General features: G+C 40.9%; 34 protein-coding genes, 1 tRNA gene and 1 pseudogene (2 of these 36 cut by a window edge). 16 read left to right on the top strand and 20 right to left on the bottom strand.

The genetic code is table 11. The features are described from left to right. From HMPREF1536_RS25910 to HMPREF1536_RS25890, 5 genes are all read left to right on the top strand, one after another. A protein-coding gene (locus tag HMPREF1536_RS25910; RefSeq protein ID WP_028727464.1) for a FimB/Mfa2 family fimbrial subunit crosses the window boundary here: on the top strand, nucleotides 1-475 show its final stretch. It extends 551 nt beyond the left edge of the window; the window shows 475 of its 1026 coding nt (coding positions 552-1026); its start codon lies beyond the left edge, outside the window; it ends in the stop codon at nucleotides 473-475. Continuing rightward, nucleotides 472-1821 (top strand): fimbrial protein, encoded by a 1350-nt coding sequence (locus HMPREF1536_RS25905; protein WP_028727463.1) that lies wholly within the window; start codon nucleotides 472-474, stop codon nucleotides 1819-1821. The genes HMPREF1536_RS25910 and HMPREF1536_RS25905 overlap by 4 nt, the downstream gene beginning before the upstream one ends. A gap of 194 nt (nucleotides 1822-2015) precedes the next feature. Beyond that, nucleotides 2016-7667 (top strand): T9SS type A sorting domain-containing protein, encoded by a 5652-nt coding sequence (locus HMPREF1536_RS25900; RefSeq protein WP_028727462.1) that lies wholly within the window; start codon nucleotides 2016-2018, stop codon nucleotides 7665-7667. A 142-nt stretch (nucleotides 7668-7809) separates the two neighbouring features. Continuing rightward, on the top strand, nucleotides 7810-8718 hold the full coding sequence (rluF, locus tag HMPREF1536_RS25895) for a 23S rRNA pseudouridine(2604) synthase RluF (RefSeq protein ID WP_044191988.1): 909 nt from the start codon (nucleotides 7810-7812) through the stop codon (nucleotides 8716-8718). 1047 nt (nucleotides 8719-9765) lie between these two features. Continuing rightward, the gene (locus tag HMPREF1536_RS25890; protein WP_028727460.1) at nucleotides 9766-12420 is read left to right on the top strand and encodes an InlB B-repeat-containing protein; all 2655 of its coding nucleotides are present in this window, start codon (nucleotides 9766-9768) and stop codon (nucleotides 12418-12420) included. 81 nt (nucleotides 12421-12501) lie between these two features. Here the strand turns inward: HMPREF1536_RS25890 and HMPREF1536_RS25885 are convergent, their stop codons facing one another. Beyond that, a complete protein-coding gene (locus tag HMPREF1536_RS25885) occupies nucleotides 12502-14610 on the bottom strand; it encodes a dipeptidyl-peptidase Dpp5 (RefSeq protein WP_199884268.1) in 2109 nt (702 codons plus the stop codon). 85 nt (nucleotides 14611-14695) lie between these two features. On the opposite strand from HMPREF1536_RS25885, the gene HMPREF1536_RS25880 reads away from it, so the two are divergent. Continuing rightward, complete coding sequence (locus HMPREF1536_RS25880) at nucleotides 14696-15187, top strand: SPOR domain-containing protein (RefSeq protein WP_028727458.1); 492 nt, start codon at nucleotides 14696-14698, stop codon at nucleotides 15185-15187. A gap of 147 nt (nucleotides 15188-15334) precedes the next feature. Here the strand turns inward: HMPREF1536_RS25880 and HMPREF1536_RS25875 are convergent, their stop codons facing one another. The 4 genes from HMPREF1536_RS25875 to HMPREF1536_RS25860 all read right to left on the bottom strand — a co-directional run bounded on the left by HMPREF1536_RS25875 (nucleotide 15335) and on the right by HMPREF1536_RS25860 (nucleotide 22114). Next, the gene (locus tag HMPREF1536_RS25875; RefSeq protein ID WP_081693301.1) at nucleotides 15335-17545 is read right to left on the bottom strand and encodes a TonB-dependent receptor; all 2211 of its coding nucleotides are present in this window, start codon (nucleotides 17543-17545) and stop codon (nucleotides 15335-15337) included. Nucleotides 17546-17598: 53 nt separating this feature from the next. Further along, the gene (locus tag HMPREF1536_RS25870; RefSeq protein WP_028727456.1) at nucleotides 17599-18030 is read right to left on the bottom strand and encodes a hypothetical protein; all 432 of its coding nucleotides are present in this window, start codon (nucleotides 18028-18030) and stop codon (nucleotides 17599-17601) included. Nucleotides 18031-18328: 298 nt separating this feature from the next. Next, nucleotides 18329-19198: a carbohydrate kinase family protein gene (locus HMPREF1536_RS25865; protein ID WP_374938046.1), complete on the bottom strand. Its 870-nt coding sequence runs from the start codon at nucleotides 19196-19198 to the stop codon at nucleotides 18329-18331. 177 nt (nucleotides 19199-19375) lie between these two features. After that, nucleotides 19376-22114: a hybrid sensor histidine kinase/response regulator transcription factor gene (locus HMPREF1536_RS25860; RefSeq protein WP_028727454.1), complete on the bottom strand. Its 2739-nt coding sequence runs from the start codon at nucleotides 22112-22114 to the stop codon at nucleotides 19376-19378. 101 nt (nucleotides 22115-22215) lie between these two features. On the opposite strand from HMPREF1536_RS25860, the gene HMPREF1536_RS25855 reads away from it, so the two are divergent. Together HMPREF1536_RS25855 and HMPREF1536_RS25850 are read left to right on the top strand one after the other, a co-directional pair. Then, on the top strand, nucleotides 22216-22683 hold the full coding sequence (locus tag HMPREF1536_RS25855) for a WbuC family cupin fold metalloprotein (RefSeq protein ID WP_028727453.1): 468 nt from the start codon (nucleotides 22216-22218) through the stop codon (nucleotides 22681-22683). A gap of 3 nt (nucleotides 22684-22686) precedes the next feature. Continuing rightward, nucleotides 22687-23199 carry a DUF4833 domain-containing protein gene (locus tag HMPREF1536_RS25850; RefSeq protein WP_028727452.1) on the top strand — a complete coding sequence of 171 codons (513 nt, stop codon included), beginning with the start codon at nucleotides 22687-22689 and terminating at the stop codon, nucleotides 23197-23199. A 103-nt stretch (nucleotides 23200-23302) separates the two neighbouring features. Here the strand turns inward: HMPREF1536_RS25850 and HMPREF1536_RS25845 are convergent, their stop codons facing one another. The 11 genes and pseudogenes from HMPREF1536_RS25845 to HMPREF1536_RS25795 form a co-directional block, all read right to left on the bottom strand. After that, entirely contained in the window at nucleotides 23303-24550 is a 1248-nt protein-coding gene (locus HMPREF1536_RS25845) for a DUF1015 domain-containing protein (RefSeq protein ID WP_028727451.1), read from the bottom strand. A gap of 12 nt (nucleotides 24551-24562) precedes the next feature. Continuing rightward, the gene (locus HMPREF1536_RS25840) at nucleotides 24563-25486 is read right to left on the bottom strand and encodes an NAD(P)-dependent oxidoreductase (protein WP_028727450.1); all 924 of its coding nucleotides are present in this window, start codon (nucleotides 25484-25486) and stop codon (nucleotides 24563-24565) included. A gap of 2 nt (nucleotides 25487-25488) precedes the next feature. Then, on the bottom strand, nucleotides 25489-26556 hold the full coding sequence (gene serC, locus HMPREF1536_RS25835; protein WP_028727449.1) for a 3-phosphoserine/phosphohydroxythreonine transaminase: 1068 nt from the start codon (nucleotides 26554-26556) through the stop codon (nucleotides 25489-25491). Between the two features lie 130 nt (nucleotides 26557-26686). Further along, nucleotides 26687-27958: a replication-associated recombination protein A gene (locus HMPREF1536_RS25830; protein WP_028727448.1), complete on the bottom strand. Its 1272-nt coding sequence runs from the start codon at nucleotides 27956-27958 to the stop codon at nucleotides 26687-26689. A gap of 226 nt (nucleotides 27959-28184) precedes the next feature. Further along, on the bottom strand, nucleotides 28185-29348 hold the full coding sequence (locus HMPREF1536_RS25825) for a site-specific integrase (RefSeq protein ID WP_028727447.1): 1164 nt from the start codon (nucleotides 29346-29348) through the stop codon (nucleotides 28185-28187). Between the two features lie 415 nt (nucleotides 29349-29763). Further along, nucleotides 29764-30267, bottom strand: a complete 504-nt coding sequence (locus HMPREF1536_RS25820; protein ID WP_028727446.1) for a lipid-binding protein — start codon at nucleotides 30265-30267, stop codon at nucleotides 29764-29766. 32 nt (nucleotides 30268-30299) lie between these two features. Beyond that, the gene (locus tag HMPREF1536_RS25815) at nucleotides 30300-31769 is read right to left on the bottom strand and encodes a SusD/RagB family nutrient-binding outer membrane lipoprotein (protein WP_028727445.1); all 1470 of its coding nucleotides are present in this window, start codon (nucleotides 31767-31769) and stop codon (nucleotides 30300-30302) included. Nucleotides 31770-31795: 26 nt separating this feature from the next. Continuing rightward, a complete protein-coding gene (locus HMPREF1536_RS25810; RefSeq protein ID WP_082207475.1) occupies nucleotides 31796-34759 on the bottom strand; it encodes a SusC/RagA family TonB-linked outer membrane protein in 2964 nt (987 codons plus the stop codon). A gap of 288 nt (nucleotides 34760-35047) precedes the next feature. Beyond that, the gene (locus tag HMPREF1536_RS25805) at nucleotides 35048-36193 is read right to left on the bottom strand and encodes an AAA family ATPase (protein ID WP_028727442.1); all 1146 of its coding nucleotides are present in this window, start codon (nucleotides 36191-36193) and stop codon (nucleotides 35048-35050) included. A gap of 752 nt (nucleotides 36194-36945) precedes the next feature. Then, nucleotides 36946-38541, bottom strand: coding sequence for a RagB/SusD family nutrient uptake outer membrane protein (locus tag HMPREF1536_RS25800; RefSeq protein ID WP_028727443.1), 1596 nt, complete (start codon nucleotides 38539-38541; stop codon nucleotides 36946-36948). A gap of 34 nt (nucleotides 38542-38575) precedes the next feature. Continuing rightward, nucleotides 38576-41500: pseudogene (locus tag HMPREF1536_RS25795) on the bottom strand (SusC/RagA family TonB-linked outer membrane protein); the annotation flags it as partial. 580 nt (nucleotides 41501-42080) lie between these two features. On the opposite strand from HMPREF1536_RS25795, the gene HMPREF1536_RS25790 reads away from it, so the two are divergent. Then, the gene (locus HMPREF1536_RS25790; protein WP_046151826.1) at nucleotides 42081-45245 is read left to right on the top strand and encodes a SusC/RagA family TonB-linked outer membrane protein; all 3165 of its coding nucleotides are present in this window, start codon (nucleotides 42081-42083) and stop codon (nucleotides 45243-45245) included. A 31-nt stretch (nucleotides 45246-45276) separates the two neighbouring features. Beyond that, complete coding sequence (locus HMPREF1536_RS25785) at nucleotides 45277-46743, top strand: SusD/RagB family nutrient-binding outer membrane lipoprotein (protein ID WP_028727440.1); 1467 nt, start codon at nucleotides 45277-45279, stop codon at nucleotides 46741-46743. Between the two features lie 101 nt (nucleotides 46744-46844). Here the strand turns inward: HMPREF1536_RS25785 and HMPREF1536_RS25780 are convergent, their stop codons facing one another. From HMPREF1536_RS25780 to HMPREF1536_RS25770, 3 genes are read right to left on the bottom strand one after another with little or no spacing between them, the layout of a single operon-like run. Further along, the gene (locus HMPREF1536_RS25780) at nucleotides 46845-48305 is read right to left on the bottom strand and encodes a TolB family protein (protein WP_028727439.1); all 1461 of its coding nucleotides are present in this window, start codon (nucleotides 48303-48305) and stop codon (nucleotides 46845-46847) included. Between the two features lie 11 nt (nucleotides 48306-48316). Next, complete coding sequence (locus HMPREF1536_RS25775; protein ID WP_028727438.1) at nucleotides 48317-50068, bottom strand: DUF6057 family protein; 1752 nt, start codon at nucleotides 50066-50068, stop codon at nucleotides 48317-48319. Between the two features lie 12 nt (nucleotides 50069-50080). Beyond that, nucleotides 50081-51526 (bottom strand): ATP-binding cassette domain-containing protein, encoded by a 1446-nt coding sequence (locus HMPREF1536_RS25770; protein WP_028727437.1) that lies wholly within the window; start codon nucleotides 51524-51526, stop codon nucleotides 50081-50083. A gap of 435 nt (nucleotides 51527-51961) precedes the next feature. Between HMPREF1536_RS25770 and HMPREF1536_RS25765 the strand changes: the two genes are divergently transcribed. Beyond that, nucleotides 51962-52630 (top strand): 3-keto-disaccharide hydrolase, encoded by a 669-nt coding sequence (locus HMPREF1536_RS25765; RefSeq protein ID WP_028727436.1) that lies wholly within the window; start codon nucleotides 51962-51964, stop codon nucleotides 52628-52630. Nucleotides 52631-52674: 44 nt separating this feature from the next. Here the strand turns inward: HMPREF1536_RS25765 and argB are convergent, their stop codons facing one another. Continuing rightward, complete coding sequence (gene argB, locus HMPREF1536_RS25760) at nucleotides 52675-53448, bottom strand: acetylglutamate kinase (protein ID WP_028727435.1); 774 nt, start codon at nucleotides 53446-53448, stop codon at nucleotides 52675-52677. A 70-nt stretch (nucleotides 53449-53518) separates the two neighbouring features. On the opposite strand from argB, the gene HMPREF1536_RS25755 reads away from it, so the two are divergent. The 5 genes from HMPREF1536_RS25755 to HMPREF1536_RS25735 all read left to right on the top strand — a co-directional run. Beyond that, nucleotides 53519-53591, top strand: a tRNA-Gly gene (locus tag HMPREF1536_RS25755). Between the two features lie 115 nt (nucleotides 53592-53706). Then, a complete protein-coding gene (locus HMPREF1536_RS25750; protein ID WP_028727434.1) occupies nucleotides 53707-54909 on the top strand; it encodes a site-specific integrase in 1203 nt (400 codons plus the stop codon). A gap of 72 nt (nucleotides 54910-54981) precedes the next feature. Beyond that, nucleotides 54982-56004 (top strand): hypothetical protein, encoded by a 1023-nt coding sequence (locus tag HMPREF1536_RS25745; RefSeq protein WP_028727433.1) that lies wholly within the window; start codon nucleotides 54982-54984, stop codon nucleotides 56002-56004. 183 nt (nucleotides 56005-56187) lie between these two features. Further along, nucleotides 56188-57210, top strand: a complete 1023-nt coding sequence (locus HMPREF1536_RS25740; protein ID WP_028727432.1) for a hypothetical protein — start codon at nucleotides 56188-56190, stop codon at nucleotides 57208-57210. Between the two features lie 302 nt (nucleotides 57211-57512). Beyond that, nucleotides 57513-57671, top strand: partial view of a hypothetical protein gene (locus HMPREF1536_RS25735; protein ID WP_028727431.1) — the 5' end (the start) only. Its footprint extends 1701 nt past the window's final position; only the first 159 of its 1860 coding nucleotides appear in the window; the start codon lies at nucleotides 57513-57515; its stop codon lies off the right edge, out of view.

The following is a 57671-nucleotide window of genomic DNA, read 5'->3' as shown; positions in this document are numbered from 1 at the left end:
CAACCGGGGCACAGAGCTGACAAAGGAAGCATTCAACTTCGTTGTCACCACGACAAACAGCGATCTCGATTCGCACAACAACCCGCTTTCGCCCACCCGCATCACCTGGTTGCCCTACCTGCAACAGGTAGAGACGGTCAAAGCCGCCGGCAATGAAACCGTTGCCTACGAAGCCGTTTGTACCGAACTGAACACACTCCGCCTGATAGACAACGGAACCGGCACACTACGCATCCGTTATGCGAGCGAAGAAACGCCCTTCATCAACGTCAACCTGACGGAACTCTTAAAGCTGACGCAAATTGCATCGCATAAACTGGAAGGTCAGGAATATCTGGATCGCCAAGACGAGTATGTGATCACCGCCTATGTAGATATCGCCGGCGGACGTGCACACTGCCTCGAAGTGGTGGTAGACGACTGGATTATCCGCCTCGAAGATTTGACATTAGGTAATGAGGAGATGGGATTATGAAAGAGCGACTGAATTATCATAACACCCTATGGGCCGTCTTTTTCTCCGTTTTCCTCGCATTCGGTTGCGTAAGCGGAGAAAAAGGATCGCCCGATCTTCCGGAAACGGTAGAAGTGGACTTACAGGTAGGCATTTCCAACGCTTCGCAATCGCTACAAACGAAAGCAAGCAAAAATGATAAGGATGCCTTAGATGGCGAACAGATCAATTCACTGGTAGTGTTTATCGTCAATGCATCCAATACGGTTGAGAAAAAGTTTAAGCCTGATTTGAGTACCGATCCGGATGCACAAACAGGCGAGCTGGAAAGCTGGACTTCCGGAACATTCACATTAACCAAAGGGACGAAGCAGATTTACGCATTCGCCAATTGGGAATCGTTGAATGATGCAGCTTTAAATACAGCAATCGGAACAGAGGAAGGACAACAAATGCCGGACTTACTTAGTAAAACGGTTTCCTGGACAAGTAACTCGTTCGATCCGGATAATAACAAATTCCTACCGATGAGTTTTTCTGAGACGTGGACAGTATCTTCCGGGAAGAAAACAATCCGGTTAATTCGCCTGGTCAGTCGGTTAAAAGTTACCGTCAAAAATGAAACGGAACATGAAATAACTATCAATAATCTGGAAATAAAACCTTTTAATACAAGTTCCCATCTATTTGACAAGGGAGAAGACAATATATTGCCAACGGCAGGAGACGGATGGAGCATTGAAAGCATTTTACAGAACGAAACGCTTTCCGCTGATGATACTCAAAAAGCAAGTTCAGATTGGATTTATATTAACGAATCGAAAGAAGATAAAGGCTTCGAAGTTGTGTTGGCAACTACCAGTATCGGCAACTTTTCACATGCAGATAATCAACATAGTGGAAGCAAACGTACATCTTTCGTCAAACGGATTCCGCGTAATCATATTTGGAACCTGAATTTGGTATTTGCAAGTTATGAACTTACTTTAGGCATAAAAGGGGAAAATCCACCGATAGGCGGGTATCCGGATGTGACGACAAATATTGATGGCGATAAATCTTTGGTTTGTGGGATAATAGGTGGAGGTCCGTTTACAATCACAATAAAAGGATTGAAATCATTGGAAGAAAATAAAGAGCTAAATGTTAATGATTTGACCTGGTCAATCGATAACAGTATAGTAAACAATGATGACGGCTTACTTGTCGGTGATTTATCAATAAAAGGAACAGAAATAACCGGTCGCATGATTGGTGCAGCAACCGATACACAAACCGCAACGTTCATTTTGGAGGTAAGAAACCCTGACGCAAAACGAACATTATCCTTTACGGTGACATTGAAGTTTGTGGACATATTTGAATAACCGCAACCAACTTTCTACTGTCGGCTATAGACCCGGCAAACTCACTTATCGAGTAGCCCTCCGTTTACTTATAAAGTAAGCATCCGTCTACTTAGTAAGTAACAACGAGTCTACTTATCGAGTAAGTTCCCGCTTACTTACTAAGTAGATTTCACCTTAATAATCAACAGATATAACAACAAAATTAAAATACGATGAAACGAAATAAAATAATATATGACAGATGGCTTCGAATGCTACTCTTGTCGTTCGCTCTGCTGACGACAGAGGGGATGGTAGCGTGGGGGCAGGATGGCACAGAAGCCTCCAGGCCGAAGATTAAGCTGGAGTTTTCAAAAAATCATAACAATGTACACACGGAGGAGAAGACAATTTTTGTCGACCCTGCGAAGCCACGTGTATTGTCGATCCCGGAGTTGAATATAAATACAAGAAAATATGACGAAACGAAATCCAGATATGATAACACCTACAACTGGTTTGTCCATTGGTATGTAAAAGATAAGGATGGAGGAACGGGAAAAGGAACGATTAAACATCAAGAAAGAGTTGTTAGTGTAACTATGGCTAGCAACAGAGGTGGGCAATTGAGTTTATGTAATGAAAAAAGCTCCAATAGTGTACCTAATAATGATATTTACAGAACACGTGATTTTTTTGTCAAAGTTGAAAATACCGGAGGTTTAATTTGGTCAAACAGATTGAAAGATGAATCTATTGTGAAAAGTCAAGGTACTGGATACTATAATAGAGGGTTAGGAATTGATGCCTCTACTATTGCCTATACATTGCCAGAAAACTATACGGGTAATGACACTGTATATTGTGATGTGAGTATTTATCAGGATGGAATATTATCTGACAATAGTATATATAAAGAACCTACTTTGTTGAAACGATATAAGTATATAATCAAAAAGGCGGAAGAGTGTCCTTCTTATAGTTCGAAGGAACCTACAACTTATAATATAGATTTTCCTAAAAATGCACCATCAATAAACTTCTCAATGCCTTATGCTCCAGATAATTATTTTTGGAAAAAAGATGATGCTATACATCAAGGTACAGTATTTCAATATAGTATAAACGATGGTGAATTTAAAGACTTTCGTCTTGTAACGAAAGAAGTACCATTGGATTTACAACAGACTCAAAAACTACAATTAGAAGATGAAAAAATAGACAGAAACAAAGACTTCACGGTTAAAATCAAGGCTGTATGCAAAATAGAAGGTCATAATGGTGAAAGCCCAATTTTAATCAAATTCATTTTTCATCCGATTGAAAATGCCGAGTTCAAGCTGGAAAAAGATTTGAATAAAGATGAAAATGATGAGAGATGGCCCAGAGGCAATACTAAAAAATATAGACAGATTGGAATTGTTGATTTTGATCAAAAAGAAGAAAACAAACAATTACCATCATCTATATCTAAAGGAGATAATATGTCTAGTAATCCTTTAGGCTCTTTCAAACAGTCCCTAACAAGTTATGGTTTCATATATAAAGATGGTGAGTCTTTACTTGATAATAATAATGAATGTTTTACTTCATATCCAGGTATGTATGGTTTATTTAGAAGTGCAGTTGCTCCCCAAACTGAAAATACTGTCAATACCGGAGACAAGCAGGAATGTTACAATTTGATAACAGGTGTTAGAAAATACAAATGGATAACTCCTCGTATAGAGAGTGCATATAAATATCAAAAACAAATTTATCAAAATAAAACATTGTACGACCGTACTCATGAAATAACAAAAGGTACAGATGATGAAAAATTCGGTTATTTCTATTATATAGATGCAACTGACGAACCGGGTACCTTGGTTTCTATACCAATAGAAGGTACTATTTGTAGCAATACAGAACTGACCGTAACAGGATGGTTGGCTGATATGACTCGTCCCGGATGTGATATATATGCTGAAGGTAATCCTCTTCCATTGGCTCCAAATCTGAATATAATATTGAAAGGCATGAAGAGAGAAGAGGAGGTTATAATTCATCGATTTACAACAGGAGATGCATTAACGGATTATCAAGAAAATAATCTTAATCATCCTGAAGCCTATAAGGTGAATGAAAAAACCAGAAATAAATTTAATATGAACCTCATGCAATGGCAACAATTCCATTACAAATTTATCGTTTCTGAGGAGATGATAAAAGATTGTACAGAATTCTACCTGGAAGTCCAAAACAACGAGCCTCACACCGACGGAGCCGACTACGCCATTGATGATATTCGTATTTTCAAAACAATACCGGATATCCAAGTCGTTCAATCGGGTAACCCATGTGATGAAAAGATAAAAACGGTGAAGTTTAAATCGAATTACAATATGTTGCTTAGAAATTTCGGATTGACAGCAAATCAACCGGTTGCTTCTAATTTTCAAGTATCTTATGAGGATTATATGAAGTTGCCGGAAGAACATTTATTGAAGAAATTTTTCGAAGGAAAAAACGAATCCGAAATAAAAAACGCTCTTAGTTATTTCACCCGCATCTATTATGCTATTTATAATGCAAAAGAGAATGAGAATGGAGAAATGGCTCCAACTGGTAGCCCTATTAAAATAGCATACAATAGTCAAGAGCCATCAGATTATCGTGTTTCTTATCTTTCAACTCGCATAGAGGATATGGCATGGACTGATGAATCCTCAAGTAATAGTTCATATAGCACTACTGACGACTATATCACCTCTACCAATGTATCCATCAATGGAGAACTTACAGCCAATAAGACTTATGTTGCCCGAGTGTCTGAAACACCAATCTCAGGAGAGTGTGTAACTTGTTCATTCTATAATTCTTTTGTTTTGGAAGGTGTTGGCGATCGTGTAATGGCTATGCAAGATGGCAAGAATGTTGATATAAAAGATATTGAACCAGGCAAATCAGTTACTGTAACTGGGATATTGAAATATAATCCGGATGAAAATTCAGATGAACTGGTTACTTGTAAAGACCCTGTGTTTGATTGGTTTTTGGGAACATGGGATGAGTTTATTAAGCCTGAAGCGATTACTGTAAACGGTACAAGCTACTCTATCATGGAAGCTTTAATGGCAGCGTTTAATGACAGGGGTAGTAGTGATACAGAAAAGATTAATATAAAAAACGCGTTAGAAAAAAAGTACGGAGTATATAGCGAATCAACTCCTACAGGAAGATTGATTTTCGGCGTAGAATCTTTTAACTTCACTATCCCTACCGATAAAACTTTACAATGGGGAGTTATGCTTCCTCGTACGGATCAAGCGGAATTAAAGGATCAGAAAGCCGTAATATGTTCAGACCCCCACGAATTCCTTCTAGGCGGAACACCTCCGACCATCGGTCCGGGTGATCCCGACGTGCCGGATCCTGAAGATCCCAATCCGGACGATCCCGAAGACCCTGATCCAAAAGATCCTGAAGATCCCGACACTCCCCAGCCGGATGAGAATCCATTTGACGGTTCACACGTCCGTTCCGTACGTGTCGGTTTAGTACAAATACAGGATATGCATAGCAATAACGGTACATTGCGTATTCCGATTCATGCCCGTACATCATTAGAGAATGAAAAATTTGTTATGACAAATGATAAAAATATATTGGTCTACAAAACTTCAGACACAAATTGGGATAAAACAATAGTAATTGGAACTTTATACAACCTTGTGGATGATAAAGAAAAAGATGTAGAATGGAGAAAGAACTACTTCCAAATCCAATTCAACAAGAAAGCCGTAGAAAATTTTAAAGAAGGTTTTTGGTATATGGTAGGAATACCTTACAAGGTAGTCGGTAGGACGGATAATTCTACAAAACCTTATGGCGACCGTGTTTTCATGCTCACCCTCAAAATCGTCCCCGAATACGTGACGTGGGTAGGAAAAGAAACCGATATGCACAACTGGAACAACGACGGTTCAAATCATTGGAGACGGTCTAATGATGCAGAACTTTATATGCCGGACGCAAGCGGAAAAAGTGCCGAGACAAATGGTACACACGATGAAGCCTACACCCCGATGCGTTTCACGAAAGTGACGATTGCCGATAATGGTGGTACAGCTTATGCCGCCTATCCGCATTTATACAAATTGAGCAAACGGACAACAGATCCGAAAGCCTTGTTGGATATGGCTCCGGCAAACATGGATGCAACTATCGGTGCCCCCACCAAGAACATCGAGTACGATTTGCTTGCCGACCCGGATTATGAACGAGAGTTGTTCGGAAGTGTAGCTAATCCGGATAAAGCCAGTTCAATTCACAACTACTCCTGCGTACGCTTCTACGGCAACACTTGCAACGAAATCTACATCAAGCCCGAATCGGAAATCCTGCATACGGAATACCTGACCTACAACAAGGCTCATGTAGATTATGAAATGTCTCCGAACCGCTGGTACATGCTCGCATCGCCCTTGAAAGGCGTGGTGTCGGGGGATATGTATTTACCGATAGGAACTTCGACAGTCGGTAAGTATGCACGTCAGGAAACACCGGCGTTTGGGGAGATCAACTATGATAACACAAACTATACCCGTTGGAAGCCGGCTGTCTATATGCGCGGATGGGATAAGACAACGGCTACGGTGGTTCGTCCCGATGGTTCTGGTTCTACAAGAGTCAATTATGGAATTAAAGGCAGTTGGTCGAACTTGTATAACGATGTAGATGTTCCCTTCACACCGGGTACGGGATTTTCGATTGGGACAAAGACGGCTGGTAGTACTACTAATAAAGTGTTGTTCCGTCTGCCCAAAGCGGATATGAAATATAAATATTATGGTAATACGAGTAGTAGTGAAGGAAATGAAACATCGTTGACTAATCGTACAGATAATGGTCGTTTTTATATCAGTCCGGACAAACAAGGGAAAGGTGCTGTTACTTCTTGTAATGTTTCGGCAACCGGCGGTATGTTCGGCAACCCGTTCATGTCGCATCTGGATATGGCGAAGTTCTTAAACGGTAAGTCAACAAATACTTACTATATCATGACTGCTACAGGTACGACTACCCATATCCTGGGTGATGAATATTCCATCTCGACAGGTGACGCAGATCCTAAGTTTGTTGCTCCTCTCCAGTCATTCATCGTGAAGGATCTGGCTTCTGCCACTTTCACCACCGACATGATTGCGAAAGCCCCGGCAACCGGAAAACCAGGTTTGCGATCTGCTACCTCCTCCCCTGCCGATGAACCCCTGCCGCAATTGCGCATCACCGCTACCCGCGACGGCGTTCGCAACACCGCAGTCGTAGCCGGCCTTGTCACCGCATCAGACAGCTATGTGGAGGGCGAAGATGCCACCTTGCTGATCAACGAGGATGTAGCCGCACCGCAAGTTTACACCCTTGCCGGCAACCAGATGACGGCTATCAACGTGACGCCGGAGCTGAACAAAATCCCGGTGGGTATCCATAGCAAAGATGCCACCCCCGTAGAGTTAAGCTTCAAAGTATCAGGAGCCATGCAAAATGTAACCCTTGTCGACAAACAGGCAGGCAAGAGCTATCCGGTAACAGACAATCTGACATTAACCGTTCCGGGCAATACTTCCGGACGTTATTTCCTGAACGGATCAATCGTTACATCAAACGAGATTGTTGCCCAAAACCGGATCATATTCTATAGTAGTACAAACGGTCGAATCGACATCTCGTCTACCGATCCTCTGACAAAGATAACGGTTTACGATATCTCCGGTAAACAGATACGTGTCTTGAACTACATCAATGCTCCGGTAGCTGCTATCGAATATTTACGACCCGGCATTTATCTGGTACAAGCAGAGAGTATCACCCAAACCGTTACAGAAAAAGTAGATGTAAAGTAACGAAAGATTGTTCACTTTATAATAAAAAGCAAGACTATCTGATTTCTACTCTCAGATAGTCTTGCTTTTTTATCGAGATGGAGAAGGTTCAATAAATTGTATTATCTTTGCGCCTTCACCAAATCAGATTCCTAATTTCACTATGCAAATACGAATAAATAAATACATTAGCGAAAGCGGATTCTGTTCGCGACGTGAGGCTGACAAATATATCGAGCAAGGCGCAGTCACCCTTGACGGAAAAAAGGTAGAAATGGGAACCCAGGTCTTACCCGGACAGGTGGTTAGGGTATTTGGTGAGATCATCAGCGGCAAGGCGGAGTCTATTATCATTGCTTACAATAAGCCGGTAGGCATTGTAAGCACGACCGATCCTGCTGAAAAGGATAATATAGTGAATGCCATCGGACATTCCGAACGTATCTTTCCGATCGGACGGTTGGACAAAGATTCACAGGGATTATTACTACTCACCAATGAGGGCGATATAGTCAACAAGATATTGCGTGTCAACAACAATCACGACAAGGAATATTTCGTAACGGTAGACAAGCCGGTTACAGCCGATTTCATTAAACGCATGCAAGGCGGCATCCCGATCCTGGGAGTCGTTACGCGCAAATGCGAACTTACCCAAAAAGGAACCCATTCATTTACAATCGTTTTGCGTCAGGGATTGAACCGCCAGATCCGCCGTATGTGCGAGTATCTGGGGTATAATGTAACCAAGCTGCAACGCACACGTATCATGCACATCCATCTGAACGATCTGAAAATCGGACAATACCGCGACCTGACTCCTGCCGAGACAGAGACTTTATATAAGAAGATCGCCAACTCGGTAAAAACAGAAGAAGCGTCTGCCAAGAAAGGCAAGCCAGCAAGGAGTACTACTCCTAAAAACAGTACGATTACCAAAAGTCAACCGGTCAAGTCTTCTCCCGCTAAAAAGGAACGGCCGGCAACGGGCAACTTTAAACCGGGCAAACCGGCAGCCGGAAGAAAGACTTCTTTCAATCCTAAAAGCAAAACGCAAAGACGTTCGAGATAACCGGTATTCAGGCATTACCCTAGTCTGTTTGCGAAGGCTACCTATAATGTTTTAGTCAAATCAACTATCACACTATCACTTTACGAGATATACAATTATATATCAGGAGATTACCCCGTGATAGTTAGTCAATTTAACTATCACTCATCTATCACGCAACCATCACTTTAACTGTATTTTAACCAAGCGGCAACATTCTTTAACTGCGTATCAATGCTTGTTACGCCTATGCATGGCATCTTATACTTCGTTTGCTCCCTATCTATTTGCAAAAAACATATAGACTTAATTCACCCGGATGCAGACTTCTTGTTATCAAGATGCCCGTTTCAGCCTATTTCACACCCCCATGTTGACGATGCTCACACCCGGATCTCGACACCCTCGACACCCGGATGTCAAACAACATATATTACTATATCATTGAACTTCAGTCATATACTTACTCAAAATAAGATACTACCTATGTAACTTTTTATGTAGGGAGTGATAGTAGTGTGATAGATAAGTGATGGTTAAATTGACTAACTATCACAAGTTAAAATACTTACATACAATATATTATAAGTAAAAGTGATAGTATGATAGTTGTTTTATCAATATCAATATGTAATGCCAGGTATTTATCAGCACTCTGTTTTCAACGGATGCAGAAAATTGATTCACTTTTGTTTGCATAATCGGAAGGTTCTCTCTACTTTTGCCCCTGTACCCCGGTATAGCGATACCGGAAGGTACATTTTATTGATTACGAGAAGCGTTTTTAAGATATTATCCTCTGTTTGAAACTTCGACACTTTCATATATACCGGATAATAGACAACAAGAACGCTCACGTTCCTTTCTTTGTTATATACAAGTATGTGCTAACCATACTTATATTTCAATAAAGGGCGTGGGTTGTTGTTTATATCGGTATATAGGGCAGTCGAAGGCCTCAAACGGAGATATATCAACAGTTCCTACGCCTTCTTTATTTTTATAACCATCCACTCCGGGAACTGATGGATCCTAAAGTCCGGCAAACCAACGGACAACATGTGATTTATGGCAAAGAATGTGATTTATCTTATTTCTTTTCTTATTTGTTCCATCGTAACCCAGGCGCAAACCACAGCCTGGGATGGTACAGCTGCAACTAAAATAGTCAATGTCGGCAACGGAACCGGTACGGAAGATAATCCGATCGAAATCGCCTCGGCTTCGGAACTTGCTTACCTGGCACAACAAACGAATGCCGGAGGAAAAGAGCTTACACTGGAAAACGGAGGGACGATAAACGGTAAAACAAACTTTCAAGGTGTTTATTTTAAGCTGACGGAAGATATAGACTTAGGGGAGCAGGCATGGACACCTATCGGCAAAAACAACAGCAATCCTTTCAAAGGTATATTGGATGGAGATGAAAAGACGATCCGTAATCTAGCTGCCATTAGTACCGATGATAATAATTATGCCGGTTTATTTGGGCGTATAGAGAATGGTAGTGTTCAAAATTTACAGATCGAAATAGCATCAACAGATTTACATGTGCAAGGTGTGGATAATATCGGTACACTGGCCGGTTATATTACGAATAGTAAAATAACAAAATGTGGGGTAAAAGGAGGAAACATAACAGGTGATGAACCCAGTTCCATTCAATTAGTTGTAGGCGGCCTAGTCGGACAATTAATAGGTAGTGAGATAACGGATTGTAACATTACCACCGATGTAAAAGCAGTTCTTTCGAATGCTTCAGCCCTTTCTGCCGGAGGGATTATCGGAATAAATACAGGTTCATCTATCACTAATTGCCAATATTCAGGTTCCGTTATGGCTGTCGATGAGCGGAAGGATGACACTCCTAACAGTTATGCCGGTGGTATTTCCGGCGCAAGCGATTTACAAGCTGTCGGTGGCTCTCCCAGAACCAGCACAATATCCGAATGTACCGTTCATGTAGATATCTCAGCAGGAGCTCATGCCGGAGGAATTGTTGGATACCATTATAAGGGAACCGTTGAAAAGTGTTCAACCCAAGGAACTATTTCCACCAAAGAAACCGGAGGTTATGCTGGTGGTATCATAGGATATAATTATGCTGGAGGACTGGTTACTAATTGTTACAATACAACTTCAGTAACATCCTTAAAGTCAGCAGGAGGAATTTTAGGATATAGACTTACGACTGCTCCTTTCAATATATCGGAATGTTGGAGTTCTGGTGATATAACTGCTCCTATAGCAGGAGGTATTGCCGGAAGGATATGCTTTGGCAGCATTAAGAAATGTTATGCATCCGGGAATATAACCGGCAATGACCTAACAGGAAGTTATGCCGGAGGAATTGCCGCATATGCAACATATGAAACGATAGAAGATTGTATCTCGGCGACAGACGTAATAGCAAAGAAAGAGGGAAAAGCACAAGCCTTTGCCGGAGGGATTGTCGGGCTAGGTGCTAGGAATGGGGAAACTCAGATTACATCCATCCAGAATTGTTATGCCACAGGCAAGATAAGTTCAAACTTTGCTGCAGGTGGAATAGCCGGTCTGAATCAGGATGGAAGTATTACCCATTGTATAGCCTTAAATAAAGAAGGAATAGGCGATATTACAGAAAACGAGCTTCAACTGAAAGCCTCTAGCGAAGTATACTTCGGTCGCATAATGGCCGATAATAGCGGTACACTCACCTCGAATTTTGCCAGCCCCCTTATCCCCGGCAATTGGGATAGTGATGCCGCCGGCAAAGACGGAGACGATCTCACTTCTAATAACTTTACGAAAGACACAGGAAACGCCTTCGACCAATGGGACGATACAAACGTTTGGTCGTTCGACCCTTCCGGCACAAACCTTCCGATATTAAAAGCCTTTGGCGAAAACACAGGGGGCAGTCAACCGGAAAAACCGGTACAACCCAATATTCCCAAGTCTGATTTCTTAGCTTTTACCCTTACATACGACACACCACAGAATGGTACAATAACCGTATCGTCTCCTACCCGGAATTCTATCCCGGCAGGTTCGTCCATTTCCGGAGGTATGGTTCTAACTATCACTGCTACTCCCAATACAGGATATAACTTAGCCAGCCTAAAAGTGAACGATACGGATTTTACTTCAGGCGATGCCTATATTGTCAACTCTGATGTAAAAGTGGAAGCGACATTCAGTAAGATTCCGGAGCCAGAACCGGAACCAAATCCAGAACCAGGGCCGGGCCCGGATTATCCGATAACCTATTATTCAGTCATACTCCCGCAAGTAGAAGGCATTACGACCGATCCCGAAGCCGGCGAATACGAGGTAGAAAGTTGGAGCAGTTTCCGCTTTTACCTGACACTCGCCCCCGAATACGACCAGTCGACCCCTATCGTCACAACCGATCGGGGCGAAACGATTACACCCCGTACAAGCGATGGAGCATACCTTATAAAATATGTACGAAGCAATGTGGAAATATTTATCGATGGCGTTGTAAAGAATACCGGTTCGGTAGCTAACGGCACAGTTGAGGCTGACGGCATTAATATCAGAGCATCGAAGGGTATCTTAGACATCCATGTCCCGCAACCGGAAACCGTATCTGTCTATTCTTTCTCCGGTCTCCTTCTGCACAGCCGGGAACTGGTTGCAGGCGACACCCGTCTCCCAATGCCTTCCGGCACTTTCATCGTCAAGGTCGGAGATAAAGTGGTAAAGGTGATGTTCTGACAGGAGAGTGAATACAAAAAGCTCGTATTAAGGTTGTTGCGTTTCCTTAATACGAGCTTTTAAATATACTCTTAATTTATATTAGTTTTTCTTCAACCACTGATCCAGCCATTCGAAGAAAGTACGTTGCCATAGTACGCCGTTCTGCGGTTTCAATACCCAGTGGTTTTCATCCGGATAGATCAACAGTTCGGCAGGAACGCCGCGAAGCACGGCAGCATTGAAAGCAGCCATTCCCTGACCGGCAAGGATACGGTAGTCTTTTTCTCCGTGGATACAGAGGATCGGGGTATCCCATTTATCTACAAACAAATGCGGAGAGTTGGCGAATGTACGCTGAGCCACCGGATTATTCTTTTCCCAGTAAGCGCCGCCCATATCCCAGTTGGCAAACCACATTTCTTCTGTTTCCAGATATTGCATTTCCATATTGAAGATGCCATCGTGGGCAATGAAAGCCTTGAAGCGTTTGTTGTGGTGACCGGCTAACCAATATACGGAGAAACCGCCGAAGCTGGCACCTACACAACCCAGGCGATCGTTATCTACATACGGTTCTTTCGCCATTTCGTCGATAGCCGTAAAGTAATCCTTCATACACTGGCCACCATAATCGCCGCTGATGGCTTCGTTCCATTCTTTACCGAAGCCCGGCAAACCACGACGGTTCGGCGCTACGATAATATAATCGTTGGCTGCCATGATCTGGAAGTTCCAACGATAAGACCAGAACTGGCTGACCGGACTCTGCGGGCCACCCTGGCAGAACAGCAAGGTAGGATATTTCTTATTCGGGTCGAAGTTGGCAGGATAGATCACCCAGGTAAGCATATCCTTGCCATCGGTTGTCTTCATCCAACGTTCTTCTACTTTACCCATTGTCAGCTGGTCGTAGATGTGCTGGTTTTCAGTTGTCAGTTGAGTAACGGCATGATCTCCATCGAGAGCGATCGCATAGATCTCATCCCCCATGCTCATGGAGTGACGTTTTGCCAGCAGCTTGTTGTTGCCACACAAAGTTACGCCCTCATAATCATACATTCCGCTTGTCAACGGAGTAATCGTATTGTTTGCCGCCAAATCGATCTGATATACCTGAGTCTCACCATGCCATACACCGGTGAAATAGATTGTCCGGGCATCGTTACTCCAGCAGAATCCGTCGACACTGGAGTCGAAAGCCTTACTTACGAAAGTCTTTTCGCCTGTTTCAAGGTTCATCACCATCAAACGGTTCTGATCAGACTCGTAGCCATCGTGCTCCATACTTAACCAGGCAATACTTTTACCATCAGGCGAATACTGCGGGTTGGTATCGTATCCCATCATCCCTTCACTGATATTTACAGTCTGCCGGGTATTCAGATCATATACATAAATATCGGAGTTGGTAGAAAGGCTGTATTCTTTTCCCGTTTTCTTACGGCTGGTATACGCTACCTTGTCGGACGTGGTATTCCATGCCAGTTGTTCGATACCGCCGAAAGGTTTCAACGGCGATTCAAACAGTTCGCCTTCCATCACATCGACCGGATTGCTGATCTTGCTGCCATCGAAGTCGGCGACAAAAGGATGCGGGGCAGTTGTCACCCATTCGTCCCAATGCTTGTACATCAGGTCGGTGACAATGACACCGGTCGCTTTATCCAGATCCGGATATTTGTCGGCTGTGCTCGGTACCGTCTTTACCTGCGAGATAAAGAGGACTTTCTTTTCGTCGGGCGAGAAGGCAAAACCTTCGATATCACCGTCATAGTCGGAGAGTTGTTTGCGGTCGGTTCCGTCCGGGTTCATTTCCCAGAGCTGGCTGCTACCGCTTTGGCCTGAAAGGAAAGCGATCTTTGTACCGCCTTTGATCCAGGTAGCTTCATTTTCCGAGAAGGGAGTGTGCGTGATCTGCTTGTTATCAGATCCGTCAGCGTTCATAACAAACACTTCCCGGTTACTTGTGTTCAACGGCACACTGTAATAAGCGACCGTATAAACCACTTTCTGTCCGTCCGGAGAAACATTCATTCCTCCGATACGTCCCATAGCCCAAAGAGCTTCGGGTGTCATCCGTCCGTCGGTAATCTTGATTTCCGAACGTCCGATAACGGGTCTTGTGTCCTCTGCTTTTTTAGCATCCTGGTTACAAGCACCTAGTAATACGGATGTTGCCATAACCATTGTTGCAATAGATTTATTCATGTACATTATAATATATTATATTCTGTGTGCGAAATTAGTAAATATAATTTATATCTTTGCACAAGTAATTTAAGAACTGAACAGTATGAATAAGATTTGGTTATTTGGAGCCGCTATAAGTATGGTATTAGCATTCGGCTCATGTAAACCTAAACAGAGTGCTTATAAGGCTGCTTACGAACAGGCCAAAGAAAAAGAATCTACAGCTCCTGTTGAGGTAGTAGAACAAGAAGAAGAGGTGGTAGAGGAAGTCGCTCCGGTTTCCAAACCCAGAACTTCGACTGCAACCACACGTGCGGAACGGATCAATGCTGCACAAGGTGAAGACGCAAGCCGTCTGAAACGTTACAGTGTAGTGATCGGTAGCTTCAAGAACAAAACAAATGCTTACGCCCTGAAAGAACGTATGCAGAATGATGGCTACAACGCTGTATTAGGTGAAAACGAACAAGGTATGTTACGCGTAATCGTTGCCAGCTTCAATGACAAAGCTGATGCAGCCGACAGCCGCGACGCTATCAAAGCAAAGTATGCTCCTAATTTCCAGGATGCATGGTTACTGGAAAGACAGTACTAAAAACAAGACAATAAAGATTTTACATTTAAGTAAATAGCTTATTATCAGCATTGGAAAAGGGATATTCGTTACCGGATAATCCCTTTTCATTTATTATAATACTAGTATGTTTTACCATTCTCTACTTTAGTCAGCAAATACCTTCAGTTAATGGACAGTAAACGGGAACCTGTAAGAATATACCATTCCTTCCAATGTAACCATATCAATCAATAAATCATACAAACCTGAGGTAGATGGAGCCTGAATAGCTGTATTGGAATACCCTTTTCCTTGTATAAGTCCCAAAGGATAATAATAGAAACCTTTACTGGAGATATCGACAGATCGTACCCCTTCCCTTGTTTTTATAACTAAAGCACCATGAATTGCACCATACGTCAAAGCATTGGTTTGCCAGGGCTTAAGCAGTTCAACAGATGCAATATCGCGAGGAGGAAGCATATGTATAACTTCTTCCAAAGGTATTCTTTGTCCATCTAATAATACAATCAAATCACCGCCACTTAGCGTACTCATCCCTCTCAAACTAATTAATCTTGGTATTTGCTTCTCTTTGCCAAGCTCATCTATAACAGTAGACCAAAAAAAAGAGACACCAGGAATATCAGCAAAAATATCTTCTATTTTCACGTAATTACGTTTATCCATTTCTTCTTCATCAAAATAACTGACATTATAGAATTTCTCGGTAGAGACAAACTTATCTTGTTTAATTCTCGCTTTTACAGTTATTTCCGGCATAATAAAGCCCCGATTGCCAAACTCATCAACTTGATAGATAAAGCCAGAACTATCCTGATAACTTACACCTACCTCAGCATATTTTCGATCCGAATAATAAGATTGTAGGTGACTAACTATAGATGGGAATGTGTCATTATCCGGAATATATTCATAAAATCCGGCAGTTCCTTTCACCGGATGTGCCTGCAAAAAGAAATAATCACCATCTTCGAAGTCAGATACAGGTATAATGTACCGCCCATCTGATGCAACTTCTCCACCGTCAACTTTATTAGTAACTGAATTGTAAGCCACAATGCTTCCTCCTTTTAATGGCTTACCATTTTTATAAGTGATTTTACCAGTAAACAAGTTGACAGTTTCCGGTTGATAGCGATAGTGAAAATCTTTATCAACTATATTAGCCGGATAAAAACGGATAAAACGGGTACTACGTAGCCATGCCTCTACATCTTGAGTAACTTCACCGGGATTTTTTATCAAATAATTTTTAGGGAAAGGTATAGGAGAAAATAATTCGCTTTCTAAATCAGTCTGCAAAATAGCAGGTTTAGCAATCTGTCTTCTTTTTACAATACGATGATACAAAAGAACGCTATCCATCGACAAGTCAACTTGTAAATTAAGGATTTCTGATGGCAAATATTCTTTTTTTTCTAATACAATAGAAAGACATTTATTGTTTTTCCAATGTACAGTCTGAGCAATAATATTAGCAGATTCATCTATTAAAAACAAAATAAAAAGTCCGGTTTCCTCTGGTGGCAGATTCAGAATACCCATATTTTGTTGCTCTGTCAGTGTTATTTCTTCCAGTCCATTTACCGGACGGAAAATAAAAAGTCGTTCCTTTGTTATTCTTTCTCCATCTGAAATGACTTTATAGCTAATTTTATTCCTATTCATAACACTTTGCAAAGTATGTCCCAGCTTCCTTTCCGGCAAAGGGAACATGAATTTTTCACCCTGATAAGCTACATGTAATACAAAATTATCACCATCCTTAGGTAAAAGACGGATGGTTTGTAAACCAGAAGCCAAAGATATCGTATTGATAACCGTATCAGTATGATTAAGTATATAAAAAGGTGTTTCTAAAGATAATCCATGACTATCAGTCAGATAAACAGTCATATTCTGTATCTCCCCATTTACCCATTGTCCACCTTCTGGAAAGAAAAAACATTTTACACCTGGAACATTTTCCTCTGGAATAAACAGTTCCATTCCAACAGGCAACTCTATTTGTGGAAAACTTTCCGGATTAAAATTTTGCATCAAACGAGTATAAGCCCGTAAAGAATAAACAGAGTTGGCCCAATCATAGTCTACTTGAAAAGGAACTGAAAAAGAACCGTTGGCCTTACATTTCGTTTTTAGTCTGAGAAGTACAGAGTCTTTCTTATTGTATAATTCCACATAAACGTAATTACTATATCGAGTATACTGCCTGTCGGATGCCAACAATTGACCATAAACTTGTATAGTATCTCCTTGTTTACATGCTGGTTTATTTGTAAACAAAAATATACGTTCGTTAGATAGTTCTATTCGTTGTGCATCCAACTGAAAACAGAAAAACATCAATAAAAAAGTAAAATAGTATTTCATTAGCCCTATTTATCTAAGTCTATTCACTCTATGTAATGTTTATAAATTCATATCTAGAGACTTTTCAATATTTCCGGTAAATCTCTCAAATTAATTTCCAAATGATAAAAACAACGTTTCATACCAGATGGTAAATCTGAATGAAACTTATTAGTTGGAAATTCATAAGTAACAACATAATTTGTAACCACAGACTCAACGAGTAACTCCCTATACTCTAACCAAAGATCGAATGTTCTTCCCCAGCAGTTCCCCGTAAATACAACTGATGGCCCATACACTTTAAAATCATTAGGTATACCTTCGGGGGGAACTTCTATAGTAAATTTTAGATAACCTAATTTTTTATCTACCTGAGAAGGAGCAGGAGAAAGTTTTTTCCATATTCCCAGATATTCTGGTCCAATAACTTGTACTTTTGCTGTAAGATTTGTCACACACAGCATCATAACAACAAATAAAATTCTAATTTTGAGTGTTTTCATAACATATTGCTTTATGTTTCAACATAGTGATTTTGTACAAAAATATTAAATCATTCTACATTATGCCTAATATTTAAAGTGACAAATTGTTGACAAATTAAGTCTTATTGATATTCAACATACAAAGATATTACACTTTAATAATGCCATATACTATTACAAAAAACAAAAAAGGCCCGGAACCTCCGGACCTTTTCACCAACTTAAACTAAAAACCTAAAACTAACCATCTTTTTGCCTTAAAACTAATACCTAATACACACAATCTAATCTATAATAGCATTGAAACATCCATAATTTATTCGTATGCCGGCCATGCACCTTTATTGGAGCAGACAAACGCTGCAATCTTCACGGCATACTGATGCGCTTCTTCCAAACTACTCCCCTTCAACAATGACATTATCAGGGCGGCCGAGAACGCGTCTCCTGCACCAACCGTATCGACCACTTCCACTTTCGGGGTCGGCAACGTAGAACTTTCCTCCGGTGTATACACTGCACTATAGGAAGCTCCGCCCGTCAGCACCACCATTTTCAGATTATAATTCTTCATGAACCAGGTGGCTACCTCCTCTCCCGAACCTTTCAGTCCGAACAGGTCTTTCAGTTGAAGCATTTCCTCTTCATTCATCTTCAGCACATTGGCCAGGTAAAGCGATTCTTCGATCAAGACCTTATCATAATAATGCTGGCGAAGGTTGATATCGAACAAACGGTATGCCGTATCCGGTGCAAAAGAAAGAATTGCCTGAATCGTTTCACGTGATTGCAAAGAACGCTGTCCAAGTGTACCGAAACAAATCGCATCCGCCTGTTCTGCCAGATCGACAGCACCAGCCGTCGGCGACATATGATCCCACGCAACCCTTTCGGTAATTGTATATTCGGGGATTCCGTCCTCCTTCAGCTCGACATCTACTGTCCCGGTCGGATAAGGAACTTTATCTATCAGATACCGGATAGAATTAGTATCCAGTTCTTTCAATATCTCATGTCCGTTTTCGTCATCACCAATGGCACTGATAGCAAACCCTTCGGCACCCAGGCGGGAAGCATGATAAACAAAATTGATCGGAGCACCGCCGGCAGTTTTTCCTGTAGGAAGCAGATCCCAAAGGAGTTCACCTATACCGACTACGACCGGTTTTCTATTTTGTTGTTTCATCTCTTCCATTATACAGACACACTACCTTATTCGTTATTTTACCACTTTTTGATGATGCAAAAGTAAAGGAAGAAAAGGATACGGACGATAACGGATGCTACAAGATCAATAACTATCGTTACATAATACATTTAGTATCAACAGTTACATACGGATGTTACATAAATGTAACGAGAGTTATTCTTTTCCCGGATATTCGGTCGGGGTTATGTTGTATACGGCTTTAAAACATTTGGAAAAGTATGCCGGCGAAGCGAAGCCAGTAGCGTAAGCAACCTCATTCACATTATATGTTTTCTGCTGCAACAGGACGGCAGCACGTTTCAAACGGTAATTGCGCAGGAAGTCGGTTGGCGTAACCCCCGTCAGCTCTTTTATCTTCCGGTAGAGGTGTACACGGGAAAGTCCGATCATTTCGCTGGCCTTCTCTATACTGAAATCGGAATCGGCATACGAATCTTCTATCAGTTTCACGAACTTGCTCATAAACAATTCGTCCAGGCTTTCTACCTTTTCAAACTTCATCTCGGCAGTAGAAGGGGATTGGAGTTTCTGTGCAAGAGCTTCCCGCAGGCGGCTCCGTTCTTCCAGCCGTTTGATAATACGCAACTTGACTTCCTCCATATTGAACGGCTTCTGAATATATTCGTCCGCACCGCTGGCTATACCATACATACGTTGCTTGTCATCAGACAAGGCCGTTAGCAGGATAACAGGGATATGGCTGAATGCCATGTCCGACTTTATCTTCTTACATAAATCATATCCGTTCATTTCCGGCATCATGATATCGCTCAAAACGATCGATACATCTTCATTCTGTAGTATCTCCCAGGCTTTCGCTCCGTTCTCCGCCAATAAGATGCGAAAATTCCGTTGCAATTCTTTCTGCAGATAAGCGCTGATATCAGGATCATCTTCGGCAATGAGGATTGTATAATCATACGTACGGTTCACCATTTCCTCCATTTCTTTCGTGTCCAACTCGGCAACTCCACTGGATAGCTCGGTGACGGAAGGGGCAAACGTGCAGGTCTCGTCAAAATGGGATTTGCCTTTCGGTAGTTCAACGGTAAAGACGGTTAACTTACCCGGCGTACTTTGCACGTCGATATGGCCTTTATGCATACTGACAAACTCCTGGGTAAGATGCAGGCCGATCCCTGTCCCGGTTATATAATTCTGATCGCCTGTAAAGAACTGGTCGAACACGGAAGCGATATTCTCACGGGGAATGCCTTTCCCGTTATCTTCCACGGATAAAGTAATGTAACCGGTATGATCCTGTAAACGGATCGTTACGGTTCCGCCATCCGGCGTAAACTTAAAGGCGTTCGACAACAGATTAGCCAGTATCTTCTCCATCTTATCCGTATCGACCCAAAGATAGACAGAAGAGATATCATAAATAAAAGAATAGTTTATCTGCCTGCTCTGTGCCATATTCTCGAAATACGACTTTACCTCGGCAATAAAAGCGACCAGTTCCACCTGCGTAACCCGCATATTCATCTTGTTACTTTCCACTTTGCGGAAATCGAGCAACTGATTGACCACCCGCTTCAACCGTTCCGCATTCTTCTTGATTATATGGATATCGTCGGCCAGCGGCGAACCTTCCGGCAGTTCTTTCGAAAGTTTGTTCAACGGGCCAAGTATCAAGGTGAGAGGTGTTTTGATTTCGTGAGACACATTGGTAAAGAACTGTAATTTACGGGCAGTCGCCAGTTCGACCTTGCGGTTGGCAGCGGCCAGTTCCTCCTTTTGCTGTTCCACCTGTATATTCGTCCGTTTCAATTCATGGTTCTTTCTCTGTACCTTCCGGTAGATATGTATCACATAAAGAGACATCAAAATCAATAACCCCATCAGCAACAGGATCATCCCTACCGAGTTTTGCAGGAAGCGGTATTGCGAAAATATTTCATCCAGGTTATTACGTTGCTTCTCGATCTGCTCCTGGTAATTGGTCAGCTGCTCCGATTGCAGATACATGGTACCGGCATTTCCTTTGTCGATCAGGGCGGATGTCAGAGCATATTCTTTGGAGACGAATTGCCCGGTCAATATCTGCCAAGCCACCTTGATAGCCGTGCTACCCCCTGTCGGATACAAGAACGAAGCCGTCAGGTAACCGTTTTTGACAGCTTCTATCCCCCGCCCCGCACCGGGCAAAGCATCTATGCCGATAAACCGGATCCTTTCGGCAGCCCTCGGGTCTCTTGACAGGATCGCTTCCCGGGCAGCCAGTGCCATCCGGTCGGTATGGGCATAAACAATATCGATATCGTCAAACGAACCTAAAGCAGCTATATTCTTCTTTGTCTCCTCATAATGCCATCCGCCTGTCACCTCTTTTATCGTGATATTCTCATTCCCAACCAGTGCATCTGTGAAACCCTGATGGCGTTCGCGTGCCGAAGAAGAGCCTTTCCTACCCCATATTTCGACAATTGTCGTTTTCTCCTTAAGCAATGAGTTGACATACAGGCCTGCAGAACGTCCGATCTCATAATTATCAGCCCCAATATATGCAGTATATTCGTCCGAATCGATCTTCCGGTCGATAATGACCGTCGGTATCCCCGCCCGGAAAGCCTCAACGGCAACCGGTGTCACCGGCTTGGACTCATTAGGTGATATGATAAGAAGGTCTACCTTCTGCTTTATGAATGACTTGATATCAGCCACTTGTTTATCGTTATCTTCTTCAGCGTCTTTTATCTTCAGTATCAGGTTGGGATAATCCGAAGCCTTCACCTGCAAATCCAGCAACATGGCTTTCTGCCAGGCATCGTTACTGAAACATTGTGAGACTCCCACTACATAAGTTTTTTCCTTTCCCTCCCGCTTACACGATAGAACAAGAGAAAGCATAAAGATCATAAAGCAGAGACGAAGTATAAAAGACCTCATGTATTTGTTGATTTTTGGGTTCCGCACAAATGTAAGGATTATCAGTAGAACAGCCAAGATTTATTTTGTACATTCGTAGCTTAAAATAAAACTTATTCAACATGAAAATAATTAACGAACAATTACTTGACGAAACAACAGCCCGGGCCAAACAGTCTCCCCGCCTGCGCATGAATTACAATTTTCATGAAGAACTGGACGATCCGGTAAACCGCCTGCTCAACGCAATGGAACCGGGTACCTATATCCGTCCGCACCGCCACCTGAACCCGAACAAGGATGAAATATTCCTGCTTCTCCGCGGCAAAGCGATGCTCTTTCTTTTCGATGAAGAAGGAAATATCACAGAAAAACTGTTGTTCGACCCGAAAGCCGGCTCGTATGGTGCGGAAATCAAACCTGGTATCTGGCACTGCCTGCTTGTACTGGAATCAGGCACGGTCGTTTACGAAGTGAAACCGGGGCCTTTCGCCCCTCTGCATCCGGAGAATATGGCACCGTGGAGCCCGGAACCGGACGACGAAAAAGGTATCGACGAATATTTAACTTATCTTACTTCCCAATTATAAGCGATGAAAACAATTTATTTAATCCTGCTTCTTTCCCTTATTACGGTAGTCCATGCTTCCAACCCGGACGACAGTACCTATCCTACTGCCGAGCGGCTTTTCCATATCGCCCGGAGCCTCAACAAAAACCTGGTATGCTACGACGTGAACCTGGAAAACGGCAAGCTGAATACGAAATCTCCTCTCAACATCTACTGGGTAAACCGGGAAGAACGGGTGGGAGAAACCAACGGCTTAAGTTATTTCCAACGTAAAATGGCTTACGGCTACAAACTGGTATCGGAAGGTGACAACACCAGTGAAGTGACCCTGACCGCCTACTCCGGCAAGAAACTGACAATCTGCAAAAAAGACTCCAAATATGTCTGCATGACAACGATCGACAACCAACCGGCCATACTCGAATCGCTCTACGTAAAAGGCAAGCCCAACAATCCGTTAGGCGTTGAATATGTCGAATTGCAGGGAACGGCAATCGATACAGGGGTGAAGGTGACAGAGAGGGTGAAAAAATAAGGATATTCAAAAGGCATAAAAGTTCTCTTATAATAAAGGAGAACCTATAAAAAAAGCCTCAGACTTTTAGTCTGGGGCTTTTCTATTTATGAATAAATCGTTCTTATACCAATTTATGGATAACCAGTCCCGAACGTAGTTTCGGTTCGAACCAGGTTGTCTTGGGAGGCATGATATTTCCGGTATCGGCTATATCCATCAACTGCTTCATGGTGACAGGATACAGAGCCAGAGCCACTTTCATTTCCCCGCTGTCCACACGGCGCTTCAATTCGCCCAGACCACGGATACCGCCAACGAAGTCGATCCGTTTATCCGAACGGAGGTCTTTAATACCAAGCACTTCATCCAGAATGAGGTTGGAAGATATCGTCACATCCAGTACACCGATCGGATCATTGTCGTTGTATGTTCCCGGTTTAGCTGTCAGGGAATACCACTTACCGCCCAGGTAGAGGGAGAAGTTATGAAGTCCGGCCGGTTTATATATATCCGTACCTTTTTCTTCTACGGTAAAGTTCGTTGCCACTTTTGAGAGGAACTCTTCTTCCGTCAGTCCGCTCAGGTCTTTTACAACACGGTTATAGTCGATAATAGTCAACTGATTAGCCGGGAAGCAAACAGCCATAAAGAAGTTATATTCTTCATCCCCGCGATGATTCGGATTCTGTTTTGCCTTCTCCGCTCCCACTAAGGCAGCAGCAGCCGAACGGTGGTGACCGTCTGCTATATATAATGAAGGCATCGCTTCGAATAACTCAGTGATGCGGGCAATATCTTTTTCTTCGTCGATAATCCAGAAGGTATGACCGAAACCATCCAGTTCTGCCACGAAATCATATTCCGGTACATTAGCCGTATATTTCTTCACGATAGCATCCAGTTCAGGATTGTCGGGATAAGCGAAGAATACCGGTTCGATATTGGCATTGTTCACACGAACATGCTTCATACGGTCTTCTTCTTTATCGCGACGGGTCAGTTCATGTTTCTTGATATTGCCTTTCAGATAGTCGTCTACATAGGCACAAACAACCAAACCATACTGTGTATGTCCGTTCATTGTCTGTGCATAGACATAATATTGTTCTTTCTGATCCTGAACTAACCAACCTTTATCTTGGAACATCTGGAAGTTCTCTGCTGCTTTTTCGTAGACGGCAGCATCGTGTTCGTCAGTTCCTACCGGGAAATCTATTTCCGGCTTGATGATATGGTATAAAGACTTTTCGTTTCCTTTTGCTTCTTCGCGTGCTTCTTCCGAATTCAACACATCATAAGGGCGTGAAGCGACTTCTTTTATTAAATCTTTTGGAGGACGGATACCTTTGAAAGGTTTAATCTTTGCCATAGTGTTGCGGATTTACTTATTTACTCTGAATTTTTCGTTTCCGTTCTGCAGGAAGTCAACAATCTGCTTTGCAGCTGCAATACCGGCATTGATATTCGCTTCGGCAGTCTGTGCCCCCATCTTTTTCGGTGTTCCGAAATAACGATCCGGATATTTAGCAGTCAGATCGGCATCGATAGCCGGTTTGATATCCGTGATATATTTAAAGTCAGGACGTTCTTCCATCATCTTAGCCAGGCCGGCTTCGTCGATCACTTCCTTACGGGCAGTGTTCACAACGATAGCGCCTTTAGGCATCGAGCTCATCAATTCGAAGTTGATAGAACCTTTTGTTTCAGCAGTAGCCGGAATATGAAGAGATACGATCTGGCAAGTCTTGAACAGGTCGGCGGTAGAAGCAACTGCCTTTACACCGTCTTTTTCGATAACGTCTGCGGGGCAGAAAGCATCGTAAGCATACACATCCATGCCAAATCCTTTGGCTATGCGGGCTACGTTACGTCCTACGTTACCATAGGCCAGAATACCGAGCTTCTTGCCCATCAGTTCAGTTCCCGATGTTCCGTTATAAAAGTTTCTGACAGCATACACCAACATACCGAAAACGAGTTCGGCCACAGCGTTGGAGTTCTGTCCCGGCGTGTTCATTACACATACATTATGAGCCGTAGCGGCAGCCAGGTCTACATTATCGTAACCGGCACCTGCGCGAACAACGATCTTGAGCTCCTTGGCAGCATCCAATACCGGAGCATCGATAATATCACTACGGATGATTACTGCATTAGCATCCTTAACGGCATCCAGCAACTGGCTTTTGTCCGTATACTTTTCCAGAAGAGCCAGTTCGTAACCTGCACCTTCCACTACTTCACGGATACCTTTCACTGCTATCGCAGCGAAAGGTTTATCTGTAGCAACTAATACTTTTGTCATGATCAATGCTGTTTTTCAAATTCTTTCATTGTAGCAACCAACGCTTCTACACTGCTCTTAGGCATTGCGTTATAAAGAGAAGCACGGAATCCGCCTACTGAACGGTGTCCCTTGATACCTACCATACCGGCAGCTGCTGCGAATTTGCTGAATTCTTCTTCCAGTTCTTTATATTCGTCGTTCATTACGAAGCATACATTCATGATAGAACGGTCTTCGACAGCGGCAGTACCTTTAAACAACTTATTACGGTCGATCTCATCGTACAGGATAGCTGCTTTTTCAAGGTTCATCTTTTCGATAGCTGCTATACCGCCCAGTTCCTTATACCATTTCAATGTTTGCAATGCGGCAAAAATAGGGAATACGGGAGGCGTATTGAACATGGAGTCTTTCTTGATATGCGTATTATAATTCAGCATAGTAGGAATAGCGCGGTCTACATGTCCCAAAGCATCCGTACGTACGATAGCTAATGTTACACCGGCAGGAGCCAGGTTCTTCTGGGCACCGGCATAGATAATGTCATATTTGGAGATGTCGATCGGACGAGAGAAGATGTCGGAAGACATATCTGAAACCAAACGAACTTTCATATCCGGATCATAACGCATTTCCGTTCCATAAATAGTATTATTGGATGTGAAGTGGAAATAGTCTGAGTCTTCAGCAACCTGATAGCCTTTCGGTATAAAAGTATAGTTAGCATCTTTTGAAGAAGCAACAACGTCTACTTCACCGAACAATTTAGCTTCCTTGATCGCATTAGAGGCCCATGTTCCTGTATCCAGATAAGAAGCTTTCTTATTCAGCAAGTTGAAAGGAACCATACAGAACTGCATGCTGGCGCCACCGCCCAGAAATACAACCTCGTAACCAGCCGGAACATCCAGTAATTCTTTAATCAATGCTCTGGCTTCGTCGTTTACTGCAACAAACTCTTTACCTCTATGAGATACTTCAAGAATTGACAACCCTGTACCTGCGAAATTCTCAACAGCTGCTGCTGCATTCTTAATCGTGTATTCGCTCAGAATAGAAGGTCCTGCAGAAAAATTGTGCTTCTTCATATCAATTTCTTTTTAATGTTATATATTATTTAAGTAACGTATTTTTTTAAACAGGCGGCTAATGTACACCTTTTTTCTAAATATACAATCAATTCGTAAGAATTATTAGCCCACCAAAGACAGTTTATCACTAAAACCGATCACCCCATAGCTTTTTCATATGCTCGACCAGTTTTTGTTCTGCCGGATTATTCTGCCCTTTCCAGAAACGCTGATTGAGTACTTCTTTAGGCAAATAGTCCTGTTTAACAAAGTTGTCTTTATAATCATGTGCATATTTATATTCCTTGCCATAATCCAACTCCTTCATCAATGCGGTCGGTGCATTGCGCAGATGAAGCGGGACAGGCAGGTTACCGGTACGTTCCACCAGTGCCAGGGCATCGTTTATAGCCATATAAGCCGAATTGCTTTTAGGACTGCTGGCCAGATAGACCGTTGTCTCCGCCAGAATGATCCTTCCTTCAGGCCAACCGATTTTCTTCAGGGCATCGAAACAGGCATTTGCCAGTAACAGGGCATTCGGGTTAGCCAACCCGATATCTTCCGCTGCCGAAATGACAAGCCGGCGGGCGATGAACTCGGGATCCTCCCCTCCTGCCACCATACGGGCCAACCAGTAAATCGCACCATCGGGGTCGCTTCCCCGAATTGATTTGATAAAAGCCGAGATAATATCGTAATGCATTTCCCCGCCTTTATCATAGGCAGCCGGATTCTCCTGTAAACGCTCTACGACTCTCTCATCCGTTATTTCTATCGTTTCTGTTTCCTCAGCCGAGACAACCAGTTCCAGAATATTCAGAAGCTTTCTCGCATCCCCGCCGGAATAGCGCAACATAGCGTCTGTTTCTGTCAACCGGATATCTTTATCCTTCAGTATAATATCCTCTTTGACTGCTTTATTCAATAAAGTAAGCAGATCGCTTTTATCCAACGATTTCAACACATACACCTGGCATCGGGATAATAACGGGCGGATCACTTCAAAAGAAGGGTTCTCGGTCGTTGCTCCAATCAATGTTACGACTCCTGTTTCTACTGCATTCAGTAAAGAGTCCTGCTGCGATTTGCTGAAACGATGTATTTCATCAATAAATAAAATCGGAGATACGGTATTGAAAAAGCGGTTACCTTTTGCTTTTTCAATCACTTCACGTACATCCTTTACTCCCGAACTAATCGCACTCAATGTGTAGAAAGGAGCTTCCAGCTTATTGGAAATGATTTGTGCGAGTGTCGTCTTCCCCACTCCCGGAGGTCCCCAAAGAATAAATGAGGGGATACGGCCTGCATCGATCATTTTCCTTAGCACAGCGCCTTGTCCGACAAGGTGTTTCTGTCCGATATAATCATCCAACGTCTTTGGACGTAATCTTTCTGCTAAAGGTTGACTCATCATGCAGACAAAAGTCGGATATTTTATTTACTTTTCAAAGCATAAACACCGTAAAAATATATAGGAATTCTAATGTTTGAGAGCAGTATTTTATAACAAAAAGAAAGGCACACCGAGAGCACACCTATAGAGAGAAGAAGAAAAGATGTCATTTTGTCAACACGCATTAGAGAACACAGAAAAAATCTACGCTATATTCCCTACGTTCCCTAATGCCATTTTTATGCAATTACTTGATGCCACTCAGGCTGGAAAGGTCACGTACAACCGTCATATCCATAATGTTACTGTATATTTCCGTTGTACGCACGCTTTTATGTCCGAGAAGCTTCTGTACAGTCGTTATATTCGCTCCATTATATAATAATAAGGTAGCATTCGTATGCCGGGCAGTGTGGAATGAGACTTTCTTATCTATATTGGCCATCTTGGCAAGGCGGCGGAGCTGCTTGTTGATATTTGAATTAGCCGAAGCGGGCACTTCAAACAGCTCCCACGGACTATTTCTATATCGTTCATAAATAGCCAGAGATTTTCCTTCAAATAAAAGGAAAAGAGGCAGACGAACATTCACATCCGTCTTGACGGAAGAATAGACCAGCCATATTTTATCATCTATACAATGGAAGTTATCCCTCGTGATGCTCACTATATCCGAAAAACGGAGTCCAGTATAACAGCTGAACAGGAACATGTCCAACGTGCGCCGAAGCGTACGACGTCCCTTCAGGTTAAGGCTTTCCAATTGCTCCAGTTCCTCGGGAGTAAGATGCGATCTTTTACTTTCCATATATTTGATCTTATATTTACGGAAAGGATACCGATGCAGATCGAATAAATCTTTATTGATCGCCAGATTGATATACCGCTTCAGATGTTTCATATGCTTGGCAATCGTATTCCGATGATACTTATTTACCAACAGGTAGTGTTCAAAATCGCAAAGAAAATTATAACTCAAGTCGTTAAAACTAACTTCAGCTTTGTACGAAGAAAGAACCTGCAATGTAGAAAAATGATTCTTCATTGTTGACGGTTTCAGATTACTCTGCTTGATCTCATTTTGCATAAACTGAGAAAAAGAAATCTGGCCAGTCTCTGGTTTCTCCTTCAGATCATTCAATGAAAATTCCTTGTTACTTTGGGCTATTTCAAGCTCCAGCTGCTCTAATTCTGCAACAAAATCAGACAAATACTGATTCAGAGACTCCATATTCGGATGATTCTTTACAGCTTTCCTCTTTGCGTCCCACTGATAAGGCTTAATATAAACCTTTGTTGAAAAATACTTCTTCTGCTTATTCAGATAGGCTTCCACCTGAATTAAAGCTTTCCCTTCTGAGTTTAACAGCTTCTTACGGTTAAACACCAAGTTGTAAATTACTTTTTCCATGATATATATTTTATTTTCTGAATGAAACACGAAGGAACGATAATAAGTTCTTTCTTTCGTATAAGACAAACTAAAAGTTTGTTATTACATATTTACCGGAGTTCAGAAAGGACAAAATCCTGCTTCTACCCCACCTTAAAAAACAATCGATCCAAGCTACTCATTTCGACTATGAGTCTACAAAGATAAAAGAGACTTACCAATCATAAAAAACAAAAAACAAGAAGTAACAACCTAAAAAGGAAACATAATATCACCCAAAACATAATTGGTTCAAAAAGTGAAACATAGAAGAGTTATTTTTTTTGTGATAGAAAGAAAAAAAATCAGGTTGTTGCGATAAACTGCAACAACCTGACAAATACATCATAATATATATACGTAAAGCAACTTTAATTCAAAAGGCTTCTTTTCATTAATAATCTTCCCCTTCCCAGCCGGTTTTACGGAAGCCTTTAACGGTAACCGTTTTTCCCGTACTTTGAGTCAGCATAAATTCAATTGCGTCTGCTTTTGTATTAGCTTGAGTTGTATACCCATCCACAACGACTTTACCGGTAATATTAAAAGTGACCGTCGAATTTACACCGTCAGTAGCATGAAGCAAGTTAGGAATACTATTTCCGTCAAATGCCTTAGAGGCTACATCACAATGTACTTTACCACGTACGCCCCAATCATTAGCCGCAGCTCCTAATTTGATCCACATTTTATCAGTTGCATCATCTGTTGTATTATACGTACTGCACGTTAAACCTTCTGCCAAAACCGCACCGTCTTCGCCGGTAACGTTTACAACCCACTCTCCACATAGTGGATAAATAGCCGTATATTCAATCTCATAGTCTCCATAAGTCTCGCACGAAGACAGCGTTGCTAATGCAAACAGGACAATTAATAATTTATATATCTGTTTCATACTTTAATTATTTATCTGATTAATATAGATATTTATTTATGCCACCATTGCTTTTCAGACAATGGAACTACACTCGGAGTGTTAGGATTGTAGTCTGACGAACTCTTGGGGTACAATAAACGGCGGGGATATTCTCCCGGTGCTAAAGCAGAACCGATGCACGGAGTCAATTCGCCCCAAACGTATCCTTCTTCATCCACATGTTTTGTACCTAAAACCGGAATTCCGGTGCGGTTGATATCAAACCATGCATCCCAGGCCTGACAGCGTGTGGAAGCAATCCATTTTTGAGTCAGTATGGAAGTTAACATGGAGTTCAGATCAGTGTTGTTAAAAGCATAAGGTGCTCCATCGGCAACAAAGTCAGCAGCAGAATACCCCCAACGTTCAAATGCTAAACTTACACCTTGGTCATAAGCCTCTTTTGCTTTTGCGGCATCATTTAAACGTGCATAAGCTTCAGCTTGCAAAAAAGCGACTTCTGCTGCCGACATGAAATAGACCGCATCTGTTGGAGACAATTTCGCTACTGAAACCATACGGGTAGTTAACTCCACAGAGTTAGGACGGTCGCCATATTTCAGAGCAGTCGTTTCACCCGAGCCATCTGTATTTAGAGAATAGAAATCATTTAAACGAGGATCGTTATATTTCTTCAGATAATCGCATACAGTTGCACATGCGCGAATATTCACAGTAGAATTCAGCTTACGGCGATCGTTCTCATACAACGGATTCGATTTATTTTCCAGATCCTGAAAACAATCCATTTTTGCATCTACACCCAATAAATCACCCTCATCCAACAATGCTTTGATAGCAGCTTTATTCGTATCGAAATCGCGCATCATCAATTTTAACTTCAAGCTTTTTGCAAATTGAATCCACTTATCGACATCACCTGCAAATACCAAATCCTGTTTCGTTACTGTCGGTAACCCACCGGCAGTAGCTTCCGCTTTCTTGGCTATTACTTCATCCAGCATTGCTAATAATCCCGGATAAACAACAGTCTTGCTATCATCATATTTAGGAGTCGTATTATCATTTCCGGCTATAGCTTCCGTAAAAGGAATAGAACCATAAGAATCAACGAGGATATGATACATAAATGCAGTCATTGTCTTACCCATCACCCAGTAGTTCCACTCTTCCGAAGCAGTAGAACCTTTGATTACCAAATCTAAATCAGGAAGAGCAATAGAGTAAGGAATAGACCACAAGCGGGAATCAGAAGCATTAGTTATAGTATAATTAACCAACGTATTATACTGGTTTGAAGTATGACCTTGTGTACATTGTTGAGACCACATACTGCCATACAATTCGTAAGTTCCCCCTACAATACTGGCCACCCCGGCAATACCGGAAGGAAGCAAAGTAGAAGAAGAGGCTTCCGTTGGATATTCAGGATTCTGGTTGATATCCAAATAATCAGAGCAAGAGGTTGTCGCCATCAAACAACTAACCAACCCTATATATAATAAACTGAATCTTTTCATATATCTTTACTTTTTAAGTTATTTAGTTAGAATGCAACTTTAACGCCACCACCAAAAGTTCGATTTGTAGGAGCCGCACCAAATTCACCGATTTCAGACAAAATATCATTACCATAATTAGTTCCTTCCGGATCCACATAATTGTTCTTTTTCGGAGTCCACATAAATAAGTTACGTCCTATCAAACTCAATTGAACAAGCGTAAACGGAGTTTGTTTCAACCAATCTTTCGGCAATGTATAAGAAAGTGTTATTTCTCTCAATTTCAGGTAATCTTTCGGTAATACCCAGTTTTTATACTGGTCATAATTAGAAGCATTATTATAATAACTGTTGACAGCACTTGAAGCTCCTCCCCAATGCACGATTGGAATATCATTTTCTACATATTGCCCGTTTACGACTTTCACGGAATTAGGAACAACAAAAGGTTCACGATTATTAAACACCGTATAAGTCGAGTTACCCGCAAATGTCAACAATTGAGCAGTATATGAATTAAATACACCACCATCACGCCAATCTAAAACAGCGCTCAACGTGATACCTTTCCAGGTAAAATGTGTATTGAATCCCATCAGGAAATTAGGAGCAGACGTTCCTACGACATCTTTCTTGCTGGCATCGATTGTCGGCATACCATTGTTATTCACAATCACCTTTCCATCTTCCGTTTTAGCTAAAGCCGGCACCTTGAAAACACCTAAAGGCTGACCTACTTCCGCTACGAAATCCACCTGATAAGAACTTGTCAGCTTATATTCTTTCACATCATCCCATAACTCCTTCACTTCACTCCAGTTTTTACTAAAAGTAAATCCCAGTCCCCATTCAAAGTCCTTTGTACGGATAGGAGTTCCGTTTACTGCCAGTTCAATACCTTGATTAGCAATCTTACCCACATTTCTTGTCATCGAAGTGTAACGGGATTCAGGAGCTAAACTAGCCGAAATAATCTGATCTTTCGTATTTTTATTATAATATGCCGCATCAATATCCAAACGGTTATCAAATAAATGAGTTGTCAAACCAAATTCCCATTCAGTGGTAATCTCCGGACGAAGGTCCTTGCTGGGCAAACGATTATATTCAGTCAAACCTAATGTATTGTTTATAGGCAAATACAAATCACCAAAACCTAAACTGATCTGGGTCGGAGTAAAATAACTGTTGGTTCGATAAATAGGAGCATCATTACCGGTTTGTCCCCATGCTGCACGCACTTTCAAAAAGTTCAGAATATCAGACTTCCAGTCTTCAAACAGATCGGTAAAAATCAAAGATGTATTTACGCCTCCGTAGAAGAAACTATTATTTCCCTGCGGCAAAGTAGAAGACCAGTCATTACGTATAGAAGCATTCACAAACCAAAAGTTCTTATATCCCACCTCAGCCTGTGCAAACAAACCGACGAGACGACGTTTTTCTGAAGAGGTTGTAGTCATTGGTTTATCAACACCATTAGCCAAATTAAACCATCCGGGTTGTTCCAAACCATACAAATAAGACTTCAAATATGAATTGGTCTGCTGATTCAAATTCCATCCTAACAAACCATTCACAGAAATATCGTCACCTATTTTGTAGTCTGCATTCAAAAAGGCCGTAGCATCGATTTGTTCCACTTTATCACGACGCTCTGTATAGGTACCAGGTTGTTCTTTCTTACCTCCCAGCTCACTCCAGGAACCCGAAGCAAATGAGATCTTTTCATTCCATCTTTTTTGAGTAGCATTCGTAAAATCACCACCTAAACGTCCTACGGCTTTCAAACCCGACATAATTTCAAAAGCCAGTTCGATCTTACCATAAGCACGGTCATCCTGATAGGTATTACGGTTATGATCCAATACCCAATAAGGGTTTTCAGCATATGCTGTATAAAAGTTATCCGTATTAAAATAGGGGTTCGTATAATCTTTCATACCACTTATATTTACGTCTACTGCATGCTGCAATATTTCCGTAAACATAGTAGCACCATCATCACCCTGCCCTGCTGCAGCTTGTGTGATATCTTTACGAACATAGTTCAAATTCAATTCGGCGGAGAAACGTTTATATTTCATATTACCTCTCAACGAAATCGTATTACGAGCGTATGAATCGGCATCACCGGGCAATACGCCATCTGACTTTACATTACCATAAGAAGCAACCAAACCGAGTTTATCATTACCCATACGTATCGAAACATTGTTGTTCGTTTCAAAACCAGTTTCATAAAAATTACGAAGGTTATCTTTCACATAAGAGAAAGGTTTGGACAATGGGGTCAACAACCCTTCAGAACCATCGGAGAAAGGTCCCCACATATGTTCACGTCCATCCAGAACCGGTCCCCATGAACCATTTTCCATTGGTCCGAAAGAGCCCCATCCCTGACCAAAACGATCCTGGGTTTGCGGTACGCGCAATACACTTGAGCCCATGAAAGAACCATCATAAGTTACAGATAGTTTTTCTGCACCGGCACGCTTTGTTGTGATCATGATAACACCATTAGCTGCACGGCTACCATAAAGAGCTGTTGCAGAAGCGCCTTTCAGGACTGTTACAGACTCAACATCTTCCGGATTGATATCATTCGCCTGATTACCAAAGTCTACCGAGTTTGAGAATGAATCCTCACCCTGGAAATCATTCATAACAGGTACGCCATCCACAACATAAAGAGGTTGATTCGCACTAAACGAACTGATACCGCGAACTATTACTTTTTGGGAAGAGCCGGTTCCACCACCATTCGTAATATTCAAACCGGCAACCTTACCTGTCAACCCTGCCATTACAGATCCGGACTTTGCAGCATTCAACTCCTCGCTTTTGATAGTAGAAGCAGCATACCCTAACGCTTTCTCCTGTTTCTTCATACCAATAGCAGTTACCACTACCTCATCCAGATTTTGAGTATCAGATATTAATCTAATATTAATAACTGGCTTAACAGCTACTTCCTGACTCTTCATCCCTACGTAAGAAACTACCAGAGTCTTTGCAGAACTACGTCTTTCATCAATATACTGTGTATCAACTATTTATACCACATTATGTAATAGTGGTTATAATGGAAATAAAGTATTGTTTCTAAGCTGGATATTGATATAAGATAATATTTAAAATGTTTATTATCAGGAATTTATATCCTACACCATAGAAAAGAGCAAAATTGGGTATCATTATATCTAATACTCAAATTCTACTCTTTTTTGATGGGTTTTAAGACTACTTCTTTAGGGGAAAATTCGTTATTTATCTTCAGTAAAACCTGTAATTAATTATCTAAATGCAGTCGTATAAATATTTTTCAACCAATACTCAAAAATAGGATCTTGTATTTCGGTAATATTTCCCGGCAAAATATCAATCAAGTCTTTTTCCAACGTCGCTTTTCTCAAATTCTTGATATTAGCAGATGTACCCAATTTATATTTAGTCAATACTTCTTTTGAAGAAAAATTGACAACACCATCTGCTACTGCTAATAAGAAGTTTATCTGTTTTGATGTTAAGCTGTCTATTATATTGGCAAACAGAAGACTTAACTGAGCTGTTAAACTCAAAAAGGCTTCATTTATTATATCTTCAGAACATTGCTTTTTTGTTCGGAGCCAAACCTGCTGGCTTAATTGTTGGACATAATAAGGATGATCTTTAACCCTGGCTGCTATTGTGTTACATAAATCTTCAGAGATACTTTTACCTGTATCAGTAAAACGTGCAGAAATAAATGGAGCCCAATCAGCTCTACTTATTTTGTGTAGAAACAAAATATCTCCGAATTTGTAAAAAGGCATGCTATAGTCATTAAAAATATCCAATAACATATGCCGCTTACTCCCATAGAGACAGTAGCAGACAGAAGAATGTTTTTGCCAATGAGCACGTAACTTACGTTGAAAAGCCAGAGGATCTTCGTATTCATTGATATTCTGGAATTCGTCAATACATACAATTATTTTTTTTCCGGTATCGTTGGCAATAGCTTGCGGTAAATCCAGTATTTCATCATAAGTCAATTTATTATCCTTGAAATTTATACCAAATGATAATTCATAGGTTTGACTAGTATCTGATAATGACACGATTGGTGCCATTCTTCCCAAATATTTTTTGACACCGGATACAAATTCTTCCCAGGCAGAAGTCGAAACTTTCATCAATGCATTAGCATAAGCTATATAAAACTCTTCTTCTGTCCGGCAATTAAAAATATCAACATGACAGATATAGTAATCTTTGCTTGAATCCAGTAATATTTGTGCCGTTTTATTGACTAAAGAAGTTTTACCCCATCGACGCGGAGATATGATAATAGTATTGATCAAACTATTGAAATTCTGTGTTAACAGCTTGACTTCCTGCTCTCTGTCAGTAAAATTCTCTTTGTCCGCTATACGGCCATATACAAAAGGAGTATCCATAACTATCTATGTTTTGATGAAAACAAAGATAGTTTAAACAAATGAAATCAACAAATTTCAAATCAATCGATTTGAAATTTGTTGATTTCATTTATAAAGTCTGATTCTTGTTGTAAACACACCATTCATAAATATCAAAATGTCAATTCAACCTGCTTGTAGAATGACTGTGCGAGGAATAAACCAGACTTATTATTTTTTATGCGATTGTCAGCCACTTTACAAATAACATTTAGCACTTTATCAACTCTATAAAACATAATTATAAAATCATTTTTGAAACATCATAAAACAACAAGTTGAATATATCCTGAAATATTAGTAAATATGATATTATATATATAAAGCTGTTTTGTGTTGATATAGAGAGTAAAAATGTTGTTCAACATGCTTTTGGGGTGCTGAATAGCTTCAAAAAAGATAACAATAAACACTTGTTAACTAAATCTCGGTTTAAATGGAACTTAATCTCGTTTAAAACAAAAAATAATTTCGTTTTAAACGAAGTTCGGTTTTCTTTAAATAAATCAGAATAGATGTATTTTTAGACAAATATGTTAATTAATGTATTCCGAAGTCTTCTGTAATGCTAAATTTAAACGCTATGCTTGTTATACAAAATCAATAATAAAAATCATTTTGCTTGCTATAATGCAATTACAGTTTTGTTTTGACACTTAGCTGTACAAGTATAATAAACCCCGATAATCAGAATCGACTATCGGGGTTCACCTTATCTGGTAGTAATATTTTTATTCCCAACCGGCATTTTGTTGACTTGCCAGTGACGGGTTTCTTAAGATGTCATTCAATGGAACAGGCCAGATAAAACGTTTATCTGTATATGGGATAAATCTTTTACTAGAGCTATACCATTCCGGCTTAATTTCACTGTTGACAACAAATACACCTTTACCTTTACAGTTGTTGTATTCTATCTTAGCAGGAATACCACCCGAAGGAGCTATATCATCGTTTGCTAAACGGTGAATGTCTTCCCAACGACGACCTTCGCCATGAAATTCAATACGACGTTCCCACAAGATCGCTTCTACAAGAGATTTTGTGTCAGCGAAATCCGAAGCTTTATAACTTTCTTGTGCCGGATTTGCTAATGATCTGTCGCGTACTTCATTCAACTTTTCGAGAGCTAATGTTTTATTATTAGCGCGTGCGGCTGCTTCTGCCTCGTTCAACAGAACTTCTGCATAGCGAAGGAGCGGAGCCCAAGCATCCTGAGAAGTAGGATCCTGGTATTTATCGCAATAATAATAATCGTCAGAAGCACGATACAACAGCAAATTGCGACGTTTGTCATCTTTTGTCCAATAGCTTGAATTATAGACAGTCGGAGATGAAGTTATGATTGCACGACCGCCATCGCGTCCCGACATCATCTGACCTAAAGAACCGTTTACATCCGGATTGTCTTCCGTACTGTTTTCTATCGAAAATATTGATTCTTTATTATCTGAACTTGAAGTAAACGGAGTTGCCGGATCTGCTTCCAACTGGAAACGTCCACCTTCCAGTTTCTTTGCCTCCTCAATTACCTTATCCCAACTTCTCATGTGCAAATAAACACGGGTCTTCAATGCTATTGCAGCACCTTTAGACGCACGGGATATTTTACTGGCTGTAATAAGATCGGGCAAAAGCTGCTCTGCATCATCCAAATCCTTTATGATCTGCGCATATGTTTCAGCCACAGTAGAACGACCGATTTTCAAACCTTCCTGAATAGACTCCGGAGTATTGAATGCTGTTGTATAAATCGGTAAACCATAATTATTATTACCATCGATATTGAGAGGAAGTGCATAATGAATCAACAAATTATGATATGTCAAAGCACGTAAAAACAAACATTCTCCTTTATATTGATTAGCCAGTGCTTCAGTGAGTATACCATTACTTCCGGCATATTCCTGACCAGCCATTACTGTGTTGTAACGGTTGATGGCCTCAAAAGAAGTCTCCCACATAGCAACATTATTCGCCGTAGACAGGTTATAAGTAGCTGAGTATGTATAATCATAGAACTGAGCAGTCAAGTTCATGTCTTCGCCTCTCATTTCACCTTGTTGTATACTTGCAGCTCCGAAAGGATAACCACGTTGCCAACCATTAGTGGAATTGATATACATACCGCATTGAGCTGCATCATAGGCTCCGATCATTGATAACTCACATCGTTCGGGAGTACCGTAAGCGGTCAGATCCGAGAACTTATCGACCGGCGACAGATCCACTACATCACTTTCGCAAGCAGTGAATAAGGGTAGCGAAATTAAGGCTGCGCCTAATGCTACAACTGATATATTTTTATATAGTTTTTTATTTAGCATAATTGTAATTTTCTACTGATTTATATTCTTAAACTTAGAATGTGATATTTGCACCAAAAGTGAATGAACGCTGTTGAGGCATACCGTTCCAGTCTACGCCCAGACGAGTATTTGTTTCCGGATCCAAACCTGAATATCCGGTGATAGTAAACAGGTTCTGAGCCTGTGCATATAAGCGGATCTTTGTGATGTTCAATGCCGACAGTACTGATTTCGGCAAAGTATAACCTAAAGCCAGGTTAGATAATTTCAGGTAATTTCCTTTCTCTACGAAATGAGAGTCTGTAAAACCGTCATTAAATAAGGCGGCAGCGTCACCATAACCAATTCTTGGAGTCATACCATCACCCGTTTGTGTAGGAGATACCCATCTACCTAAAATTTCCTTACCATTATTAGCAAATTCCATATTCATCAAAGCACTCTGACGGGAGGCGTTCATGATTTTATTACCTCCTGAGAAGCGAAGGAATATGTTTAAATCGAAATCTTTATAGGTAATCGTATTGTTCCATCCTCCGAACCAGGTTGGCATGGATGAACCTAAGATTTTACGGTCGCTAGAACCCAGAGAAGATTCTTTCGATACGTCTTCAGGATTGGAAGGGTCATATTCAACATAATCATATGAGCCGAATGTATCGAACTGAACCAGGCTACCATCAGCTTTTCTCCAGATAGGGTTACCATTTTCCATATTGACTCCGTAATAGTCGTACCCGTAGAGTGAACGATAAGATTCTCCTTCACGAATAATTGTGTAATTATCAATAATATCAGTACCGGAATATAGCGATTTGACAGTGTTTTTAACTGTAGAGAAGTTGAAATCCGAGCGCCAGTTCCAATCTTTAGTAGCAATAATCGTACCACCAACAGTTAACTCAAAACCTGAGTTCTTGATTTTACCGATATTGTCGTAATAAGAATTATAAGGAACACCCATTGTAGGAGCTGTCGGAACTTCCAAAACAAGGTCTTTTGAGTTCTTTTGCCAGTAAGCCAGCTCAAATGTCAGGCGATTATTGAACATGGAACCATCCAGACCGATGTCGAATGTTTCTGTTGTTTCCCACTTCAGGTTATTGTTACCCATGCGGTTCCAGGCAACACCTGATTGCGATCCGTATAATTTTGCACCATAAGTTCCCAAATATGGAAAGTTATTTCCCAAATCAGAGTTACCTAACGTTGCGTAGCTGGCACGAACACGTAAGTCGTTAAACCATTCATTAACCTGAGAATCTTTCCAGAAATTTTCACGAGACAGACGCCAAGCAATAGAAGCTCCCCAGAATGTACCCCAACGAGTATCTTCCGGCAAACTGGACAATCCATCGTAACGAATAGATGCACCTGCATAATACTTGCTGTCGTAGTTATAGTTCGCACGGAACATATAAGATGCCAGACCATTGAATGTCTTATAACCACCTACATCCTTTATACCGAATGTATTAGAAATGATATGATCCGTAAAGAATCTGTCTGATAACTGCTGAACGGATGCATCCGTATATTCATACTGGCTGTGAGTGTATTCCTGAACGGCAGTTGCGCTCAAGTTGTGAACATCATTGAATGAATGATTGAAATTCAAAATATTTTGCCAGTTCCAGTTTTCGTAAGTTGTATTTACTTCTTCAATTAATCCCTTACGTCCATAACCATCGCCCGATTCTGAATCCCAGTACATAAAGTCTTTCACATTTGAGATATCCAAGCCTCCTTGTGTTTTTAGTGTAAGTCCGTCTATGATCGTGATTTCAGCCCAACCACCACCGATGGTACGTGTATTGCTCGAACGGTTTACATTGTTATCCAACGCCCAAACAATATTTTGTATACCGTTATCTATGTAAGAAAGGTTATTACCACGGCCTAATGATTTACGGCTTTCTTTATCGATATTATAACCAGTGACATCAGTCGGATCGTATACGTCTACGTTAGGGAGCATACGTACACCGGCAAAACCGACACCTCCCAATGAATTTTCGGAATTCGATATACCATTCAGTTTGGTACGGCTCATCTGACCATTCAAACCAACGCGTAACCATTTTGTTGCCTGCTGGGTTAAGTCAGCTTTCAATGTCAGACGATTCATATCATTGGAGCGAACAATACCTTCTTGTTCTGTGAAACCAAAAGATACATAATACTGACTTTTGTCTGTACCTCCACTAGCTGCTACATTATGACTATGTTGAAAACCAGTCTGGAAAATATAATCGTTCCATTTGGTATCCGGGCCTGCGGCATCATAAACAGCTTGTCCTTTTTCACCCCAGTTCTCAAATTTTTCATTCGCTATCGTAACGAAATCTTTAGCACCTAACAGATCATGCAATTTGCTCGCATTGGCTGCACTTACATAACCATCGTAAGTAACTTTTGCACGGCCTTTGGTTCCTTTTTTAGTCGTAACCAAAACAACACCGTTAGCAGCACGTGAACCATAAATAGCCGTAGCAGCACCGTCTTTCAAGATTTCAACCGATTCAATATCGTTCGGGTTAATATCCGACATTGCATTGAATGAAGCGTACAACTGGCCCAAGCCTGTTTTCCCGTCTCCATTATCACCGGTAGCGATCGGCATACCGTCTACAATGAACAAAGGTTGTGAACTGGAGCTGATGGTACTCATACCACGAACCTTAAATTGAGGGCCCGAACCCAATACACCACTCGGGGTACTAACCTGTACACCTGCAGCACGACCTGCCAGCTGGGTATCAAATGAGGGCGCAGCCAGATTACTTAATTCTTCTCCGCCAACTTTGGCAATAGAGCTCGTAACGTCTCTCTTGCGTTGAGTTCCATATCCTACAACGACAATCTCATCAAGATTCTGAGTGTCTGATTTTAACTTGATATGAACGATCGGAGAAACGGAAACCTCTTGAGTTTCCATGCCTACATAAGAAACGGTCAGAGTCTTTGCAGAACTTGGTCATAAAGACAGCTACCGTAATAGATTCAAAGATCTCAGGAAATGAAAATTTGATAAAATACCTATTCTGGTAGCATTTGTATCTATTTCATACATAATTTGTAGCGTGAATAGATACGACAAAATTGATGGCATTTTTTTCTGTTTCAATTTTGTTTGCCGGATATCTTGTGTTCATTTTTATACTCCTTTTGAAATTCATTAAGAGCTTATTTTATTACTCAAAAAGCCCCAAAATAGCAGAGACTTTTCTACCCTCGTGAAACCCGATGTTTTTCAGAGCCGGAATTGCTGTATGTAAAGTGTGAATAAGGCGGGGTTAAAAATAGGAAATTTTAATCCCTTTGTTAGGAAGATTTTAATCTATTCTAATACTTCAATAGTCCAAAACAACCGATTTTTGGGGCTATTCTGTTAATTAACAGTTTGTTTTTTGTAAAAACCTGTTAGTTATTTGTTGTTATAATAAATTTATTATTACATTTGCGGTCTCTCTGGTGTGTTTTATAATAGGTTTTGGCAAAGTATTCACAATATAGTGCAAATTAGTTATTTATAAGTTAAATAAAAAAGTGTGTCTATGAAAAAGTTGACTTATCTTTTATTCTGCCTAGTACTAGGCATTGGGGTGGCGACTGCTCAGACGACGAAGATAACAGGTTCTGTTATTTCGGCGGATGATAATGAGCCAATTATTGGTGCATCGATTGTTGTAAAAGGTACAATGGTCGGTACAGTGACTGATTTTAATGGTGCGTTCTCATTGGATGTACCAAGTTCTGCAAAGACTCTGGTCATTTCTTATGTAGGGATGAAAAGCCAGGAAGTTGGAGTATCCTCTAGGGTAAATGTGAAATTATTGTCTGATACTCAGGACTTAGATGAGATAGTTGTAACCGCTATGGGTATCAAACGTGAACGTAAAGCATTAGGGTATGCAGCCCAAGACTTGAAGTCGGATGAATTGAACAAAAGTGGTACGACTTCTTTAGCGAACGCTATCCAGGGTAAGCTGACCGGTGTGGATATCCGTCAGTCTTCCGGTGCTCCGGGTGCTTCCGCACAAATCACGATTCGTGGTGCCCGTTCTTTCGATGGTAACAATCAGCCGTTGTATGTGATCGATGGTATGCCAATCAATACGGCGGCAGACTTCGATACGGGTTCCTCCGTCTCTGGTAGCAACTATGCGGATCGTAGTATTGATATCAATCCGGAGGATATTGAGACAATCAATGTATTGAAAGGGCAGGCTGCTTCTGCCTTGTATGGTATTCGTGCGTCTAACGGTGTGATCGTGATCACCACGAAACGTGGATCAAACCAGATGAAAGGTCGTCCTCAAGTAACTGTTTCTACCAACTTGAGTGCACAGCGTGTATCTCGCAAGTTCGAACGCCAGGATGTCTATGCGCAAGGCGATGGTGTTGGGAGTTATAGCCCTACCTCATCCATGAGTTGGGGTCCGAAAATCAACGACTTGGCTAATGATGCTAAATATGGCGGTAACACCGACAACGCTTATACGCAAGCAGATGGTTTGCACCAAGGTATGTATTACAACCCGAAACGTGCAGCAGCCGGATTGGATGGTTGGACTACACCGCAGATATACGATAACGTAGGTGATTTCTTGGGAACCGGTTTCACCGAGAATACGAACTTCAATATCTCACAAGCGTTAAACGGCTTAAACTACTCCGTTGGTATCAACAACTCTCACCAAAAGGGTATTATCCCTTCTACCGGCATGGATCGTTGGGGAGTCCGCGGTTTGGTTGACTGGAAGATCAATAATGAATGGAAGTCTGGTTTCTCAGCTAATTATTCTTCAAGCAAGATTACAAGTGCTCCGGGTGCAAACTCTGGTATTATGAACGTGGTTTATTCCGCACCTTCTGAATATGATTTAAAAGGCATTCCTTTCAACGCTCCAGGTGATCCGACTAAACAGATATTGTTCCGCTCGACAAACTTTAACAACCCCTATTGGTGGGCCGAGAACGATGAATATCGCCAGCACACCAACCGTGCTTTCGGTAATGCTTACGTAGAATACGAGCCAGAGTTGGGCTGGGACGATAATATGTCATTACGCTTCCGTGAGCAAGCCGGTTTGGATATCTGGACTTCAGACTATCGCGACATCGCCGAGATCGGTTCTGCAGCCAACACGAAAGGACAGGTCGATAACTATGGTTCGCAGCACAACGTATTCAACAACTTGTTTACGGCTAACTTCGACGCTAAATTTGGTGATGAAGACGAATGGGGTGTGAATGTCGTATTAGGCAACGAGGTAAATCACGAAAATATCCGTGTATGGAGTTACACCGGTCAGAATTTAAATTTCTACGGTCTGCCCACGATCTCTAATACGACTTCGCTTTCCGGATATGAGTACGGACGCCAGGAGCGCACGGTAGGTTTCTTCGGTAGTGCCTCTGTTTCTTGGAGAGACCAATTATATCTGACTGTTACTGGCCGTAACGACTATGTATCTACTATGCCGCGCGGTAGCCGTAGCTTCTTCTATCCGTCTGTGTCATTGGGTTGGGAGTTCACGAAGCTTCCTTTCTTGGAAAACAACAGTATACTAAATTACGGTAAGCTACGCGGATCGTTCGCACAAGTAGGTCAAGCCGGACAATATTATAAGACTTATTACACGCAGCCGGGATACGGCGGTGGTTTCTACCAATATGTACCGATTGCTTATCCGTTGCCTAGCGGTGTGTCTGCTTATGCACCATCGTCTAAGTTCTACGACGCGAACTTGAAGCCACAGAACACAGCTAACTGGGAGATCGGTACCGACTTACAGTTCTTCGGTGGCCGTATCAAAGCGGAGTACACCTATAGCTTGCAAAACGTAACAGATCAGATTTTCGCCGTTCCGGTTGATGCGACTACAGGTTATAGCGAAATGTTGACCAATGCAGGTAAAATGCAAACCAAATCGCATGAGTTGTCCTTAAATTTCGCGATCTTGCAAGCTAAGGATTATGACTTGAATCTGGCTATCAACTTCACTCGCATCAACAACAAGGTTATCGAATTAGCTCCGGGCGTTGAGTCTATCATGTTGGGTGGTTTTGTTGAACCACAGATACGTGCGCAGGCAGGTTGTAACTATCCAAATATCTATGGTAACGCCTTCAAGCGTGACGAGGCCGGCAACCTAGTATTACTGAACGGTCTGCCTCAGGCAAGTGGTGCTATGCAAGACCTAGGAAACTGCTCTCCTGACTTCACGACCGGTTTCACTTTGGGAGGACGCTACAAACGAGTATCTATCTCAACAACATGGAGCTGGCAGCAAGGAGGTAAAATGTATCACGGAACAAACATGACAATGAACTATTTCGGTGCAACGAAGGAATCTTTGCCCTACCATGAAGGAAACATGGTGGCCGAGGGTATTGATGAGGCTACCGGCGAGAAGAATACGGTAGAGGTAAGCAAGCAAGACTATTGGATGTCTTATCATGATGTCACCGAGTCTGGCATTTATAACACTTCGTTCTTAAAATTGCGTGACTTGACTTTGACATATCAGCTACCGAAGTTCTGCGGTGTAGATTTATCTGTTTACGGTTTCGCTCGTAATATTTTGTTATGGGCCGAACTGCCTAACTTTGACCCGGAATCTTCACAGGGTAACAACAACATGAGCGGTTACTTCGAGCGATTCTCTGTACCTAATACTTCCAGCTTTGGTGGTGGATTGACAGCTACATTCTAAATATTAAAAATTTAATCAGTAATAAAGAGTTATGAAGAAAAAAAACATATATATCGCACTTGCAGTGACGATGATGGGATTTAGCGCTTGTTCTGAGGATACGTTTGATGATATCAACAAAGACACCTATCATCCAGCTCCAGAGGTGGTACCAGCCTACTTACAATTGAGCGAGGCTATCATGAGTACCGGCTTTAGCACGGTATCCGGAGATTTGGCATTTTATCTATCCTCATTGAACGAGCAAAATATCGGAGTAGGAAATAACCAGCTAATGAAAGCGGAGTTACGTAATTCCAACGAGTGGGCAAGTTCCGCTACTTTTAATAATGTATGGTCTAGTACGTATGGCAACCTGCTGAATATCCAACAGATGATCGACAAGGTTGAAAATAACGTGACAGGTAACGAAGGACACTATGACGTGCTAGGGATTGCACAGGTATTGAAAGTAATGGAATTCGGTATCTTGACCGATATATTCGGTGATATTCCTTACAGTGAGGCTTTGAAAGGACAGGAATGTCTGCAACCGAAAATGGATTCACAAAAGGATATATACGCAGACTTATTGACTACATTGGACAAGGCTATCGGTAATTTAGAAACTGCCATGAACGACAAACTGAACAATGTGAAAGACCTAGACTTGGCGTTCAACGGTGACATGAAACAATGGTTGGCAACAGCATATGGCTTGAAAGCACGTTACCTGATTCATCAGACTGCGGTAGACAAGAACGTATTAGCTTCTGCAGCAACTGCTGCTCAAAAAGCGATCAGCCTTGGATTTTCAGGCATGAAAATCAAGGAGTTCAATGGAGTAACTGCCGACAACCCCTGGAGCGCCTTCATTTGGAGTCGAAGCTATATAGCTTCTTCTGCCAATGTAGCGAAGATGATGAAAGCTACTAACGATCCTCGTTTGGATGCTTATACTGCCTATGGTGAGGCAACATTGGTTGAGCCGGGTGATGCAGAAGCGACTAAAATCATGGATGGTAGCCTAGGTTTTCCGGCTTGGTATGATTTGGGCTCACAGCCTATCCACCTATTAAGCCAGGCTGAAGTTTACTTTATTCTCGCTGAAACGCAATTGCGTCAAGGACAGGATGCTACAGATGCTTTCCAAGCTGCCGTTACTTCCGCTGTGACAGATATCTTGACAATCATGGGTGAAGACGCTAGCGGTGCGGCCGATTTCGCAGCATCTTTAGGTAAACCGACTTTAAAACTTCTCTTTGAGCAGAAATATCTGGCTCAATGCGTGGATGAGCAGATAGAGACATATAATGACATCCGCCGTTGCGAAGCAATGGGTGAGCACCATATTACTTTTACCAATCCGTATAATACGCAAGGCGGTATGAATCGTGTACCTAAACGTTTGCCATATGGAAATGACAGTGTGTTGAACAACCCGAAAGTCGCAGAGGCGTATGGTGATGGTTTCTATATCTATGATCAACCAGTTTGGTGGGCTGGCGGTAGCCGTTAACAGGATAAGCCCGTATCCTACTCCCGGATAAACACGTATCCGGAGGTCGGATACGCTAACATCCGATACCCGGATAAACTCACATCCGGGTATCGGATTTTTTATTTAGCAAACTTCACATCTATACCTTTATCTTCTTTTGCCTTCAGGCCTAATACCCGACCTCCTACTTTCACCTTTCCGGTAATAAACTCAGGAATATTATATGACATCATAAAACGGTCGTAAAACTCCGTATCTTTCTGAGGCAATAAGAATGGTTTACAGGCTTTGCCGTCTTCACCGATATAAGCGATATAAGGACGGGTATATAATCCGTCTATCCGGCGACTACTGAATATCACCCAACGGCTGTTACTGCTCCATGAGTGATAACTTTCCACATCATCACTATTCAAAATATCCAAAGGAACACTTTCTCCTGTCGAAAGATCAGCCATATACAGATCTGCATCTTTATGCCAGATTGAGAAATTTCCATATCCGGAGACTGTGTACATTAAATGCTTTCCATCAGGAGATACACGAGGGAAAGAAACACTCTGCCCTGCAGTATTTGCATTATATAATGTATCGACTACAGATCCAAAGCTCCGGGTATCCGGATCGAAAGCGATAGAACATAAACTATACTTGATCGCGGAGAACTCTTTCGGGATAGGACGCTCACCAGCCGTACAGAAATAGAGAGTCTTTCCATCCGGAGAGAATGTAGGGAATGTTTCAAAAGCTTCTTTCGAAAACAGTTTTCCGGTAGTAACTATCTCATGCTTCTCCACGTCGTACACAACAACATCCGAAGCTTCATCAAACACCTCGATCCGGTTCCTGTCATTCATATGGAATCCTTGCTTCGTATTATTTACTGAAAATGCGACATATTTTCCGGAAGGATGCCAGGAAGGATATACCAGAGACGAAATCGTCTGCTCCGTTTTAGTATTCAGCTTTTCCATCTTATCACCGTCGATCAGGATCGTTCCGGGATATGTTTCGCGCATATGGAAAAGCATCTTATCCGGATTCTGCATACAGAAAGAATGACAGTTCACACAATTTCTGCCACTCATTTTATTTTCAATAATAGCCGTTTCCGTATAGTTTTCCAGATTACGTTGGTAAAGTCCCATCTTATTCCATAAGGTATATCCGGGGGCTATCAACCGATAAGCTATATAAGGGTCAACCGGTTCTGTTGCCACATATAATTTGAATGGAGCATATTCTACCCATTGGCCTTTATCTTTTGCTTGTACGGTTACATCCACTGTATTACCGCTTGCCGCCTGTAACAATTTCTTCCATTTAGAAGCCGGAATTACGAATTGACCGCCTTTGGCTTTCACTTCTATTTTCTGATCAGCTGAAGATAAAACAGCACGGGCATCTTCATACGGGGTCGTCAATGAAAAGTTCAGCGGAGCAATATTTGCCGGGACAGTCACATCCGTATAATCCGGATTAATTACAGGCTTTTCACTTAGTTTATTGTTAATCTGAACTGAATCCGAACAGGACATAAACAGAGCCAGCAACACCATATATTTATAATTTCTATTCATATTTCATCCGATCATTTAAACATAAAATAAAACCAGTAAGTATCTCCGTAAGCTCTCCTCATCAAGCCGGGCAAGGCATTTGTATTGTTTCTATTTGCCAAAACCTGTTTTTTATATTCAGCAAACCGTTGCATGACAGAAGGAGATATATCGAAACGCTTCCAGTAGTCCGGTTCGGTCTCCGACAAGGTGATTACTGCCTCTTGAAACGATTTGGGCAATGTGGGTAAAACATCCGTACCATAATAATGCTCCACCATACTCTTAAAGCCTGCCATATCCTTTGACATCAAGAAAAAGAGTCCCAAATATTCAATTGCATTCTTATTTGAGGGGTTCGTTTCAGCAATTACCCGCAGATCCTTTTCCATATTGTTCAGTTCCGACAAATAATTATCCTTTGACAGACATTTACGCATTGTTCCCAGAATCGGATCTTTTTCAACCTCGGCATCATTATATAAAAACTTACGTTGCCCGTTAGCCCAGGAACTATAGCAACTCGTCTTTTCCAACACATTAATGTATTTTTCTGCTACCGGATATTCTCCATAAATAAGATTAGTTTGCACCAGTCTTTTCAATATGCGGGGGTTGCCCTCTCCTACAGAAGTGGCAAATGCCTCGAAAGCCATCTCCTGCGCCAATGCAGAATTACCCATCACAAAAGTAATTTCACTCAGCAGAATGGAAATCTGTTCTGTTTGATTCCAGGAAACCATCAGTCCCTGTACTCCTCTCTGATCAAAGCTGAATGCACGGTCAGCCAACTCCCCCTTATGTGCCAAAGCCAGATTCAAATAACACATGTTCAGATAATTAGTAAGCTTCCCCTTACTTTCTTCAATGATTTTATCCCATTGTTCCGTCCTTGCATAGTAGTCCAGTTCTTTTACTTTGATTGATTTTTTATCGCCATATTGAGGAACTCCCCACCAACATAAAAGAAACAGCATTACAACTTGCGCTATTCCACCAACAATCAGAAGTTTCTTGCCAACCGGCTTCAGCCTGCGTTTCAGTCCAAACGAAATAACCAGAATAACAGGAAGCGATATCCACGAATAATAGATAACGGGCTTCGGATGCAAAGCGGTATGGTAATAAGCATCAGGCAGAAAAGCAAAACGATACTCGCCTAAAGCAGCTAAATAGACACTGCATACACCACACAAAACAGCCAAAGCACAGGATAACAAGCTCCAATACCATCTCGGAGTTTTATTAAACAACTCATAAACGACAACTAATATGGAAAATAAAAAGGCCGCTGCTCCTATTAATCCAAAAAGGATAGGCGTTAACAATATCTCTGCTCCTATCCTCCATTTGTCATTCGACATACGTACACATAAATACAATGCTAAAAGCATTATATCCAGCGCCACCGTTCCGAAAACAAGATAATTAAAATCAAAATGGATAAACATGATCAGAGCGACCGGAATAAGATAAAGCAGAAACATATTCGTATCCGGTACGATCCGTCGTACAATTCCCCTTATTTCAAGCCCGGCAATAACTAATAACCCTGCTGTAATGGCTGCTCCTGCATATGGCAGGATAAAAAACTGAACCAAAAACTCAGACAGAGCTAACGCAAATCCACCGGGAATGATCAGTTTCTCTGAAATATATTCCCAGGTAAACTGAAACAACTGGATCTGCTCGATAAAGTAAAAATGATATTTACTATACTCCTGCAGAAAGACGAACAAAGCAGCAAATATGACCAGCCAAAAAGCTGCGACTTTCAATTTCATGGCATTGTGGTTTTAAGCATGTTTTACCAATTCAAAACGTCTATCCACACACTGCGGAAGCTCATGCGGATAGTGGGTGACATAGATCAACGTTTTACCCGGCCGTGAACAGAACTGTTCTATTATCCGCGCAGCTCTCTTCTTATTACTGATATCAAGCCCGTGTAAAGGTTCATCCAATATGATCAGATCAGGATCTTTTACAAAAGCACGAGCCAACAACGCCAATCGCTGTTCACCCGATGACAATGTGAGGAAAGAACGGTCTTTTAATGTCTCGATCCCAAACACACGCATCCAGTCCAATGCTATCGCCTGTTGTTCGGCAGTACATTTACGATATAATCCGATCGAGTCAAAGAAACCTGAACCTACAATGTTCAATGTCGGAACATTCTCCATATAGAACAAATGCATCTCCGGAGAAACATAGCCTATCCGTTTCTTTATATCCCAGATACTCTCCCCTGATCCCCGTTTCCGGTCAAACAAATATAATGTATTTGCATAAGATTGAGGATTATCGGCATAAATTAAACTTAATAAAGTTGATTTTCCCGCCCCATTCGGCCCAAACAAAGCCCATTTCTCTCCATTCTTCACTTCCCAGTCGAGCTCTTTCAGAATAGTCCGCTTTCCATATTTTATAGAAACATGCTCCATCCGGAACGTAACGTCATGGGTTGAGGATACCTTTTCCGATGCAGGTAACGGGATATCGGATGAGTGATCCGGGAAAAGCCGGGTAAGCAAACCTGTATGTGCAATAAAGTCCGCACGCGTTTCCGGAGGAAAACAGATCCGGTCATGTACAGGTAAAACATGCGTAATCATTTCCGGTATATCATCCGGATTAGACAGGAGTAAAATGACCTGTACATTTTCCAGTTTCGTCATTTGCTGCAACAAATCTATCAGGACATCTCTTGAAGAGGCATCCAGACCGATAAACGGATTATCCAGTATCAATATCCGCGGCCGGGTCAACAACGAACGTACGATCAGAAACTTACGAAGTTCACCGCTGGATAAAAATATCAACCGTTTAGGAAGTAAATCTTCTATTCCGAAAAAAGAAAGTATCTGGCTCAGGTTCTCCGTTCCGGCATACTCTTTCAGTATTTCTTCAATGGTCGGAACCTCATCCGTTTCCGTTGAATGCCAACGTTGCTGATAATATGTATTCCGGCAATCCGCCAACGAATAAATATCTTTAAACGCGATACTTTTCACCAGGTTACTGACTTTATCATCATACCCGAAAGTTATTTCACCTTCTTTCAATGCAAACTTACGTTGCATCATATCAGCAATCAAGGTTTTCCCTGAACCGTTAGGGCCGACTACAGCCCATTGTTCCCCTTCTTTGACCGACCAGTTAAACGGTTCTGCAAAACGAAGCTCCGGCAAGCGGGTAACGACGTTACACAAATCAACTATTATATTATTCCCTTTCATCTTCTTTTATTTGTACGCCCAAAGGTAAACAGTTTCTTTATAAAACTTAAACATATCCACTAGAAAGAAGAAGGGATCACTCATCCCGAGCAATCCCTTATTATATATACAGGCGTGGTATGTCTATAAAATTCTTACAAATTAGTTATTATAATGCCTGTAATTTCCCTACTCAACTTAATAATTTTCAACCAATATATATTATTGTATTATATCCTGCTTACATTTAATTCAGTTAGAACAGACTACCAGCCCCATGAGACAAAAATAATAAAATAAAACAAAATAACAATAAAAACAATTGATTTTTACACAAATAACATCATTTTACTATCAATCAAAAAGCATTATTGAATTTATCCGGATTTTATCTCTAGTTTAAAACAGAATATCTATCTTTGGATCTTTAATTATTTTATCTTAAAATCCAATAACATGAAACGATTATTTTATTTCTCAATTCTTTTGCTGGGCATTATTAGTACCCTGAGTGTTTCTGCAGCCGACAAGAACAAATGGCAACCGCTTTTCGGCACAAACTTATCCGATGCCAGCTACAACCCGGAAATCTGGAGCATGACGGATGGTGTACTTGCCGCTGTGCAGGACGAGTCGATATGGACTAAAACCGAATATGAAAACTTTGAACTGGATCTGGATTTCAAAACAGACGTAGGCACAAACAGTGGCGTTGTTATTTATTGTACCGATACAAAAGACTGGATTCCTAACTCGGTGGAAATCCAGATAGCAGACGACCATTGTGAAAAGTGGGGAAACGGCAAACCTTTTGAAAAATGCGGTGCTATCTATGGTCACCTGGGTGCCAAACAGGATAAAGTGGTAAAGAAACCCGGAGAATGGAACCATATGCGTATCAGATGTGCCGGACAACATATCACAGTTATTCTCAATGGTAAAAAAGTGACTGAAATGGATATGAGTAAATGGACTTCGGGCACAGTAAACCCGGATGGCAGCGAAATCCCCAGCTGGTTACCCAAACCTTTTGCTGAATTACCGACTAAAGGTTATATCGGACTACAGGGAAAGCATGGCGATTCACTGATCTGGTTCCGCAATGTAAAAGTAAGAAGCTTATAATAAAAAGAAAGAGGAAAGCCTTCAGGACTTTCCTCTTTTTATATTTAAGAAACTTTTGTGCCTCTACCTAAATGAATTTCTGAAGCTTGCGTGATAATAACTTCTTTCACTCCCGCATCGATAGCCTGGAACGAATTTTCGAGTTTCGGAATCATTCCGCCTTGTATAATACCTTGCTCCACCAATTGTTTGAAAGCAATACGATCTATCTCCGGTATAACGCTTTCATCGTCGTTTTCGTCTCTCAATACCCCTTTCTTCTCAAAACAAAAGACCAGTGTCACATCGAAATGCTTAGCCAATGCTTTAGCCGCCTCTCCAGCAATCGTATCTGCATTGGTATTCAACATATGCCCCTGTTTATCATGCGTAAGCGGAGCCAATACCGGAACAATACCCTGATGGATAAGGGATGCGAGTAAATCGGCATTCACCTCTTTTACATCTCCGACAAAACCATAATCCACTTCCGCTACCGGTCGTTTATCGGAACGCATCAGGTTCATATCGGCGCCTGTCAATCCTAAAGCGTTCACATTTAAAGCCTGTAAACCAGCTACAATATTTTTATTAACCAGGCCGCCATACACCATAGTGACCACTTTCAGTGTTTCAGCATCTGTCACCCTGCGTCCGTTAACCATTTTACTTTCGATACCCAACTGGCTTGCCAATTTAGTTGCCGAACGTCCGCCACCGTGTACCAGCGCTTTAAATCCTTCTATCTGAGAGAAATCACGAAGCAAACTTTGCAAAGTTTCTTCTTCTTCCACGATCTTTCCACCGACTTTAATCAGCGTAAGCTTTTCTTTCTTCATATTTGATAAAATATTTTTGCGCCAAAGGTACTAAAAAAGAAAAGATTTACATACTTTTGCATCATCCAACGCGGTAGTAGCTCAGTTGGTAGAGCATTAGCTTCCCAAGCTAAGGGTCGTGGGTTCGAGTCCCATTTACCGCTCCTGAAAATCAGACAGTTATCTTTAAGATGATTGCCTGATTTTTTTTTTTTACTATGGTTTTAACAGGGTTTTAAGCATGTCATGTAAACCAAGATGTAAACCAGAAATTACATCATGAATGCCTCAATTTCAGTAGTTTGCTACACATCTAAAACATTATCTAATGGTGAAAATCCATTGATGTTGCAAATAAACAAAGACGGAAAGCGGAAATACAAGAGCTTGGGTCTATCAGTCAACCCCAAGTATTGGGATTTCTCAAAAAACAAACTTAAACCTGCTTGTCCCAATTATGAACATATACAGAAGATCATATTAGAGAAGCAAACAGAAGTTCAGAAACAAATCATTGAACTAAATTCTGAACAGAAAGATTATACACCTGAGACACTTCTTAATAAACAATCCTTTAAAGTCCAGACCGTAAAAGAATTTTATGAAGAACTTATTTCCTATTATGAAAGTATAGACAAAAGAGGGAACAGGCACGTATACAAAAGTTCTTACAACTCTTTAATAGCATTTACAAAAGGGAAGCTTAATATTCTATTCAGCGATATAGATATCAATTGGCTCAAGCAATATGAAAAATGGTTGCGTTCTAAAAAGAATAAAGAGACAACTATTAGTCTAATGTTTAGAACTTTAAGAAGCACCTACAATAAAGCTATCGAAGCCAAATGCGTCAACAAGAATTATTATCCATTTAATGAGTTCAAAACTAGCAAATTCGATGTTTCAACGAAGAAAAGAGCAATATCGAAAGCGGATATTCTTAAAATAATGGAGCTAGATTTATCCAAAGAGCGAGAATATATAAAATTCAGCAGGGATATTTTTACATTTAGTTACTTATGTGGTGGAATAAATTTTACTGATATTGCCAATTTACAACCATCAAACATTATAAACGAAAGGTTAGACTATATCAGGCAAAAAACAGGAAAGCGAATCAATATCCAACTTAAAACAGAAGCAGCTGAAATTATCCAACTATATTCACGTGGAGATAATTACCTTTTTCCCATATTGGATAAAAACGTTCATAAAACAGCGACTCAAAAGGAAAACAGAATACATAAGGTTCTAGGAAAGATGGACAAATGTTTGAAGAAAATAGGTAAGATTGCTGGACTTGAAACAAATTTGACAACCTATGTGGCCAGACATTCATTTGCCAGTGTCTTAAAAAAGTCAGGAGTAAACATAGCCTTAATAAGTGAGGCATTAGGACACTCAGACTTAGCCACTACTCAAATTTACTTAGATGACTTTGATAATGATCAGATGGATGATGCCATGAAGAACCTACTTTAAATAAAAATAATCTCATTTGCAGCAATGCAAGTGAGATTATTTTTTACTTTTACATACATAAACTGAATAACAATGGCTACTAATACAACACTCATTCCAATAATTCTACCAGACTTTAGACGAGTTGAACCGTTAATGATAAAATACTATGGTTTCAACCGATATATGTTGCGCCATGAAGTAGATGCATTACATCAAGCACATAAATATAAACTGGATGATTTCACAGATGGTAAAGACTTATCACCATATAAAATAGAAAGCTCCCTGATGCATGAACCTATTGGAGCGACAGCATTTGATGTTGAACGATATACTCCCAAAGAGAAAGATGAATTTATAAACCATCAAGCTGTCATATTTGATTCCAATTCTACATTATACATATCCGTTTCCAATGATAAGCTAGTAGACAATATACTAACACTTGCTGATAATTTCGGTTTAATGCAGGACATTAACGATGATGTAATGTATGTACTTTTATGGATGGCTGCTATTTATGATAAATATAAACATAATCGTTTCGTACATTCTGACGATATTGAAAACAGCTATGGTTCGTTAGCCTATGCCAAATACGTGCGTCCTGAAATGCTACAATTGTATGAATTTCTAAAAACAAGTAAATTAACCAATCTGCAAATCAAAAGTCCCAATGGCTCTGTTACAATACCCAATTCGGAAGCATGGTTCACAATCCTGCTAGAGGACTATCTAGATATATACCTAGGAGTAAATGATCTGGAAGAAGCACAAAATGAACTTAAATTCACCTATGGTAAAAAGTCTGGTAGAAAGTTTGATGATCCTGCTTTCAACATTATGACGATGGGCACATTCAATATACTGCAACATTCCAGTATAGCCTCAACCAAAGCAGGTACAATCACAAATCAGCAATGTGAGTTCATTCTTGAATACCTTGATATATTGGACTTTTTCAAAAATGATGACAAGAAAAATGATATGAACTACATACGTTCCATTATATCTATAATGAAGAAACAAAACTTTACTCCAAAATGGGACTATCTGCTTAACTTCACACTTAAACGCTCACCTAATAATCCAACAGAAAGTTACTATTGGTAATTTTCTAATACGCAAAACCATTTAAAGGATTAAACCACAACCACATAAAGAATACCCCATCAAGTTGCGTTTATTGTTTATACCACAGGTCTCGCCAGGATTTTATATTTGCAGTGTAATCAAGAATGAGAGGCCTCAAGTTTACAGTTACAAACAGTAATAACAATTTAAAAGATTAAAATTATGAAATCAGTAAACGAATTGAAAGCAGTAGTAAGAAAAGAAGAAAGCGTATTAAACCAATTAGTAAAAAGAGGTGCAGATTCTTCGGTTATCGAAGCACAGAAAAAAGCTGTTGAAAGTGTAGAAGTCGAACTTGAAGTAGCTCAAAATACAACTCCAGAAAAGGCTATCAGGTCAACGGCAACAGCTGATTATGTTACTTTTAAAGTGGTAAATAGCGAGACAAAAGAGATTACAGAAGAATCTAAAAAAATCGCTTTTGTAAAACATAACAGACCTGTTGATACAAAGCGAGTTGATAAATACATTTATATCATTGCACAAGGAAAGTATGAAGAAGCATATCCCATCATTGTTGCAGAAGCTGATAAAGTTCTTGAGAACAACTACATGGTTGTTGACGTAAATGGAAAAGTAATCAACGAGACAGAAGCAGCAGAGTATTACGTTATTTTGGATGGACAACATAGAGGTACTGCGTTTGCAAAACTTGCTGCAATCGGTGAAGAAATCAAAATTCCTAATGTCCATATCCGCAATAAGGAAAATATAGGTGAGTATTTAGTGGACATCAACGAAGCCGCTAAAAGTTGGGATAGTAAAGATAAATTTGCAGTTGCTGGTATGACAACAGAGGATCAAGCCTTTGTTACTATTTCGGAAAAGATAGGCGAAGGCTTCAATCCTTCAACGGCAGCATTGATTTACTTAGGCAAAAAACTTTCAATGACAATATTAAACAAAGTATTAAAAGGAGAAAACGCTTTATTCCCTAAAGGTGCGGAATTTAAAAAGGAACGTGGAGATAAATTCATCACCCTTTGCAAAGCAGCAGGAATGGAAGTTTCACAAATTACAAAACGCTATTATATTGAAGGTTTCAACTCATTCGCAGCCGCCACAAATGATGACACTGCTTTCGGAGCATTGAAAGAGATCGGAAGATTAGATGATAGCTTGGGAAGAATCAAGGCAGTGAAAGAAGGGAACGCATTTATTCAACTTTTAAAAGAAGTTGCTTAAATGTAAGGCGAAGCGCTTGTTGAGCTTTATTTATTCAATGGTTTGGAGGCTTACCCAAGTAAGGGTGAAACCTCCAGCTTTTAAAATCCAGAGTAATAGCGGAAGATACTTCTATTCTTTTTTCTTGGTACACGTTGGAATACGATCTAAGAAAATTAGAGTGTAAAACATGCTTTCAGTTTAAAAATTATACTTTTGGGATAAATTTAGAGAGTGGGTATATAAATGAGAAATTTTTATATAAAAAACCACCCCCTAAGATTTCAAATAAAAAGAAACATTTAACACAGGTTTATTTTGTTATGCAAACAGTGAATATAAAAATATGTGCAGAAGAATGGCTTATAGACGCTTTGAAAAGAGAAAGATATAAAAATATTCCTTCTAATGTTATTCTTGATAAGACCTTGCCAGGTTTAGGGGCTACATACACAGAACTACATTCAAACCGTAATTCTATC

Origin of the sequence: Parabacteroides gordonii MS-1 = DSM 23371, assembly GCF_000969825.1 — a bacterium.
GTDB classification, from domain to species: Bacteria; Bacteroidota; Bacteroidia; order Bacteroidales; family Tannerellaceae; genus Parabacteroides; species Parabacteroides gordonii.
This window is presented reverse-complemented; position numbering and strand designations above follow the sequence as displayed.

Excerpts from the sequence above, each read along its gene's own strand:
- HMPREF1536_RS25775 (WP_028727438.1), bottom strand. The coding sequence starts at position 50,068 with ATGAAATTGAAAGTCGCAGCTTTTTGGCTGGTCATATTTGCTGCTTTG.
- HMPREF1536_RS25845 (WP_028727451.1), bottom strand. The coding sequence starts at position 24,550 with ATGGCAAAGATTAAACCTTTCAAAGGTATCCGTCCTCCAAAAGATTTA.
- HMPREF1536_RS25820 (WP_028727446.1), bottom strand. The coding sequence starts at position 30,267 with ATGAAACAGATATATAAATTATTAATTGTCCTGTTTGCATTAGCAACG.
- HMPREF1536_RS25900 (WP_028727462.1), top strand. The coding sequence starts at position 2,016 with ATGAAACGAAATAAAATAATATATGACAGATGGCTTCGAATGCTACTC.
- HMPREF1536_RS25815 (WP_028727445.1), bottom strand. The coding sequence starts at position 31,769 with ATGAAAAGATTCAGTTTATTATATATAGGGTTGGTTAGTTGTTTGATG.
- HMPREF1536_RS25885 (WP_199884268.1), bottom strand. The coding sequence starts at position 14,610 with ATGAATAAATCTATTGCAACAATGGTTATGGCAACATCCGTATTACTA.
- HMPREF1536_RS25830 (WP_028727448.1), bottom strand. The coding sequence starts at position 27,958 with ATGATGAGTCAACCTTTAGCAGAAAGATTACGTCCAAAGACGTTGGAT.
- HMPREF1536_RS25805 (WP_028727442.1), bottom strand. The coding sequence starts at position 36,193 with ATGGATACTCCTTTTGTATATGGCCGTATAGCGGACAAAGAGAATTTT.
- HMPREF1536_RS25870 (WP_028727456.1), bottom strand. The coding sequence starts at position 18,030 with ATGAAAACACTCAAAATTAGAATTTTATTTGTTGTTATGATGCTGTGT.
- HMPREF1536_RS25860 (WP_028727454.1), bottom strand. The coding sequence starts at position 22,114 with ATGAGGTCTTTTATACTTCGTCTCTGCTTTATGATCTTTATGCTTTCT.
- HMPREF1536_RS25750 (WP_028727434.1), top strand. The coding sequence starts at position 53,707 with ATGAATGCCTCAATTTCAGTAGTTTGCTACACATCTAAAACATTATCT.
- HMPREF1536_RS25855 (WP_028727453.1), top strand. The coding sequence starts at position 22,216 with ATGAAAATAATTAACGAACAATTACTTGACGAAACAACAGCCCGGGCC.
- HMPREF1536_RS25765 (WP_028727436.1), top strand. The coding sequence starts at position 51,962 with ATGAAACGATTATTTTATTTCTCAATTCTTTTGCTGGGCATTATTAGT.
- rluF (WP_044191988.1), top strand. The coding sequence starts at position 7,810 with ATGCAAATACGAATAAATAAATACATTAGCGAAAGCGGATTCTGTTCG.
- HMPREF1536_RS25770 (WP_028727437.1), bottom strand. The coding sequence starts at position 51,526 with ATGAAAGGGAATAATATAATAGTTGATTTGTGTAACGTCGTTACCCGC.
- HMPREF1536_RS25825 (WP_028727447.1), bottom strand. The coding sequence starts at position 29,348 with ATGGAAAAAGTAATTTACAACTTGGTGTTTAACCGTAAGAAGCTGTTA.
- HMPREF1536_RS25890 (WP_028727460.1), top strand. The coding sequence starts at position 9,766 with ATGGCAAAGAATGTGATTTATCTTATTTCTTTTCTTATTTGTTCCATC.
- argB (WP_028727435.1), bottom strand. The coding sequence starts at position 53,448 with ATGAAGAAAGAAAAGCTTACGCTGATTAAAGTCGGTGGAAAGATCGTG.
- HMPREF1536_RS25905 (WP_028727463.1), top strand. The coding sequence starts at position 472 with ATGAAAGAGCGACTGAATTATCATAACACCCTATGGGCCGTCTTTTTC.
- HMPREF1536_RS25745 (WP_028727433.1), top strand. The coding sequence starts at position 54,982 with ATGGCTACTAATACAACACTCATTCCAATAATTCTACCAGACTTTAGA.
- HMPREF1536_RS25740 (WP_028727432.1), top strand. The coding sequence starts at position 56,188 with ATGAAATCAGTAAACGAATTGAAAGCAGTAGTAAGAAAAGAAGAAAGC.
- HMPREF1536_RS25875 (WP_081693301.1), bottom strand. The coding sequence starts at position 17,545 with ATGAAATACTATTTTACTTTTTTATTGATGTTTTTCTGTTTTCAGTTG.
- HMPREF1536_RS25850 (WP_028727452.1), top strand. The coding sequence starts at position 22,687 with ATGAAAACAATTTATTTAATCCTGCTTCTTTCCCTTATTACGGTAGTC.
- HMPREF1536_RS25865 (WP_374938046.1), bottom strand. The coding sequence starts at position 19,198 with ATGAAACAACAAAATAGAAAACCGGTCGTAGTCGGTATAGGTGAACTC.
- serC (WP_028727449.1), bottom strand. The coding sequence starts at position 26,556 with ATGAAGAAGCACAATTTTTCTGCAGGACCTTCTATTCTGAGCGAATAC.
- HMPREF1536_RS25790 (WP_046151826.1), top strand. The coding sequence starts at position 42,081 with ATGAAAAAGTTGACTTATCTTTTATTCTGCCTAGTACTAGGCATTGGG.
- HMPREF1536_RS25785 (WP_028727440.1), top strand. The coding sequence starts at position 45,277 with ATGAAGAAAAAAAACATATATATCGCACTTGCAGTGACGATGATGGGA.
- HMPREF1536_RS25880 (WP_028727458.1), top strand. The coding sequence starts at position 14,696 with ATGAATAAGATTTGGTTATTTGGAGCCGCTATAAGTATGGTATTAGCA.
- HMPREF1536_RS25840 (WP_028727450.1), bottom strand. The coding sequence starts at position 25,486 with ATGACAAAAGTATTAGTTGCTACAGATAAACCTTTCGCTGCGATAGCA.
- HMPREF1536_RS25800 (WP_028727443.1), bottom strand. The coding sequence starts at position 38,541 with ATGCTAAATAAAAAACTATATAAAAATATATCAGTTGTAGCATTAGGC.
- HMPREF1536_RS25780 (WP_028727439.1), bottom strand. The coding sequence starts at position 48,305 with ATGAATAGAAATTATAAATATATGGTGTTGCTGGCTCTGTTTATGTCC.